The 48,181-nt window shown below is 59.2% G+C and carries 45 protein-coding genes and 1 tRNA gene; 26 read left to right on the forward strand and 20 right to left on the reverse strand.

What is annotated here, in order from left to right; genetic code table 11:
- Nucleotides 1-392: 392 nt before the first annotated feature.
- The 3 genes from QKD99_RS09505 (at nt 393) to QKD99_RS09515 (ending at nt 4,127) form a co-directional block, all read left to right on the forward strand.
- Entirely contained in the window at nt 393-1,163 is a 771-nt protein-coding gene (locus tag QKD99_RS09505; protein ID WP_239277837.1) for a Bax inhibitor-1/YccA family protein, read from the forward strand.
- Nucleotides 1,164-1,527: 364 nt separating this feature from the next.
- The gene (locus QKD99_RS09510) at nt 1,528-2,247 is read left to right on the forward strand and encodes a DUF3558 family protein (protein ID WP_284766385.1); all 720 of its coding nucleotides are present in this window, start codon (nt 1,528-1,530) and stop codon (nt 2,245-2,247) included.
- Between the two features lie 212 nt (nt 2,248-2,459).
- Entirely contained in the window at nt 2,460-4,127 is a 1,668-nt protein-coding gene (locus QKD99_RS09515) for a hypothetical protein (protein WP_347951315.1), read from the forward strand.
- A 44-nt stretch (nt 4,128-4,171) separates the two neighbouring features.
- Here QKD99_RS09515 and QKD99_RS09520 read toward each other — a convergent pair whose 3' ends face one another.
- From QKD99_RS09520 to QKD99_RS09530, 3 genes are all read right to left on the reverse strand, one after another.
- Complete coding sequence (locus tag QKD99_RS09520; RefSeq protein WP_347951316.1) at nt 4,172-4,450, reverse strand: thiamine biosynthesis protein X; 279 nt, start codon at nt 4,448-4,450, stop codon at nt 4,172-4,174.
- A 41-nt stretch (nt 4,451-4,491) separates the two neighbouring features.
- Nucleotides 4,492-5,013: a transcription elongation factor GreA gene (greA, locus tag QKD99_RS09525; RefSeq protein WP_005323614.1), complete on the reverse strand. Its 522-nt coding sequence runs from the start codon at nt 5,011-5,013 to the stop codon at nt 4,492-4,494.
- Between the two features lie 120 nt (nt 5,014-5,133).
- Nucleotides 5,134-5,604, reverse strand: a complete 471-nt coding sequence (locus QKD99_RS09530) for a DUF4307 domain-containing protein (protein ID WP_239277841.1) — start codon at nt 5,602-5,604, stop codon at nt 5,134-5,136.
- A gap of 95 nt (nt 5,605-5,699) precedes the next feature.
- On the opposite strand from QKD99_RS09530, the gene mca reads away from it, so the two are divergent.
- From mca to QKD99_RS09545, 3 genes are read left to right on the forward strand one after another with little or no spacing between them, the layout of a single operon-like run.
- Complete coding sequence (gene mca / locus QKD99_RS09535; RefSeq protein ID WP_284844083.1) at nt 5,700-6,590, forward strand: mycothiol conjugate amidase Mca; 891 nt, start codon at nt 5,700-5,702, stop codon at nt 6,588-6,590.
- A 3-nt stretch (nt 6,591-6,593) separates the two neighbouring features.
- Nucleotides 6,594-6,905: a hypothetical protein gene (locus QKD99_RS09540; protein WP_204609642.1), complete on the forward strand. Its 312-nt coding sequence runs from the start codon at nt 6,594-6,596 to the stop codon at nt 6,903-6,905.
- Nucleotides 6,906-6,917: 12 nt separating this feature from the next.
- The gene (locus QKD99_RS09545) at nt 6,918-7,694 is read left to right on the forward strand and encodes an isoprenyl transferase (RefSeq protein ID WP_284766380.1); all 777 of its coding nucleotides are present in this window, start codon (nt 6,918-6,920) and stop codon (nt 7,692-7,694) included.
- A gap of 3 nt (nt 7,695-7,697) precedes the next feature.
- Here QKD99_RS09545 and coaA read toward each other — a convergent pair whose 3' ends face one another.
- Nucleotides 7,698-8,624 (reverse strand): type I pantothenate kinase, encoded by a 927-nt coding sequence (gene coaA / locus QKD99_RS09550; RefSeq protein WP_239277844.1) that lies wholly within the window; start codon nt 8,622-8,624, stop codon nt 7,698-7,700.
- A 118-nt stretch (nt 8,625-8,742) separates the two neighbouring features.
- Here coaA and glyA point away from each other — a divergent pair, with 118 nt between their 5' ends.
- Entirely contained in the window at nt 8,743-10,026 is a 1,284-nt protein-coding gene (glyA, locus tag QKD99_RS09555; RefSeq protein ID WP_236882514.1) for a serine hydroxymethyltransferase, read from the forward strand.
- On the opposite strand, the gene QKD99_RS09560 is transcribed toward glyA, so the two are convergent.
- A complete protein-coding gene (locus QKD99_RS09560) occupies nt 10,023-10,352 on the reverse strand; it encodes a DUF5997 family protein (RefSeq protein WP_023021891.1) in 330 nt (109 codons plus the stop codon). The genes glyA and QKD99_RS09560 overlap by 4 nt on opposite strands.
- Nucleotides 10,353-10,423: 71 nt before the next feature.
- On the opposite strand from QKD99_RS09560, the gene QKD99_RS09565 reads away from it, so the two are divergent.
- The 4 genes from QKD99_RS09565 to QKD99_RS09580 all read left to right on the forward strand — a co-directional run bounded on the left by QKD99_RS09565 (nt 10,424) and on the right by QKD99_RS09580 (nt 14,059).
- Nucleotides 10,424-11,098 carry a LysR family transcriptional regulator substrate-binding protein gene (locus QKD99_RS09565; RefSeq protein WP_239277846.1) on the forward strand — a complete coding sequence of 225 codons (675 nt, stop codon included), beginning with the start codon at nt 10,424-10,426 and terminating at the stop codon, nt 11,096-11,098.
- A gap of 146 nt (nt 11,099-11,244) precedes the next feature.
- On the forward strand, nt 11,245-11,862 hold the full coding sequence (locus QKD99_RS09570) for a hypothetical protein (protein ID WP_347951317.1): 618 nt from the start codon (nt 11,245-11,247) through the stop codon (nt 11,860-11,862).
- A 184-nt stretch (nt 11,863-12,046) separates the two neighbouring features.
- Nucleotides 12,047-13,411: a PhoH family protein gene (locus QKD99_RS09575; RefSeq protein ID WP_198492801.1), complete on the forward strand. Its 1,365-nt coding sequence runs from the start codon at nt 12,047-12,049 to the stop codon at nt 13,409-13,411.
- 78 nt (nt 13,412-13,489) lie between these two features.
- Nucleotides 13,490-14,059, forward strand: a complete 570-nt coding sequence (locus QKD99_RS09580; protein ID WP_239277848.1) for a GNAT family N-acetyltransferase — start codon at nt 13,490-13,492, stop codon at nt 14,057-14,059.
- A gap of 152 nt (nt 14,060-14,211) precedes the next feature.
- Here the strand turns inward: QKD99_RS09580 and QKD99_RS09585 are convergent, their stop codons facing one another.
- The 5 genes from QKD99_RS09585 to glpX form a co-directional block, all read right to left on the reverse strand.
- Nucleotides 14,212-14,421: a hypothetical protein gene (locus QKD99_RS09585; RefSeq protein ID WP_347951318.1), complete on the reverse strand. Its 210-nt coding sequence runs from the start codon at nt 14,419-14,421 to the stop codon at nt 14,212-14,214.
- On the reverse strand, nt 14,421-15,989 hold the full coding sequence (locus QKD99_RS09590; RefSeq protein WP_239277849.1) for an MDR family MFS transporter: 1,569 nt from the start codon (nt 15,987-15,989) through the stop codon (nt 14,421-14,423). Before QKD99_RS09590 ends, QKD99_RS09585 begins: the two co-directional genes overlap by 1 nt.
- Nucleotides 15,983-16,606, reverse strand: a complete 624-nt coding sequence (locus QKD99_RS09595) for a TetR/AcrR family transcriptional regulator (protein WP_225747190.1) — start codon at nt 16,604-16,606, stop codon at nt 15,983-15,985. Before QKD99_RS09595 ends, QKD99_RS09590 begins: the two co-directional genes overlap by 7 nt.
- A gap of 173 nt (nt 16,607-16,779) precedes the next feature.
- Nucleotides 16,780-18,180 carry a class II fumarate hydratase gene (locus QKD99_RS09600; protein ID WP_347951319.1) on the reverse strand — a complete coding sequence of 467 codons (1,401 nt, stop codon included), beginning with the start codon at nt 18,178-18,180 and terminating at the stop codon, nt 16,780-16,782.
- A gap of 85 nt (nt 18,181-18,265) precedes the next feature.
- Nucleotides 18,266-19,279, reverse strand: a complete 1,014-nt coding sequence (gene glpX, locus QKD99_RS09605) for a class II fructose-bisphosphatase (RefSeq protein WP_239277852.1) — start codon at nt 19,277-19,279, stop codon at nt 18,266-18,268.
- A 188-nt stretch (nt 19,280-19,467) separates the two neighbouring features.
- Here glpX and QKD99_RS09610 point away from each other — a divergent pair, with 188 nt between their 5' ends.
- Nucleotides 19,468-20,037: a DUF4245 domain-containing protein gene (locus tag QKD99_RS09610; RefSeq protein WP_347951320.1), complete on the forward strand. Its 570-nt coding sequence runs from the start codon at nt 19,468-19,470 to the stop codon at nt 20,035-20,037.
- Here the strand turns inward: QKD99_RS09610 and QKD99_RS09615 are convergent.
- Genes QKD99_RS09615 through xseA form a run of 3 tightly spaced genes read right to left on the reverse strand, consistent with a single transcriptional unit; the run spans nt 20,006 to nt 21,921 of the window.
- A complete protein-coding gene (locus tag QKD99_RS09615; protein ID WP_347951321.1) occupies nt 20,006-20,389 on the reverse strand; it encodes a hypothetical protein in 384 nt (127 codons plus the stop codon). The two genes, QKD99_RS09610 and QKD99_RS09615, sit on opposite strands and share 32 nt — an antisense overlap.
- The gene (locus tag QKD99_RS09620; protein ID WP_005327444.1) at nt 20,389-20,658 is read right to left on the reverse strand and encodes an exodeoxyribonuclease VII small subunit; all 270 of its coding nucleotides are present in this window, start codon (nt 20,656-20,658) and stop codon (nt 20,389-20,391) included. Before QKD99_RS09620 ends, QKD99_RS09615 begins: the two co-directional genes overlap by 1 nt.
- A gap of 21 nt (nt 20,659-20,679) precedes the next feature.
- Nucleotides 20,680-21,921, reverse strand: coding sequence for an exodeoxyribonuclease VII large subunit (gene xseA / locus QKD99_RS09625; RefSeq protein WP_347951322.1), 1,242 nt, complete (start codon nt 21,919-21,921; stop codon nt 20,680-20,682).
- Nucleotides 21,922-22,062: 141 nt separating this feature from the next.
- Between xseA and QKD99_RS09630 the strand changes: the two genes are divergently transcribed.
- Nucleotides 22,063-23,013 carry a 4-hydroxy-3-methylbut-2-enyl diphosphate reductase gene (locus tag QKD99_RS09630; RefSeq protein WP_239277857.1) on the forward strand — a complete coding sequence of 317 codons (951 nt, stop codon included), beginning with the start codon at nt 22,063-22,065 and terminating at the stop codon, nt 23,011-23,013.
- Nucleotides 23,014-23,078: 65 nt separating this feature from the next.
- On the opposite strand, the gene QKD99_RS09635 is transcribed toward QKD99_RS09630, so the two are convergent.
- The 3 genes from QKD99_RS09635 to QKD99_RS09645 form a co-directional block, all read right to left on the reverse strand.
- Nucleotides 23,079-23,882, reverse strand: a complete 804-nt coding sequence (locus tag QKD99_RS09635) for a Yip1 family protein (RefSeq protein WP_347951323.1) — start codon at nt 23,880-23,882, stop codon at nt 23,079-23,081.
- A 62-nt stretch (nt 23,883-23,944) separates the two neighbouring features.
- A complete protein-coding gene (locus tag QKD99_RS09640) occupies nt 23,945-25,015 on the reverse strand; it encodes a DNA recombination protein RmuC (RefSeq protein WP_347951339.1) in 1,071 nt (356 codons plus the stop codon).
- A 36-nt stretch (nt 25,016-25,051) separates the two neighbouring features.
- Nucleotides 25,052-26,521 (reverse strand): AI-2E family transporter, encoded by a 1,470-nt coding sequence (locus tag QKD99_RS09645; protein ID WP_347951324.1) that lies wholly within the window; start codon nt 26,519-26,521, stop codon nt 25,052-25,054.
- 47 nt (nt 26,522-26,568) lie between these two features.
- Here QKD99_RS09645 and ychF point away from each other — a divergent pair, with 47 nt between their 5' ends.
- The 4 genes from ychF to QKD99_RS09665 all read left to right on the forward strand — a co-directional run bounded on the left by ychF (nt 26,569) and on the right by QKD99_RS09665 (nt 30,880).
- Nucleotides 26,569-27,654, forward strand: coding sequence for a redox-regulated ATPase YchF (gene ychF, locus QKD99_RS09650; protein ID WP_347951325.1), 1,086 nt, complete (start codon nt 26,569-26,571; stop codon nt 27,652-27,654).
- A gap of 130 nt (nt 27,655-27,784) precedes the next feature.
- Entirely contained in the window at nt 27,785-28,318 is a 534-nt protein-coding gene (locus QKD99_RS09655) for a type 1 glutamine amidotransferase domain-containing protein (RefSeq protein ID WP_225747178.1), read from the forward strand.
- Between the two features lie 227 nt (nt 28,319-28,545).
- Nucleotides 28,546-29,457, forward strand: coding sequence for a cation diffusion facilitator family transporter (locus QKD99_RS09660; RefSeq protein WP_347951326.1), 912 nt, complete (start codon nt 28,546-28,548; stop codon nt 29,455-29,457).
- Nucleotides 29,458-29,971: 514 nt separating this feature from the next.
- The gene (locus QKD99_RS09665; RefSeq protein WP_347951327.1) at nt 29,972-30,880 is read left to right on the forward strand and encodes a PRC and DUF2382 domain-containing protein; all 909 of its coding nucleotides are present in this window, start codon (nt 29,972-29,974) and stop codon (nt 30,878-30,880) included.
- Between the two features lie 69 nt (nt 30,881-30,949).
- Here QKD99_RS09665 and QKD99_RS09670 read toward each other — a convergent pair whose 3' ends face one another.
- A complete protein-coding gene (locus QKD99_RS09670) occupies nt 30,950-32,311 on the reverse strand; it encodes a dicarboxylate/amino acid:cation symporter (protein WP_347951328.1) in 1,362 nt (453 codons plus the stop codon).
- Nucleotides 32,312-32,592: 281 nt separating this feature from the next.
- Here QKD99_RS09670 and QKD99_RS09675 point away from each other — a divergent pair, with 281 nt between their 5' ends.
- The 5 genes from QKD99_RS09675 (at nt 32,593) to nrfD (ending at nt 39,935) form a co-directional block, all read left to right on the forward strand.
- The gene (locus QKD99_RS09675; protein ID WP_347951329.1) at nt 32,593-33,567 is read left to right on the forward strand and encodes a thermonuclease family protein; all 975 of its coding nucleotides are present in this window, start codon (nt 32,593-32,595) and stop codon (nt 33,565-33,567) included.
- Nucleotides 33,568-33,862: 295 nt separating this feature from the next.
- Complete coding sequence (locus tag QKD99_RS09680) at nt 33,863-34,450, forward strand: pyroglutamyl-peptidase I (RefSeq protein ID WP_347951330.1); 588 nt, start codon at nt 33,863-33,865, stop codon at nt 34,448-34,450.
- 47 nt (nt 34,451-34,497) lie between these two features.
- Entirely contained in the window at nt 34,498-37,764 is a 3,267-nt protein-coding gene (gene fdnG, locus QKD99_RS09685) for a formate dehydrogenase-N subunit alpha (RefSeq protein WP_347951331.1), read from the forward strand.
- The gene (locus QKD99_RS09690; RefSeq protein ID WP_284766364.1) at nt 37,765-38,823 is read left to right on the forward strand and encodes a 4Fe-4S dicluster domain-containing protein; all 1,059 of its coding nucleotides are present in this window, start codon (nt 37,765-37,767) and stop codon (nt 38,821-38,823) included.
- Complete coding sequence (gene nrfD, locus QKD99_RS09695) at nt 38,820-39,935, forward strand: NrfD/PsrC family molybdoenzyme membrane anchor subunit (protein WP_347951332.1); 1,116 nt, start codon at nt 38,820-38,822, stop codon at nt 39,933-39,935. The genes QKD99_RS09690 and nrfD overlap by 4 nt, the downstream gene beginning before the upstream one ends.
- Here the strand turns inward: nrfD and QKD99_RS09700 are convergent.
- On the reverse strand, nt 39,932-40,522 hold the full coding sequence (locus tag QKD99_RS09700) for a hypothetical protein (protein ID WP_347951333.1): 591 nt from the start codon (nt 40,520-40,522) through the stop codon (nt 39,932-39,934). The two genes, nrfD and QKD99_RS09700, sit on opposite strands and share 4 nt — an antisense overlap.
- 1 nt (nt 40,523) lies before the next feature.
- Entirely contained in the window at nt 40,524-41,507 is a 984-nt protein-coding gene (selD, locus tag QKD99_RS09705; RefSeq protein WP_347951334.1) for a selenide, water dikinase SelD, read from the reverse strand.
- A 171-nt stretch (nt 41,508-41,678) separates the two neighbouring features.
- On the opposite strand from selD, the gene QKD99_RS09710 reads away from it, so the two are divergent.
- The 3 genes from QKD99_RS09710 (at nt 41,679) to selB (ending at nt 44,888) form a co-directional block, all read left to right on the forward strand.
- Nucleotides 41,679-41,773: transfer RNA gene (locus tag QKD99_RS09710), tRNA-Sec, on the forward strand.
- A 25-nt stretch (nt 41,774-41,798) separates the two neighbouring features.
- Complete coding sequence (selA, locus tag QKD99_RS09715; protein WP_347951335.1) at nt 41,799-43,115, forward strand: L-seryl-tRNA(Sec) selenium transferase; 1,317 nt, start codon at nt 41,799-41,801, stop codon at nt 43,113-43,115.
- The gene (gene selB / locus QKD99_RS09720) at nt 43,116-44,888 is read left to right on the forward strand and encodes a selenocysteine-specific translation elongation factor (protein ID WP_347951336.1); all 1,773 of its coding nucleotides are present in this window, start codon (nt 43,116-43,118) and stop codon (nt 44,886-44,888) included.
- 31 nt (nt 44,889-44,919) lie between these two features.
- Here selB and QKD99_RS09725 read toward each other — a convergent pair whose 3' ends face one another.
- The gene (locus QKD99_RS09725) at nt 44,920-46,005 is read right to left on the reverse strand and encodes a hypothetical protein (RefSeq protein WP_347951337.1); all 1,086 of its coding nucleotides are present in this window, start codon (nt 46,003-46,005) and stop codon (nt 44,920-44,922) included.
- Nucleotides 46,006-46,199: 194 nt separating this feature from the next.
- Here QKD99_RS09725 and QKD99_RS09730 point away from each other — a divergent pair, with 194 nt between their 5' ends.
- On the forward strand, nt 46,200-48,137 hold the full coding sequence (locus QKD99_RS09730; protein WP_347951338.1) for a BCCT family transporter: 1,938 nt from the start codon (nt 46,200-46,202) through the stop codon (nt 48,135-48,137).
- Nucleotides 48,138-48,181 lie beyond the last annotated feature (44 nt).

Consider the following 48,181-nt stretch of genomic DNA (forward strand, 5'->3'; position numbering starts at 1 on the left):
TTTCTTGCCCATGCTCTATTTTGAGCGGAAGTATGTCTCGCTACATCCTGGGTTGGTGCGTGTGGCCTCATTTTCCCTGTTGGGGTGGTTGTGCGGGAACAGTGGAACGATGTTGTGGCACATCAGGGCCTTGTGGGGCGGAATGATGTCGTGAGACAGAGCGGAACGATGTCATGGAACCAGACACCACTGGGGGCACCATGTGTGAAGTCTCGAGACATCTTTTTGGAAGGTGTCTCGAGACTTTTCTCGTCAACAGGTCTCCACAGACTTTTTGCGGAAGCTACCCACAAAACTTCTAGCTAAATGGAAAGAATATGGAACTTTATGGGGTGGTGTCTCGTTGAATGGGGTGAGATAGCTAATTTGCACCTCTCTTAGAAAGGACAACCGTGCGTTCAAGCAATCCGGTAATGAGTTCTCTGACCGAAAATAGTAGCCGCCAAAATTCTGGTTACGCGGACGTATCTACCCGTCCCATGACCGTGGATGACGTAGTGACCAAGACGGGCATTACCCTCGGCGTTATCATCGTCGCCGCAGTCATCAACTTCGCCCTGGGAATGCTAGTAAGCCCAGGTATCGCCATGGCCTTGACCCTGGTCGGTGGTATCGGTGGCTTCATTACCGTGCTCGTTGCCTCTTTTGGCAAGAAGTGGGGTTCTGCTGCAGTCACCCTGATTTATGCCGTATTTGAAGGCCTATTTGTCGGTGGATTCTCCTTGATGTTCGCCAACGTCAACTTCCAGGGCGAAGGCGGCATGGCCATCATTGGCCAAGCGATTGTCGGCACGATTGGTGTATTCATTGGCATGCTGATTGTGTACAAGACTGGCGCAGTGAAGGTGACTCCGAAGTTCACCAAGATCCTTTTCGGCTTGATTGCTGGCGTTGCTGTCATGGCTCTTGTTAACTTCTTGGGCGCGATTTTCTTTGACTTCAATCCACTGCGTGATGGCGGCCCGATTGCCATCATCTTCTCGCTCGTCTGCATCGTTCTTGGTGCTCTGTCCTTCCTGACTGACTTTGATCAGGCTGACCGCATGATCCGCGCCGGTGCTCCCTCTAAGAACGCTTGGGGCGTGGCTCTCGGCCTCGCAGTTACCTTGGTCTGGCTCTACACTGAGATTCTCCGTCTGCTGAGCTATTTCCAGCGAGACTAACTGACCCTTTTGTATTGGCCCGCACTTCGGTGCGGGCCTTTTTTGTTGCCGAGAATCGCTTACAAACGTGTAATTTCTGGGGTAGTACTGGGGGATAAAGTGCGGGTTTAACCTTCGTTTGGTCTACAAAACCACTCACAGAGGTGATACAGCTAATGAGCAGGAAACTTTGCCTTTTGGGCGTTATGGATGTGACATATGGGACAAATAATTTTGTTAAATTGCCGTTAACCTTTGTGGTTGCGTAGAAAATTCTTGGGGTCTCATGCATGCTGTGTACCGGAACGGGAAGTATGAAGTGAAAAGTTCTCTGTTTCACTATTCTTGTTCCTCTCGTCAGGAAGTGAGTGCGCGAAGGATTGTTGTGAAGCGTCAGGTCACCGTAGCAACGTTGATGGTCAGCAGCACCGTTATGCTGAGTAGCTGCGTTGCGGACATCGGTACGAGGAGCGCGTCAGAGGAAACCACCAAGGTGGACGAGGCTGGCGGCATCAGTTCGGCCGACGGTGCAGGGGGAACCAACGGGGACCCGGGGGATGATGCGGAAGGCAATCAGGGGGAATCGGCACACACCAATGGCGAGAAGAATGCGGGTGGCGCCGGCCAACCGGGGGAGGCCGGCGCCACGGGGTCGGAAGACACTTCCGGCGTCCTACCGCCACTGGGGGAGTTCGATCCGGCAGACCCGAGCTTCGAGCTTTTTGATCCGTGTACGGAGATTCCTCGCGAGCATCTTCGGACCTTCGGACTCGGTGAACAGATTGAGGATTCTGGAAAGCAATCGGGGTTTTCCTTTTGTGCTTTCGACAGTGTCGAAGGAACTGGAGGAGCTGTCATTGGATTGACTACTTCTAGGCAGTCATTTGATGGCGCAGAAGTACAAATAGCCTCCCTATCTGACGGTGTGGGACACAGTGTGCCGATAGTGCAGATCGAAAGTGAATTGTTCGGGGATATGTTCTGTACTGTCGGCGTTTCTACTTCACGTGGAATCCTAAAAGTTAGTCATTCTGGGAAACGACCTGACGATGACTACGAAGCTAAATGTTCACAGGCCAAAAAACTGCTAGACAAATTTTACTAAGAATATACATCGGGGGAATTATGGAATTGCGACCGGACAACATCATGGCTACTGCTATGAAAACGGAAAACCTGAAGGAGGAAATTGCACTATCTGGAGGTCGCGCATATTCGCCTCTTGATGCTGGTTTTTCTCCCGTTGTTGGAATTGACCATGTGGGATCCGTTCACCAACGAGTTCTCGAAACTGATCCAGGCTCTGCAAGGTCTTCGTTGAAGGCCTTTTCGGAACAGTTGGATTGGCTACAAGATAGCCTGGGTAGGGAAGCCCGAGGGTTTCAGGCGCAGGAAGACGCAAATAGTCGCGGCATGGAGATCGCGGATGCGGGTGGGGATATTGGCATTGAGTCGATGCCGATAATGAACCAGCCGGAGCCGGGGTACAGCCCATTTGGGTTTTCCATGCCGGTGGTGAATGTCGGTACAGACATTGTGAAGCTGGCTACGGACCTCATGTCGACGCAGATATGGAATGTGTCGGAGGCGAATGCACGGTGGAGCTCGTTGGCGTCGGAAGTTGACGATATCGTTAGCGGGTTACAGGAAGCAGCCGGGTCTTTGGAAGGCGAGAACGACAGCGAAGCCACGTCGAGGGCGGCGGCAAAGATTCGGGAAGTGGCGGCGTCGGGAAGCCACTTTGTGGCAAATGCCAAGGTAATGGGGGAGAAGCTAACCGGATTCCACGCCAAGCTGATGGGCATGCAGCCTACTGCGATGGCCATGGCGATGGAAGTGATGGCCATTCCAGAACCGGTCGAGCGCGAAATTGCGGAAAAGGCCGCATTGGCCGCATTGCAACCTGACTTGCAGCGCTTCGCGGTGGAGGCAATGCCGTACCAGCACGCTTTGATGGAACAATCGCCGGCGTCGGGAGGCGGCGGTGTCGACGCGGGCCTTTCCGGAGTTGACGGTGATGGGCAGCGCTACACCACCGATGCCGTGGTATGGCCAAAGAAGATTACGGAAGCGATAGCGCGAGGTGATTTGGGGCCGGGGAACTTCGACGTCGTCAATCGCAATGTGGACGGGCTAGAAGCGGTGGGGATGAGCCCACAAGAAATTAATGATTTTCACCAGCAGATGCATACTAGCGGCAGGAATGCGCTGGAAAAGCTTGGCCTGGGAGACCAGGTAGCCATCGGCGGAAATGAAGTGTCCACCCAAGGTGCATCCATGCCGGGAGTAACTGCGTCGAACGGGGCGATGGGGCAGGTTCCTGGTGGTACAGCGCACCCGGTTGCCACAGGAGCACATTCAGGCGCGCTTAATAACAGCGGTGCGATGGCGCCGACAGCTACAGTGCAGTCCCCCAATACTGGGATGGCGCCGATGATGGCAGCCGGACGTCCCGGGGACGCAGGCCGCGGCGTACTTGGCGGTCAGTCGCTACGAGGCGGAATTGGATCCGCTGCAGGAAATGTAAGTGGCAACGCCGATATTGCGCGTGCCGGAAGAGGAGCGCAGTCGGGCCAGAACTTTGGGCGAGGAGCCGGAGCGCCCTACGCCGGTGTCGGTTCGGGCGTGCGCGCTGGCCATAGCAATGCAATCGGTGGCGGTTCGGGCATGCGCGCTGGTCTTGGCAGCGGTGCTGGTGCGGGCATGCGGCCCGGCGTGGGTGGCGGCCTTGGTCTTGGAACAGGCGGCAGTGAAAGTGCTGTGGCAGCGCGCGGTGGCAATACAGGCCGCTCAACCGGCGGGGCGCGAGCCTATGGTCCAATGATGGGGATGCGCGGAGGCAAAGACAGTGAGAAAAAGCGCGTAAAGTCCGTGACCACGCAGGTCGAAAGGGACCCGAATAAGCGCGACCTGCTGGGGGAGCCGCCCGCTGTCGTACCCGGTGTCATCGGAGATTGGGTGCGGGAAGTGGACCCAGAAAAATAGCATAAAAAAGGGGCCGAGGAAATCCCTCGGCCCTTCAAGCCATATTACTGCTGTGGCAGTTCGGTGGCGGTGTCGTTCAAGTGAGGCTGTGCTGGCTCTTCTGGAACACCGGACTCGACTACAGGTGCTTCCTCTTCAATGACGGTCTCGGGTGCGGAAGAGCTGGTCTCAGCATCCTTCTGCATCGGGGCCTCACCGGTGAAGGTGGAGCCATTTTCTACCTTGGAATCAGAATCCTGCTGGTTAGGTGGGTGGCAAGCAGCGAGGGAGAGGCCAGCGGTGAAGACCAGGCCAGCGGCGGCGAAACGGGAGAACTTCTTCATGGGGATGTGCTCTTTCTCCAGAGTGGTATGTGGTTAAAAGTTTAGGACTCGCGTGGAGCAGCGGCCTTAGCAGAATCATACGGCGCTGCGGATTCGATGGTGACCGAAATGGTCTTGCCATTCGGAGCGGTGTACTCGCGGGTCTCGCCCTCTTGTGCGCCAAGGATGGCAGCGCCCAGCGGGGACTGCTCGGAATAGGTTTCTAGGTCCTTGTTATCGGAAGCAGCGGCGCGGGTACCGATGAGGAAGGTCTCCTTATCGTCCTTGTCACCATTGTAGTAAACGTGAACTACGGAACCGGTGTGGGCGACGCCCTCCTGAACAGCACCGCGCTCGGTGGTGGCATTCGCAAGAACCTCAGAAATCTGCTTAATGCGGGCCTCTTCCTGGTCCTGCATCTCACGTGCGGCGTCGTAACCGGCGTTCTCTTTGAGGTCGCCTTCCTCACGGCGCTCGTTGATCTCAGCCGCGACTACTGGGCGGTGGTCGATGAGCTCCTGCAGCTCGGCCTCGAGCTTTGCCTTGGTCTCTGGGGTGATGTACTGCTTTTGCTGCTCAGCCATTCTGCAACCTTCCGTAGATAGGAATTGTGGTCAAAGCCCCTGCTAATCCCTGGGGCTATAAGTAAAAATGGAACCGGGCATATGCCCAGTTCTAGGCGCTACAAATCCTAGCACACGCGGCTAGCGGCTTTCCGCGTAGTCAGGGTTATCCATATCTAAGTATTCGGGGATATTGCCGGAACAACCATAGGCCCCGCCGGCTACGGCACGAGCGTTGGTCGGAACGTCGACAGCGATGCGCTGGGTTTCGTTTCCGCCCGCGGGAACAGGGAATTCGCGGCGGCCCACTTCGGACTTGGAGTAGTCAAATGCCTGGACAATGCAATAAGCATCTTCATCGGTGTGATTGCGGGTGACATCGACCCAGACGCGGGTGGAATCATCGCTCAAAACCTCCTGGGTCACGATGGACACCTGTGCGTTCACGCGCTCCTTTTCCTGGAAGTACCGGAATCCGAAGAAAATAAGCGCGATAAAAATGGCGACAAAGATGAGCACCAGCGCCCTATTAGTCCAGCTACCAGAGTTCTTTTCAGAGGAGCCGCGGGAGCCGTAGCGAGCGGCTGAGCGAGATTTTCCGGCGGAAGTCATAGCTTCCACTCTAGCCGAGGACCACTGTTTTCCAATTATCTACTAGGATAATCATCTGTTCAAAGAACCTAGATTAATAAGGGGATGGATTTTCAGTGAGCGATTTTCGCCTACTAGCTATCCACGCGCACCCAGACGATGAATCATCTAAGGGTGCTGCAACCACCGCGCGCTATGCCGCAGAAGGCAATGAGGTTTTGGTGCTGACTTGTACCGGCGGCGAGCGCGGCGATGTGATTAACCCCGCCATGGATCGCCCGGGAATCAAGGAAAAGATGGGCGAGGTGCGCCGGGAAGAGATGGCTAACGCTGCGCGGGCGCTGGGCGTACAACATCGCTGGCTGGGCCACGTTGATTCCGGATTGCCGGACCCGGTTGAAGGCAAGACTATGGAGGAATTGCTGCCGGAGGGCTGTTTTGCGTTGCTGGGGGAGGACACCGTTGCGCAGGAATACGTCCAGGTTATCCGCGAATTTCGTCCACACGTCATTGTTACCTATGACGAAAATGGTGGCTACCCGCACCCAGACCACCTAATGGTGCACCGAGCTTCCATGATCGCGTGGGAGAAGGCGGGCGATGCCGAGTACCACCCAGAGCTAGGTAAGCCGTGGGAGCCGCTGAAGCTCTACTACTCGCACGGCTTCGTCTACCAGCGCATGAAGATGTTCCATGATTTGCTGTTAGAAGAGGGGAATACCAGCCCCTATGGGCCGATGCTGGCGCGCTGGGATACCACTTTTGGCGATATCATGGCGCGTGTAACCACCCAGGTGGAATGCGCGGATTACTTCAGCAATCGCGAGGAGGCTTTGCGGGCGCACGCTACGCAGATCGACCCGGCGGGTGCCTTCTTGGCGACGTCGGTGGAGGTACAGCAGCGCCTTTGGCCCACCGAGGAGTTTGAGCTGGCGAAGACTCGCGTTTCTACCTCCCTGCCAGAAAATGACCTTTTTGCCGGCATCAAAGAGGAAGAGGAGGCCTAAGACATGAGCATGTATGGCTCTTTCGTGCTTGCCGCACATGACGTATTTGTACTCGCCCAAGGAACCGAGGGCGCCGAAGGCGGCCCAATGGGCCCTGAATTTGGCAAAGCTTCGCCCATCGGTCTACTGATCTTGGCGCTTATGGGAGTTGCGGTGTTGTTTGCGGGCTGGAATTTCCATCGCCGTTACTCACGCTTTCGCCGTCGCATGATGTTTGCGGAGGATCACGGAATCGATCCGTTCGATGAGGAAGCCGTGGATGAGGCGATGAAGGAAGCCGGCATTTACGATAACCGCAAGAAGTCCATTTTCTAGGCGGATAGACTGATGAGCGTGAGTTCTCTCAAGCAGCTGGCCTACCCAGCTTATGAAGCGCGTCTGGCGCGCCTGATCAAGGGCAAGCCGCAGCCTAAGCACATCGCCATCATGGCCGATGGCAATCGCCGGTGGGCGCGTGAGGCTGGGTTTACCGATATCAGCCATGGTCACCGCCAAGGCGCGAAGAAAATCGGAGAGATGATTTCGTGGTGCCGCGATACCGATATCGAAGTGGTCACCATTTATTTGCTGTCCACGGAGAACCTGAAACGCAGCGAGCAGGAAGTAGAGCTGCTCTTTGACATCATCTCGGACGTGGTCACGCACTTATCCCATAACGACGTCGGCTGCCAGGTGCGCTTGGTCGGCCACCTCGATCTACTCCCGGATGATGTTCGCCAGCGCATGGTGACGGCGGCGGCGGAAACCGAGGACAATACGGGTGTCATCGTCAATGTGGCGGTGGGCTATGGCGGGCGCCAAGAAATTGTGGACGCCGTGCAGAACTTGGTGCGTGCGGAAGCAGAGAAGGGAACTACCGCAGCGGAGATGGCGGACCGCGTCACCGCAGAATCCATTGGGGAGCACCTGTATACCAAGGGACTTCCGGACCCGGATTTGGTGATCCGTACCTCTGGTGAACAACGCCTGTCGGGCTTTCTCCTGTGGCAGGCCGCGTACTCCGAAATCTGGTTCACGGATACTTACTGGCCAGCATTCCGCAAGGTGGACTTCCTTCGCGCCTTGCGGGATTATTCCCAACGTTCGCGCCGCTTTGGCAAATAGGCTCTAGAGCTTGCGCATTCGCACCTGTTCTACCAGGTGATGCGAGCCCTTTTTGAGCACGAGAGAGGCTCGCACACGGGTGGGCAGGATATTCTCCACCAAGTTCGGCAGGTTAATGGACTGCCAAATTTCGCGGGCTTGGGCGCGGGCTTCCTCATCGTTCATGTCTGCAAAGGCAGAGAAGTGGGCGTTGGGCTCCCGGAAAGCGGTGTGGCGCAGAGTAAGGAAGCGGTCGATATACCACTGCTCGATATCGTCGGTGCGGGCATCAACATAGACCGAGAAATCAAAGAGGTCCGCCACGGTCAACGTGGGGCTCGTTTGTAGCACGTTGAGCCCTTCCAGGATGAGGATGTCGGGCTGGTGAACTTCTTGGTACTCACCGTCCACAATGTCATAGGTGATGTGGGAATAAAGCGGTGCCTTGACAAATGGCTTTCCTGATTTTACGTCCGTGACAAAGCGGAGGAGTGCGCGCCGGTCATAGGATTCCGGAAATCCCTTGCGCTGCATGAGGCCGCGTTCCTTGAGAGTCTTGGTGGGGAAGAGGAAGCCGTCGGTAGTAACGAGGGCCACCTTGGGGTGGGACTCCCAGCGTTGCAGCAGCACCTGAAGGAGACGGGCGGTGGTGGATTTTCCCACTGCCACAGAACCGGCCACACCGATGACAAAGGGAACGTGCGTCGGAGGATTGCCTAAGAAGGATTCGGTAGCCGTGGTGAGCTGCTGGCGTGCCATGACTTGCATATGGATGAGACGGGAGAGGGGGAGGTAGACATCAGCTACCTCGTCTAGGTCGATGCGGTCTCCTAGGCCGCGAAGTTTCTCCACCTCGGTTTCCGTGAGCACCTGAGGCATGGATTTACGCAGTTCACGCCAGGTCTCGCGGTCAAAATCTAGGTAGGGACTCGAATCCAATGTGCGCGCCATGGCTCTATTGTCGCACTTGCATAATCCGTGGGTAAAAGTATGCCCCCTAAGGGTGCATGGCACGATAAGATATGCAGCAGCCCATACCGCATGATTTTGAGAAGGGGACCACACCTTTATGGCTTCTTTTACCTCTGACCTCCGCGACCTCGATCCGGATGTATTCGGCGCAATTCAGGGAGAGATTTCCCGCCAGCGCGAAACCCTGGAAATGATCGCTTCTGAGAACTTTGTGCCTCGCGCCGTGCTCCAGGCACAGGGCTCCGTGCTCACTAACAAGTACGCCGAGGGCTACCCGGGTCGCCGCTACTACGGCGGCTGCGAGCATGTCGACGTCGTGGAGGACCTAGCCCGCAACCGCGCTAAGGAACTCTTTGGTGCGGAATTCGCCAACGTTCAGCCGCACTCGGGTGCGCAGGCGAACGCCGCGGTGCTTTCCACCATTGCTGAGCCTGGCGACAAGATTTTGGGCCTGTCCCTGGCTCACGGCGGCCACCTTACCCACGGCATGAAGTTGAACTTCTCTGGCAAGCTTTATGATGTCGCCGCCTACGAGGTGGATCCAGAGACCATGCGTGTGGACATGGATAAGCTGCGCGAGCAGGCGCTGAAGGAAAAGCCGAAGGTCATTATCGGCGGCTGGTCTGCCTACCCGCGAACCATGGATTTCGCGGCCTTCCGTGAAATTGCTGATGAGGTCGGCGCTTACCTGTGGGTAGATATGGCCCACTTTGCTGGCCTCGTTGCTGCTGGCCTGCACCCGAGCCCAGTGCCTCACGCGGATATCGTGTCCACCACCGTGCATAAGACCCTGGGTGGTCCGCGCTCCGGCATGATTTTGGCCAAGCAGGATTATGCCAAGAAGATCAATTCCAACGTCTTCCCGGGCCAGCAGGGCGGACCGCTGATGCACGTGGTCGCTGCCAAGGCCATTGCTATGAAGATTGCCGCTACCGAGGAATTCAAGGAGCGCCAGGAGCGCACCTTGGAGGGTGCTCGCATTCTGGCAGAGCGCCTTACCGCAGAAGATGCCAAGGCGGCTGGCGTGGACGTGCTGACCGGCGGCACCGATGTGCACTTGGTCTTGGCAGACCTGCGCAATTCCGAATTGGATGGACAGCAGGCAGAGGATCTGCTGCACGAGGTAGGCATTACCGTTAACCGCAATGCTGTACCGAATGACCCGCGTCCGCCGATGGTCACCTCCGGCCTGCGCATTGGTACTTCTGCGCTAGCAACCCGCGGCCTCGATGCCGAAGCTTTCACCGAGGTTGCAGATATTATCGGTACTGCTCTGGTGCAGGGCAAGAATGCCGATGTAGAGGCCCTGCGTGCTCGTGTGGACAAGATTGCCCAGCACTACCCGCTGTATGAGGGCCTCGAGGACTGGAAGCTGGTCTAGTCCTTCACCTCATGGCCACGGGCCTGCGCCATGGTGGCGCGGGCCTGCTGGAGCCATTCCGGCTGCTCTTGGAGGAGCTGATTGATTTCCGCTGTGGTCAGCGGCTTATCCATATCGTTCTTCTTGAGCGCGGTAACAGAGATGCCCAGCTTATGGGCAACCTCGGGGCGGGGATGGGGGCCTTCGCGGCGCAAGGTTTGTAGCCACTCGGGTGGGTTATGCTGCAATTCGCGCAGCTCTTCGTGGCTAATGGCACTATTTTGGAACTCGTCCGGCGCGGCGGGCAGGTAGATGCCTAGCTTCTTCGCCGCGGTTTGGGCACGCATGGCGGTGCCGGATGGTTGCTTTTGTTCTTCAGTCACGCTTTTACCGTAGCACTTTCAGTAGACTGTCCTCTATGCTGCGCTTAGCTTTTGCCACCGGTACAGAACCTGGAAAGTGGTTCCGCCGATTCGAGGAAAATACTGCTCATGGTGGCTTGTACACCGTTGATGCGGACGATGCGCTAGCCCCGCTGGTAGCCGGCGAGGTGGACCTAGCCCTTGCGCGCTTGCCGGATGCGCGGGTGGATGAAACCTTTCATGTGGTGCGACTTTATAAAGAGGCTCCTGGCATTGCCGTTCCCAAAGACTCAGTCTATGCGGAGGTGGGCGAGGAGCTTGCGCTTGCCGACGTCGCCGATGAACACCTCAACTACCGCCTCGCCGATTCCGGGCTTGTCGATGTCCCCGCAGTCCGCGACGCTCTGCAGGTAGTGGCGGCCAATGTGGGTATCGCGATTGCGCCGCGGCCCCTGCTGAAGGTCTTGAGCAAAAAGCAGGTGGTGCCGTTGAGCCTTAAGGACGAGTCCGTGCCGGTGACGGAGATTGCATTGGTGTGGCGCAAGGACGATGACGGGGAGGCAATTCAGGACTTCGTGGGCGTCGCTAAGGGCCGCACGGCGCGTTCCTCCCGCCAAGAGAAGCCGAGGCGCAGCGCCAGGGAAAAGGCGAAGGCGAAGCAGGCGAGGAGAAACGTTAACAATTCGTTACAAAAGAAAAAGAAGGCCCCTAAGCAGCGCAAACGTAAGTAGCCCTTTACTGTTTGCTGTCTACTTCCTGTCCGGGTGGGTGGCACCAGCTGGGAGTCGTCGTTACGGTGGGCGTCGTTCGTCATGAAGGGCGATTTAACAATAAATTTAGAATTAACTTACTTTCTTGATGAAAGGATGATGCAGTAATGCAGAAGATGACCCGTCGCATCGCAGGTGGTTTTGCAGCCGCAACCCTGTCCGTTGCTCTCGTAGCGTGCTCCGATGCCGAGGACGCAGCTAACGACGCTAAGGATTCCGCCGGCTCCGTAGCAGCAGACGCTACCGACGCTGCTGGCTCCGCTGCTGCTGAGGCTACTTCCAATGATGACGCGGACGACAATGATGACGCCGACGATGCGGACGCTTCCGACGACGCCGACGACAAGGACGGCGCTACCAAGTCCATCGCTACCGCTAACGGTGACGTAGACGTTCCGGCTGATTTCGCTTCCGCTATTGAAGAGAAGAAGGCTGAGTGGGGCGACGTAAAGAGCATCGAGCAGGGTGACGATGATGAGTTCCTCGCTAACTTCGATAACGGCAACCTGCTGACCTTCGACGACGATGAGGGCGCTCAGCCTATCGTCGGCAAGATTGCTGAAACCTGGAAGGAGCAGGGCGGCCTGGACTCTGATGTAGGCCTGCCTAAGGCTGCTGAGGAAAAGGCTGCTCAGGGCAAGGGCTGGACCCAGCAGTTCGACGATGGCGTAATCTCCTGGATCCAGGACGAGAGCGGCAAGTTCACCTCTTCCGTAGAGAAGTAAAAAGCTCCTTTAGAGCTCCTCCCTCTGCAGCATGTGCTGCGGAGGGATTTTTCGTTTTCTTAATGTTCATCTTGCACCCATGTAATTTCAACCTTCGGTGCCTACTTTGGGTGGCAACCCCGGGGATTCGGGGTGATTCGGAAGAAGTCTGATCTACCGCACACTAAGGGAGAACCCTGCCATCATGTCTCGTCCCTCTGTACTTTCTACTCCGCTTGCCGCTACTGCTAACACCGTCGCTACCAAGACCTATGTAGTGGATACTTCGGTCTTGCTGTCTGACCCTTGGGCCCTGCGCAAATTTGCAGAACACGATGTGGTCCTTCCCGTTGTAGTTATTTCTGAACTAGAAGGAAAACGTCATCACCCGGAGCTTGGCTGGTTCGCCCGCCAAGCTCTTCGCTTTTTGGAGGAGCTGCGCGCTACCTATGAGGCCTTAGACCAGCCGGTTCCCGTCAACGTGGATGGCGGCACCCTGCGCGTGGAATTGAACCATCAAGACCAATCCTTGCTGCCTACCGCGTTCCGCGGGCCAGAAGGCGACCACCGCATCTTGGCGTGCGCTCTCAACCTTGCGCACGAAGGGAAGGACACCGTGCTGGTCACGAAGGACGTGCCGCTGCGCGTGAAGGCCGGTGCAGTTGGCGTGCAAGCGGATGAGTATCACGCCCAGGACGTAGTCTTGACCGGCTATACCGGAATGGCGACGGTGCAAACCAGCTCGGATGTCATCGATGCCCTCTATCGTGATGGGGAAGTCATGCTAGACGGCGTCGAAACTGACAAGGGTACCGCCGTGGAGGATCTGCCGGTGCACTGCGGCTTGACCTTGGCGGCAGGTGCGCAATCCGCGCTGGGGCGCATGAGTGCTGATGGCGTGGTCGAGCTCGTACGTGGTGATATCAATGCCTTTGGCCTCCAGGGACGCTCCGCGGAGCAGCGTATTGCTTTGGATTTGCTGATGGACCCAAACGTAGGGATTGTCTCTATCGGTGGCCGCGCCGGCACCGGCAAGTCGGCACTTGCGCTGTGCGCCGGTTTGGAGGCGGTGCTCGAGCGCGGGGAGCACCGGCGCATTGTGGTCTTTCGCCCGATGTATGCGGTTGGCGGGCAGTCGCTGGGATACTTACCGGGCACTGAATCGGACAAGATGAACCCGTGGGCGCAGGCGGTCTATGACACCTTGGAGGGCTTGGTGTCTGACAACGTCATGGAAGAGGTGCACGAGCGCGGCCTCATCGAGGTCTTGCCCCTGACGCATATTCGCGGTCGTTCGCTGCATGATGCTTTTGTCATCGTGGATGAGGCGCAATCCTTGGAGCGAAACGTCTTGCTTACCGTTCTTTCTCGGTTGGGGAAGGGCTCGCGAGTAGTTCTTACTCATGATGTGGCGCAGCGCGACAACCTTCGCGTGGGCCGGCACGACGGAGTCCAAGCAGTGATTGAAAAGCTCAAGGGACATGAGCTTTTTGCGCATATTACGCTGCAGCGTTCTGAGCGCTCTGCCATTGCGGAGCTCGTCACTGACCTATTGGAAGGTGGCAACTAGTTCGAGTTCGTTCGCGTTTGGCGATCTTTATGTGTACAGCGTGGCGAAGCTGGGCCTAGCCCAGTAATAATGTTGTATATGAGCGAGAACGCTAAGCAGACGTCTTCGGACGACAAGAAGAAAGATTTCCGCATCCGCCCCTTTACCGCGGCGGACTACCCGCAGATGCGAGAGATTTATGAACAGGGGCTCAATACTGGGCACGCTACCTATGAGACCCGATCCCTGACCTTTGAAGAATTTAAAGCTGGCAAGATCATGCCTTCGGTGCATGTGGCCGTTGAAGCAGATGATGATTCTAAGGTCTTGGGGTGGGTTTCCGCGGCACCGGTATCTACCCGCACCGTCTTCCACGGAGTAGTGGAGGACTCCATCTACCTAGGAGCCGAGGCACAAGGACGCGGCATTGGCGGCGCACTTCTAGACCGCCTGATCGAGGTGTGCCAGGACTTGCACAAGTGGGCCATCCACTCATGGATTTTCCCTGAAAATGAAGGTTCTGCGGGGCTGCATAAGTCGCGTGGCTTCGTGAAAGTAGGCACCTACTCGCATATGGCGAAGATGACCTACGGCGAGCTTGCGGGCCAGTGGCGCGATACCGACGTATATGAGCTGCTTTTGCCCAAGCCGGAGGAAAAGAAGCGGTAGCTTCCCCAGCGCATACAAGCCCCTGCTCGAACCACACTCGTGGTAACGATGGCAGGGGCTTTTTGCTGAGGCCTTAGAACGAGGGAAACGCTACACTGCAGGAACGTCCCAGGTGCCAAACCAACGCTGAGCTTGTGAGCGCATTTCCTCGCTCAAGCGGCTAAAGCGCGGGATCGGGGTACAGTGCGCGCGGGCTTGCGCCACGCCTCGATGGGACCGGACTGGATTTCCAACGCCGCGTGAAGGCCGCCGGGGGCATAGCCGAGGGTGGGTTCAATGGGGGCGTCGGCAAGCGGGAGTGCATCGCGCAAGGCGTGCAGCTCTCGGCTTGTGGCCTGTACTTCTGCAGGTGAAAGTGACACTAGTCAATCGTTTCCTTCAAACGCTCCTCGCGCAGTGGCAGGAGGAGGATGAGGGCGACGATAACCAGCGGAACCATCAGGGCGATGACCGGGGTCAGGCCATCATTATAGGAGTTGAGGATTGCTTCCTCGATGGGCTGAGGGAAGGAGGCAACCAAATCCGGGGTGAGGCTATTGGCACCGCCATTGGCATCGCCAAACTTCTCCGCGTAGGCGGCACCCTCCGGTCCCATCTTCTGGAAAGCTTCAGGCATGCGGGTGGCCATCTCATCCTTCATATTGTGGATGAACATGGAGCCGACCAGGGACGCACCGAGTGCGGAACCGATCTGGCGGAAGAAGTTATTCGCCGCGGTAGCCGTACCCACCTGGGACAGCGGGAAGGAGTTCTGGACGATGAGCACGAGGACCTGGATAACCATGCCCAGACCGATGCCGAAGACCAGGAATTCGCAGCCTAGCTGCGTTAGAGAAGTCTCCACGGAGAGGTGGGACATCCAGAACAGGGCACCGGCAGTAATCGCCAGGCCGATGATGGGGTAGACCTTGTAGTGACCGGTGCGGGCGATGATAAAGCCCACGCCAGTGGAGGTACCGATAAGGCCCACCATCATCGGAATCATCATGAGACCCGCCTTGGTTGGGGTCAGGGTGTGCACCATCTGCAGGTAGGTTGGCATGTAGCCCAGAACACCGAACATTGCCAGGCCAAGTACCACGCCGGAGAGGGTGGTCAGGGCCATGTTGCGGTTCTTGAATAGGCGAACCGGGATGAGCGGTTCCTTGGCGCGCAGCTCCACAAAGACGGTGATGATGGCGCCGATGATGGTGATGGCACCCAAGGTGAGGATCATGGAAGAGCCCCACTCGTACTCGGTGCCGCCCCAGGTGGTCATGAGGATAAGGGAGGCGGTGGTGATGGCGATGAAGGTGGCGCCAAGCCAGTCAAAGCGCTTCATATCGGCATCGCCCACGCGCAGGTGCAGCACGAGGGTGCACACGATGATGGCGAGGATGCCCAGCGGAATGTTCATCCACATGCCCCAGCGCCAGCCTGGGCCGTCGGTGAACCAGCCGCCGAGGACGGGGCCGAGAACCGAGGACAGGCCAAAGACACCGCCCATGATGCCCATGAACTTGCCGCGCTCACGGGAAGAGGTGACCTCGGCGATGATGGACTGGGAGGAAATCATCATAAAACCTGCGCCAAAGCCCTGCACAGCGCGGGCGATGATCAGCAGGGTCATGGAGTTAGCAAAGCCGCCGAGGGTAGAGCCCACGACGAAGATGGCGATACCGCCGATGTAGAGCCACTTGCGGCCCAGCATGTCACCCAGCTTGCCGGAAATGGGCATGGCGATGGTCATGGTGACAAGGAAGGCGGAGATGACCCAGCTCATGTGGTCGACGCCGCCCAGCTCACCAACGATGGTTGGAAGAGCAGAAGAGAAGATCATTTGGCCCAAAGAGCTCATCAGCATGGTGAGCATCAAAGCCGAGAAAATGAGCCCGAGGTTATCGGCTCGGGACTGACCCTGCGAAGGGGCCTTTGCGGCCGTATCTACCATCGCATTCCTTTCATAAAATCTGTTATTAGCGTGAGGGAAGTATCGAGTCGCGCGTCGAGCTCTTCGCTGCAATCTGCATCGGGGGATGCCATCGCGAGCCACAGTGCCTCGCGGACGAGGCCGGCGATGAGCATCGCCTCGGTACTTGCGGAGCAGTTATCGAGGACGCGAAGTTCCGGTTCTGTGGTGAGGCGTTCTTCAATGAGATCGATAAGCTCAATGGATTTTGCCCGCTTCCGGCTGATTGCCGCCGCGGCCGCATCAGGATCATTAGAGATGCGCTTGCGGCGGTCCCGGATGGTCGGGTTGATGTGGTGGCCTTCCATATGCTGCCTGACCAACTGGAGGACGAGTCCTACCATGCTGGTTGTTGGCTCAGTGAGGAAGAATTCCCGCATCTCCTCCGTAAACTCGGTGCTCGGGGCGCCCAGTACGGCGGATTCTTTGGAATCGAAATAATTGAAGAAAGTGCGCCGAGAAATACCGGCTACTTCGCAGATCCTCTCAATCGTGACCGCGCTAAAGGATTGTTCATCCACCAGTTTCGTGGCGGCATCCTCAATGCGCAGGCGAGTCTCGAGGCGCTTCTGCTCGCGTAGTGATAATTCTTCTTGCACGCCATGCAACTTTACACTCGGTGCAAACTTGCACCAAGTGCAAAAGTGGTGATTTTAGAGGTGCGTTTCCCCTAATGTGTGCTAAGCCATAGCGCTTGTCGACGCCCCCTTACCCCAGACATGCAAAACCCCGCCCGAGTCCTGCCCGGGCGGGGAAGCGGTGCGGCGACTACTTAGAAGTTATCGCGGTCGCGGTTAGTCATGCTCAGCACGTCGAGGCGCTTATCCAGCTCTTCCTCGGTGAGGTTTTCGCCGTCGACGAAGCCCAAGTCAATAACGGCCTGGCGGACGGTGATCTTCTCGTGCAGGGCGTGCTTTGCCGCCTTGGCTGCGTTCTCGTAGCCGATGGCAGAGTTGAGCGGGGTCACGATGGAGGTGGAAGACTCCGCAAAGTGCTTCATGCGCTCCTCGTTGGCCTCGATGTGATCGATGCACTTATCGGCGAAGACGCGGGAAGCATTAGCCAGCAGGCGAGCGGACTCGAGTACGTTGCGCGCCATCATCGGGATGAAGACGTTGAGCTCGAAGTGGCCCTGAGCACCGCCGAAGGCTACGGCTGCGTCGTTGCCAACCACCTGGCCCGCCACCATGGTGACGGCCTCTGGGATAACCGGGTTGACCTTACCCGGCATGATGGAGGAACCCGGCTGCAGGTCCTTCAGGTGAATCTCGGCCAGGCCGGTCAACGGGCCGGAGCCCATCATGCGCAGGTCATTGGCAATCTTATTGAGGGATACAGCAATCGAGCGCATGGCGCCGGAGAATTCCACCAAGCCATCGCGGGCAGCCTGTGCCTCGAAGTGGTTTTCTGCTTCCTTCAGTTCCTTCACGCCGGTGAGCTTCTTTAGCTCCTCGGTGACCTTCGCGCCGAAGTCAGCGGAGGTATTCAGGCCGGTACCTGTGGCGGTGCCGCCGATGGCCAGCTCACCCAAGCGCGGCAGGGTGGCCTCAATGCGTTCGATGCCCAGCTCGATCTGGCGGGCGTAGCCGCCGAATTCCTGGCCCAGGGTAACCGGGGTGGCATCCATCAGGTGGGTGCGGCCGGCCTTGACCACGTCGGCGAATTCCTTGGCCTTAGTGGTCAAGGATTCGTGGAGGACCTTCAGGCCCGGGATGAGGTCATTGACGGCAGCTTCCGTAGCAGCTACGTGCGTGGCGGTGGGGAAGGTGTCATTAGAGGACTGGCCCATATTCACGTGGTCATTTGGGTGAATTTCCACGCCATTGTTATGCGCCAAGGAGGCAATAACCTCATTGGTATTCATATTGGACGAGGTACCGGAACCGGTCTGGAATACGTCGATAGGGAAGGCATCGTTATGCTTGCCCTCGGCGATTTCGGTGGCGGCAGCAATGATGGCATCGGCCTTGTCCGCGTCCAGCTTGCCGGAATCCTTATTTACCTGGGCGCAGGCTGCCTTAAGCAGGCCAAGGGCGCGAATCTGCGCATTTTCCAGGCCACGGCCAGAGATAGGGAAGTTGTCCACTGCGCGCTGGGTCTGTGCACGCCACAGGGCATCTGCAGGAACCTTAACTTCGCCCATGGTGTCATGTTCAATGCGGTATTCAGTCATGTGAAGATCACCTCAGTTAATTGGGTAGTGTGTGCTTTCCAGTATGGCGGAGAACCAAAAGAAGGGCCGCCTTCGGGGGTGAACCCTACTTCTTGGTTGGCGTGTCGTAGTCCACGACGGAATACTCCTGCAGCTTGGACAGCTTGTGGATGGAGTCGATATAGCGGATGGTGCCGGACTTGGAGCGCATGACCAACGAGCGGGTAGTAGCGCCGGAATTGCGGTAGGAAACGCCGCGCAGCATGTCACCATTGGTCACGCCGGTGGCGGCGAAGTAGCAGTTTTCAGAGGAGACTAGATCATTGGTCTTGAGGACGCGGTCCAAATCATGGCCGGCGGCGCGGGCCTTTTCTGCTTCCTCTTCATCCTTCGGCCACAGCTTGCCCTGGATCTCGCCGCCCATGCAGCGCATCGCGCAGGCGGTAATGATGCCCTCTGGGGTGCCGCCGATGCCCATCATCATGTCGATGGAGTTTGAATCCTGGCAGGTGGCGATGGCGCCGGCTACGTCACCATCCATGATGAGGCGCACCTTGGCGCCTGCGGCGCGAATTTCAGAGATGAGCTGCTCGTGACGAGGACGGTCAAGGACCACCACGGTCAGATCGGAGGGGCGAATATTCTTCGCCTTTGCCACGGACTGGATATTCCACTCCACGGACTCGTTGATGTCGATAGCGCCAACTGCCTCGGGGCCAACGGCAATTTTTTCCATGTAGAAGACTGCGGAAGGGTCATACATGGTTCCGCGTTCGGCAGCCGCAATGACGGAGATAGCGTTGGGACGGCCTTCTGCCATCAAACGGGTACCGTCGACCGGGTCTACGGCGATATCCATGGCGGCACCCTCGCCGGTGCCTACCTCTTCGCCGTTAAAGAGCATGGGGGCCTCATCCTTTTCGCCCTCACCAATGACAACGACGCCGTTCATCGCTACGGAATTGATGAGCTTGCGCATGGCGTCGACCGCCGCGCCATCGCCCTCATTCTTCTGGCCGCGGCCTACCCAACGGCCGGAAGCGAGCGCTGCTGCCTCGGTGACACGAACCAGTTCCATTGCCAGGTTGCGGTCAGGAAGATAAGACGTATTTTCGGACATGTGTAGTGGTTGCCTTCCATAGTTTTCTCATCGAGGGGTGTTCCCCTTGATGCTCTACCTTTCCATTCTCGCACTTTTTTGCTCTAATGGGTTCGATTTTGCGCCCCATTTGTGGGGGATTGACAGATCTTTCGGGGCAAAAGGGGCCGTGTGGCTTTTTGAAAGCAGGCCGTGCGATACTAAGGCGCGTGGCTGCAGAAGAAAGACCAAAGATTTTTGAAGGCGCGAAGGACATCTCCCTGTCCCTCGCAGTCGTGGTGATTATGATGCTGCTCGCCGTGGGAGCGACCGGCCTGTGCTCAATTAACTCCGAAACCCAGCAGGGCGCGGTGCAGGAAGTGGATGAACAAACCTTCCTAGACACCCAAGCCCGCGCAGGGGTCGGTGCAATTCGCAATCCCGAAATGCCAGAGGGCTGGGAGGCCAATGCTGCCCGCCGCGTAGATATGGGCGGCGAGAACGCCACCGTGGTCAGCTGGGTGACCGCTGACCAAGGGTTTGTGGAATCTACGCAGACGCAGGTCGCGGCCGATAAAGCGGGCGAGGCGTACGACTCCAACTACCGCGGCATTGAATCCGCCCGCGAGGTCAAGGGGCACCAAGTGCGGGTGCTAGAAAGCGACGATGATTCCGTGCGCCGCCTGTGGGTTACGGATTTGGGCGATGCCCGCCTCATCATCTCCGGCGCCGCGAACGACAGTGACTTTGAGGCGGCTACCGCTGCGTTTATCGACGCCGCACCTGTAGCCGGAAAATAACCTCGCCCAAGCCTTCTTCCGCGGCGGTAGCGCTAAGACCGTCGCCGGACTGGGCAATAACCTCCGCCAAAGCCTCCGCATCCAGGCCGCTGAGGCGTGTCTTTCCTGCGAAGACATCGATGCGCTCACGCTGCGAGCGCTGCGGATAAATGGCAATCTCGCGTACTTTGTCGTCCGTAAAGCGCAGCACCACGGATTGGGAGAAGTAGCTCACCTCATTATCGTCGCGGGTGTGTGCAGGACCGAAGAATTCTTCTACGAATTCTCGGGAATCTCCCGCCATGATGGAACCGGCGGCCGCGGATTTCGATACAAAGTCCACGCGCTCGCCTGGATACCCATAAATCTGCACTACTCGTCTCCTTCAGCGTCTGCGTCCTCGGCCTTATCGAGCGCGTCTTCCACACGCTTCGCCGCGCCGTCGAGGTGCGCCTCGCACGCACGGGCAAGGGCCTCGCCGCGCTCCCAATACTTTAGCGACTCATCCAAGCCCATCTGCCCAAGCTCGAGAATCTTGACGGTTTCAATGAGCTCATCGCGAGCTTGCTCATAGCTCAATTCTTCTACTGGGGTAAAAGCATCCTGGCCTGGCTGGCCGGTACCAATGGTGTCATCGGACATGATTTTCTCCTCGTCTCGTGATTAATCGGCGGCCTGGGAGGCCATAGAAACTGCGGTAATAGATCCATCGCCCACCCGAATGCGCAGTTGAGCGCCGGGCGGGGATTGCTTATAAGAGGTGACGACCTCGGGCCCGGAACCGTCCTTGGGTACTACCTGGACAATGGAGTACCCGCGGGCGAGAGTCGCCGACGGTCCCAATGCTGATACGCGGGCGCGCAGCGATTCCACGTGGCGGGTTTCTCGCTCCACCATGACTTCAATTTCTCGCCGCATGGTAGCGCGGGTACGCTCCACCTCTTCGCGGCGCGCACGGATAGGGGTCATCGGGTCTGCCATGACAGGCCGGGAACGAATGTTGTCGAGGCCGCGCCGTTCCCTTTCCACCCAGCCGCGCAGCGCGGCCGCCATGCGAGAGCGAGCCTCTGCGACGATGGCGCGCTCCTCTGCCACAGAGGGTACGACGCGCTTTGCGGCGTCGGTAGGCGTAGCAGCGCGCAGGTCGGCGACGTTATCGAGCACTGGGCTATCCGGCTCGTGACCAATGGCAGAGACTACTGGGGTGCCTGCCGCAGCTACTGCGCGTTGCAGTGCTTCTTCCGAGAAGGGCAGCAGATCTTCCACGGAGCCGCCGCCACGGGCGATGATGATGACGTCGACTTCAGGATCCGCATCAAGTTGCTGGAGCGCATCGATAACCTCAGGTACCGTATTCGCACCCTGAACCGCAGTATTGAGGACGCGGAACTGCACTGCTGGCCAGCGGTCATGAGCTACCGCCATCACATCCCGCTCTGCAGCAGAACCACGGCCGGTAATCAGCCCAATTTTGTGTGGCAGGTAGGGGAGCGGTCGCTTGCGTGCGGGATCGAAAAGGCCTTCAGCAGATAGCTGTTGGCGCAGCTTTTCAATGCGAGCAAGCAGATCGCCAATGCCCACATGGCGAATTTCGGTGGTCCATAGCGAAAAGGATCCGCGTCCAGCGTAAAAGGCAGGCTTACCGTGGACAATGACGCGGTCGCCGTCCTTCAGCGGTGCTGACAATGACTGCAGCATCGATGATGGGCAGGTTAACTGCACGGACTTTTCCTGCTGTACGTCACGCAGCGTGAGGTAGGACAGCTTCCAGGTGGGCTTGAAGTTGATTTGGGTCAACTGACCCTCTACCCACAGGTAACCCAGGCGCTCGATCCAGCCCTTGACTTGGTCATTGACCTTGCCAACGGGCCAGGGAGTATCCGGTGTATTTGCCGGTTGATTCACACAGCCTCCCTTTCTTCAGTCTGCCGTGTTCTTCCGTCTAGTTTAGGGGCCAGCGCAGTTGATTGTCCCGCTCGGGGTGGCCAGAAAGGTGACGTTAGGCCCCGCTATTGTTTTGCGTAGTGTTTCGATACTCTGGGAGCCATGACTGATGGTAAAAATGTACTTCTCGCGGCCCCGCGCGGATACTGCGCGGGCGTGGACCGCGCGGTCGAGACCGTAGAAAAGGCGCTGGAAAAGTACGGCGCGCCCATTTATGTACGCAAACAAATCGTGCACAACCGTTACGTCGTAGAGTCTCTGGCAGAACGCGGCGTCATCTTCGTCGACGAGGCCTCTGAGGCTCCAGAAGGCGCCCACCTAGTCTTCTCCGCCCACGGCATTTCCCCAGCCGTGCGCGCAGAGGCAACGCAGCGCAAGCAGCTTACTTTGGACGCCACCTGCCCATTGGTAACCAAGGTGCACAAGGAAGCCCAGCGCTTCCAGCGCGATGGCTACCACATCCTCTTGGTTGGCCACGAAGGCCACGAAGAAGTGGAAGGCACCGCCGGCGAAGCTCCTGAGGTCACCCACCTCGTGGATGGCGTCGAGGGCGTCGCCAAGCTGCCAGAGTTCCTGCAGGATGAGAAGCTTATTTGGCTGTCCCAGACCACGCTATCGGTGGATGAGACCATCACCATCGTCAATAAGCTGCGCGAGCGCTTCCCGCACCTGGAGAACCCGCCTTCAGACGATATTTGCTACGCCACCCAAAACCGCCAAGAATCCGTCAAAGCCATCGCCCCACAGTGCGATCTGATGATTGTGGTGGGCTCTAAGAACTCCTCCAACTCGGTGCGCTTGGTTGAGGTGGCGCTCGAGGCAGGCGCCAAAACTTCCCACCTCGTGGATTTTGCCAAGGAAATCGACGAAGCCTGGCTGGAAGGCGTCCAGACGGTCGGCGTAACGTGTGGTGCTTCGGTACCTGAGTTGCTGGTACGCGAAGTACTGGAGTTCCTGGACGAGCGTGGTTATAGCGACGTAGAGCAGGTAACGACTTCTACCGAGACGATTACCTTCGCCCTACCGCGCGACCTGCGCCCAGCACGCACCTAAGTAGCCTTGGCCTATACGGCAGTTAAAACTAAAGAAAGGCCCGGAAACGGGCCTTTCTTTGTGCTTTAATCCTCGTCGTAGAGGTTATCGTCCCAACCTTGCTTGGGCTGTTCCTTCTCTTTCTGAGACGCCGGAACCGAATCGCCAGCGCGCCGGGCAGGATCCGGGCGCAGTGGATTGTTGCGTTCCTCTTGTTGTATTCGGCGACGCTCTTCACGGTCGCGACCACGTAGGCGATCCTTGGGCGCGGGGCGTGATTTCTTCAACGTGTGCGAGGCGCGGGCGCGCTGCGGAGAGACTTGAGACTGCTTGGAGTTCTTTGCCGGTTTATCGCGCGCCATCAAGTCTGCAACCGATAGGCGCTCCTCGCGGTTGCGTCGGTCTTGGTCGGCGTCGGCTCGGCGGGAAGCGGTTTCCATTTCGGCGGTGCGCTTGGCCGTCTTGCGGTAGCGTGCCCAGCGCAGCCAGGCGATGATTGCCGCGCCCACCAGGGCAATGAGGAGCCACAGGAACCTCTGGACAAGGGGGAAAGCCGCGGTGACGATCGCCGTCTTGGAAAACGCCGATGCGCCCTCTGGCAAGTTGGCCTTGGTGATAAAGAAACCGGCCAGGACCACCGTTATGGCATACACAATGGGGATAGAAGCCACGGTGAGGAAGAGCCCCCGTTCTTCTACGATGAGCGCCACCAGCAGTGAGCCGATGACGAGGAACGCGAGGTAAGCCCACCCGATGGTACCCATGAGGATGGAAATCAACGCGCCCGTGAGCAAGATTGCCGCGAGCAGCCCAAGACCCTTGCCCAGCGAGATGCTGGGGAGGCCGGAGCTTTGGGCGGCGGAGGACTTTCTTTGCTTGGCTTGTGACACGTCGGAAGATCCTACCGGTTGCCGCCGGCCCATGGCTATTTCCACGCACGAAAGCGGCGGATTTATAGTTCCGAATTCCCGCGCGGCCAGGTATCAATAGGCAAGGGCTCCCGCGGGGTGCGATCCGTGCGGCCCGGGATATCCATCTCATGCAGTTTGCGGGCGGTGACGCCCACGCGGGAATCGAGCGAGGAAAGCGTGGCGTTATAAGCCTCGACTGCTTTCTCCAGGTTATGGCCCACCTTGCCGTAGTGATCAGAAAGCGTATTCAGGCGCGTATACAGTTCGCGCCCCAAGCGCTGGACCTCCTTAGCCTTGGCGGAAAGGTCTTCCTGGTGCCACCCCATGGCCACCGTGCGCAAGAGTGCAAAAAGCGAGCTGGGGGTGGCGATGACTACATTGCGTTCAAAGGCGTACTCGATAAGTTCCGGGTCTACCGATAATGCGGCATCAAGGAAGGGGTCTGCGGGAACAAAGAGGATAACGAACTCGGGCGTTGGTTGAAACGCCTCAATATAGTCCTTCTGCGATAGTGCTTGGACGTGGCCGCGCATTAAATGCGCGTGGCGGCGGAGGAAGCCGGCGTGCTCTTCTGGATCATCGGTTTCCAGGGCGTCAAGGTAAGAGGTAAAGGGAACCTTGGCATCGACGATGATGTGGCGGCCACCGGCTAAATTGATGAGCATGTCAGGGCGGACGATGCGCCCGCCCAATGGGGCGGAGACCTGGCAATCAAAGTCCACGTGTTTGGTCATACCGCCGAGCTCAACCACGCGCTCCAATTGCACCTCGCCCCAACGGCCGCGCACATTGGGTGAGCGCAACGCGGTCACAAGCTTGTCGGTGCGTTCGGTCAGGCGGGAGGAGGTGCGGGTCACCGCCTGCACCTGGCTGGAGAGGGAGGCGAGGAGCGCGGTGCGATCTTCCTCAATTTCTTGGAGCTGAAATCCCAAGCGGTCCATGGCCTTTTCTAGCGGTTGGAGTTCGGCTTGGCGGCGCTGCGAGTCTTGCAGCGCGCGGTGCTCGGCGCTCGGCGCGGAGCGAGTAGCGGAGTAAGAATGGGCCAGCCAGCCCATTACCGCGCCGAGGATGAGGCCGATAAAAAGTAGCAGCACGGGCAAAGTGGAAGTCATGGCTTCCAGCATGGCACGCGCTGCCGACACGACCCACTATTTTTTCGAATCTCCGTTCAAAAGGCCTTCGAAGGCGTCGCGGGCGCGGCGCAGGTTTGCGCGCATGCCGGGCTTGTCATGCTCCTTGGGGGTGGACTCCATGTTGAGGGCGGCGTCGAGGGAATTGGAATCGCCGTCCGCGGAGACGTCGGCAAACGCGCCTTCTGGGGCTGCATAGTCCGGCATCTTGAGCCATGCTTCGCGCTTATAACGCCCTTGGTCTTCGGTGTAACGGCCGATGAGATAACCAGCAACGGTAGAAAAGTCCAGATCCGCGGCGGACTTTTCACCCGACTGCAGCTTCATCATGTCTTGGCCGTAGCGGTAGGCCACCGCAAACATAGCGGCCGTCGGAACCGCGAGGAAGCCACCTATCAGGCCAAAGAGAGCTGAGCCTACCGTTACGGAAACTAGGACGATAACCGGGTGCAGGTCCATAGCCTTGGACTGCAGCCAAGGCGAGAGAACATTGCCTTCCAACTGCTGGACCAGCAACACCAGGCCGAGGACGAGCAGAGCCTTGGTTACGCCAAGGGAGACCAACGCGATGGTGACGGAGAGGGCGCCGGCCACGATCGCGCCGACGAAGGGGATAAAACCCGCGATAAAGGTGATGATCGCCAAAGCCATGGCCAGCGGAACGCCGATAAGGGCGAGGCCGACGCCGATAAAGACGGCGTCGACAAGCGAGACAACTGCCTGCGCGCGAATGAAGCCGCCCAGTGTCGCCCACGCGCGGGTAAGTAGCTCAGTAAGGTGCCAGCCGGCGCGCTTGCCCGTGGCATCGCGCAGCCAGGGAAGGAACTTAGTGCCGTCCTTCAGGAAGAAGAAGGTCAGCACCAGCACAATAAAGAGGGTGACCAGGATTGATGTGGCCGTGCCGATGCCGGTAAAGACCGAGCCTGCGATGGCGCCGGCACGTTGCTGCAGCCAGGACGCCGCCTCGTCGATGTAGCTACTCATGTCATCGCTATCGAGGTTAAGCGGTGGGCCCTGGGCCCAGAGCTGCAGGCTTTGGATGCCGGAGACCGTCTGCAAATACAGGGAGCGGGATTGCCGCATGAAATCTGGGGCAACAAACGCAATGAGGCCGCCAACAGCCGTGAAGGAAACCAAAATGGTTACGGCGGCCGCCAACGCGGCGGGCAGGCCAATGTTTCGCAGCTTCTTCGCCACTGGCGCCAGAACGGTGCAGATAATAAGGGCCAAAAGCACCGGCAAAAGGCCCTGCCAGAAGTTACCTAGCAAACGGTAGAGGGCGTAGAGGAAAACGCAGATGATGAGCAGCCGAACGGCCCATAGGGAGGCGGACTTAATCACCTCGCCGGCGATGACGGAGCGGTCTACCTGATCACCTGGTGGATGTGGGGATACATCCTCCAGCTTGCTGGTGTCAAAGCTTTCATCAAACTTATCGCCCAAGCCCGCCTGGGGGTCATCGGGCAGCGGTTGGTTATCAGAATTCACCCCACCATCTTGCCTTAAAAGAAGGCGGGTGCGTTAGGATTGGCCCCGTGAGTCTTACACTAGGAATCGTCGGCCTGCCCAATGTGGGCAAGTCCACTTTGTTTAATGCCCTGACCCGTTCCGAGATCCTGGCGGCGAACTACCCGTTTGCCACCATCGAGCCCAATGTGGGCCTGGTGGAGCTGCCGGATTCCCGCTTGACCCAACTGGCGGAGATGTTTAACTCTGAGCGCATCCTTCCTGCCACCGTGTCCTTCGTGGACATCGCCGGCATCGTCTCCGGCGCTTCCCAGGGTGAAGGTATGGGCAACGCGTTCCTAGCCAATATCCGCGAGGCAGACGCTATTTGCCAGGTGGTGCGCGCCTTCTCTGATGACAATGTTATTCACGTTGATGGCAAGGTGGACCCGCGCAACGATATCTCCGTTATTAATACCGAGCTCATTCTCGCGGACCTCCAGACCATCGAAAAGGCCCTGCCGCGCCTGGAAAAGGATGCGCGCAAGAACAAGGATTTGGCCGCCGAGGTGGAGGCAACCAAGAAGGCCCAGGAGATTCTGGAAGATGATCGCACCCTCTTCGCCGCGGCGAAGGAGGGCGAGATTGACCTCGCACTCGCGCGCGATCTGCACCTGATGACGGCTAAGCCCTTCCTCTATGTCTTCAATTCGGATGAAGCAGTGCTTACCGACGACGCTAAGAAGGAAGAACTCCGCCAGCTCGTCGCCCCAGCCGAGGCTGTATTCCTCGATGCGCAGACCGAAACCGAGCTGCTCGAGCTAGAAGAAGACGAAGCCCGCGAACTGCTCGAGGCCGTAGGCCAAGATGAGCCGGGCTTAGCTACCCTGGCTAAGGCAGGTTTTGCCACCTTGGGTCTGCAGACCTACCTCACCGCCGGTGAGAAGGAGGCCCGTGCGTGGACCATTAAACAGGGCTCTGCCGCACCGCAGGCAGCTGGAGTCATCCACACCGACTTTGAGAAGAAGTTCATTAAGGCCGAGATCGTTTCCTTCGATGACCTGGTAGACGCCGGCTCCATGGCTGAGGCCCGTGCGCATGGCAAGGTCCGCCAAGAGGGTAAGGACTACATCATGCAGGACGGCGATGTGTGCGACTTTAAGATCGGCGGCTGATTCCACACCGCTCTGAAGTGGCCCTTTGTTAGAGGGGGAAGGCGCAACCCACTCGCGCGCAAGAGAAGGTAGCGAAGACGAAACTTCCGCGTTACTGTGGGCGGCGCACCCGAACAAAGGAGGCCGCAACATGGCTGAACTAGATAACAAGACCATTGCCATCATCGCTACCGATGGCTTCGAAGACTCTGAGCTGACCTCCCCGTTGGAGGCCGTGAAGAACGCAGGCGCTATCGTGCGTGTCCTCGCCCCAGAGGCCGGCACCATTACCGGCAAGAAGGGCACGGAGATTTCCGTTGACGCCGCTACCGCTGACTCCACTAGCGAGTCTTTCGATGGCATCATTCTGCCTGGCGGTACCGATAATGCTGACCTCATCCGCTTGGATAAGGCTGCGGTGGAAATCGTGCGCAACCACATGAGCAAGGATCTGCCGCTCGGCGCCATCTGCCACGGTGCTTGGATCCTGGCTGATGCTGAAGCCCTCAAGGGCCGCACCCTGACGTCCTTCCCGTCCCTGCAGACCGACCTGCGCAATGCAGGTGCCACCTGGGTAGATGAGGAAGTCCACTGCGACCAGGGCTTGGTCTCGTCCCGCACTCCAGATGACCTGCCAGCCTTTAACGCCAAGCTGGTAGAAGAGTTTGCAGAGGGCCAGCACTAAAGCTTCACGAATTTAAGCCACGGGAGTTTCCCGTGGCTTTTTTCGATCTTGCGCCGGTGTCACATGCCCTATAAAGTTAGGATTTCCAGAAGGGGAGTAGTTCCCTCGGTTAATTCCGAGATGACTGGTCGACATACTGGCGTTTAGCCCGGCCAGCCAGCGCCCGCAGTGCCCGCGGCCGTGAACGAGACCTTCGGTCCGCAACCGAACCGAAGGGAGAAGTGACTATGTCCTCCATAGGCTCAGAGCAGCGCATTCTTGAGCGCTTCATGCAGCTATCCATCGCCGCCGCTGTGGCTACCATCATCCTCAAGGCCTTGGCCGCTTGGTTTACCGGCTCGGTGGGCTTCCTCTCTGATGCCTTCGAATCCCTCGTGAATCTCGTCGCGGCCGTCGCCGGCTTTTATGCCCTCCGGATTGCCTCTAAGCCGGCCGACGATAACCACCAGTTTGGCCACGGCAAAGCCGAGTATGTCTCCGCCTTGGTAGAGGGCGCAATGATTTTTATTGCGGCCGGCATGATCATTTACACGGCGATCCAACGCTTCTTTGTTCCGCAGCCGATTGAAGAGCCGGGCTGGGGCTTGGCGTTGTCAACCCTTTCGTCCGTGCTCAACGGCGCGGTGGGCATCGCGCTCATACATGCAGGTAAGCGCTACCGTTCCGCCACCTTGGAGGCGGATGGGCACCATTTGCTTACCGACGTCTGGACTTCCGTCGGCGTCCTTGTCGGCATCGCCGCCGTATTCCTTACTGGCTGGTGGTGGCTGGATCCTGTAGTGGCGCTTGCAGTGGGCATCAATATCTTATGGACGGGCTATAGCCTCCTGCGCGATTCGGTGAGTAGCCTGCTTTCTGAGGCGCTTCCCGACGACGAGCGTCAGAACATTAGGCAGCTCCTAGCTCGGCTGGAGCAGGAACACTCGGTAAACTTCACGGATCGTCGCACCGTGGCCTCTGGCCGCCAGCGGTTGGTGTACCTGACCATGGAGGTGCCAGGGGAGTGGAGCGTCATGCACTCCCACGAGGTTGCAGACGCAGTGGAAATTGCCCTCGACGAGCTTTACCCAGGCTGCAGTGCGTTCATCCATGTGGAACCAGCCGGCCTGGAAAATCGGCGTCCGTACCTATTCCGCTAAGACTTAATCTTCTCAGCTTTCTGCCGACAGCTGAGGTGAATGCGCACTAGACCAATATGTGTGTAGGCCTGTTCGGGTGTACGGTCCTGTATACCGCCTGTGGATATTGGGAGAAAAAGTACACCCTCGTTAAAGAACTCTGTGGGGTAGCTGTCACCGCATTTTGGGGGTGTGGTGAACAGTGGACGATTTGGAGATCGTGAGGGGGTGCGTCTAGGGCACTGCGGGCGAGGGAATCGACATCCGGTTTCCGCAGTTCGGGTGCTTATGGTGCAGATTTTCCAATGTTGCAGAACTGTTACTAACCGTTCTGAGCTGCATGAAGCTTGGATATGGTGAACAAAATCGAGAAAAATCTCCGCTAGCGGTCGAAAAATTTTGATTTCTCCGTATGGTGGTTGTCACAGCAAGCAATTGGAGATTTTCACCCCCACACTCCACGTGGCGGGGTTAGAAAATGTCCTTTTGTTTGGTTGAAGATAGCTATACCAATAGCAGAAAGGATTTACTGACAATGGGTAAGAACATTAAGGACCTCTTTAACGCAACCGCATACGACAAGAACGGCGAGAAGCTGGGCGATGTTAACGAGGTATTCGTTGATGACCAGTCCGGCCAGCCTACCTTCGTTGAGGTTAACCACGGCCTGTTCGGCATGAACTCCAGCCTGGTTCCGCTGCGTGGACACGACTTCTCCGGCGATGACCTGAAGCTGGGCTTCTCCAAGGACCGTATCAAGGATGCTCCGGACTTCGACTCCGATAAGCCGCTGACCCCTGAGGCGCAGTCCGATATCTTCAAGCACTACGGTCTGGAAAGCGCACACGACGTTACCGACTACAAGGACTCCAACCTTGACTCCAAGCGCGACGTTCAGGCTGGCGCTGACAAGGATCACAACCTGACCGCAGGTGCTGGCGCTGCTGGTGCAGGCGTTGCTGGTGCACATGCTGACGAGAAGAAGGCAGACACCCACACCACCGACGCTGCTGCTACCGAGCGCAAGGCTGGCGTAGCTGATGACGCTGCAGCTGCACGCACCAACAACGATGGCGAGCTCATCCGTTCCGAGGAGCAGCTCAACGTCAACAAGGAGCGCGTGGCTACCGGTGAGGCTCGCCTGCGCAAGTACGTTGTGACCGACACCGAGACTGTCGAGGTTCCGGTTGAGCGCGAAGAGGTTCGCGTCGAGCGCACCCCGATCAACGCTGAGGATGCCAAGAACTACAACGGCGCTATCTCCGGTGACTCCGAGGAAGCTTCCGTCACCCTGCACGAGGAGCGCGTAAACGTGAACAAGGAGACCGTTCCGGTTGAGAAGATCAACCTGAAGAAGGACACTGTTCGCGACACCGAGACTCACACCGAGGAGCTGCGCAAGGAGCAGATCGACACCGATGGTGTTGACGGCCTCAAGAAGTAAAAGCGCATAGCTAAACGCCCGCAAGGACTACCTTGCGGGCGTTTCTTGTGTCTGAATTAGGAGACTGGTTTAAGCTTTGACGCCGATGGCCTCAGCCGAGTCAGAATCCATAATGTCCTTGACACCGCTCTCGGCAGCATCCCATGTTGCCTTGTCCTGGATGCCGGCGCGCTTAGCCACGATGGTGGCGCACAGCACCTGTCCGGTGACGTTGAGCGCGGTACGGCCCATGTCAATAATCGGCTCGATGGCGAGCAGGAGACCAACACCGGCCAGTGGCAGGCCGAGTGTAGAAAGCGTCAGGGTAAGCATCACCGTTGCGCCCGTGGTGCCTGCGGTAGCAGCGGAACCAATAACGGACACAAAGATGATGAGCAGGTACTGGGTGAAGTCAAGGTCAATGCCGTAGAACTGGGAGACGAAGATGGCGGCGATGGCTGGGTATACGGAAGCGCAGCCATCCATCTTGGTGGTTGCTCCTAGCGGAATAGCAAAGGAAGCGTACTCGGACGGAACGCCCATAGCCTTTTCGCTGAAGCGCTCGGTAGCTGGCATGACGCCCATCGAAGAACGGGTGACAAAGCCCAGGGAGGTCACGGGCCATACGCGCTTGAAGAAGCCGATGACCGGGATCTTGTTGAACTTCAGCACTGCCGGGTAGACCACGGCAAATACCAGGCCCATGCCGACGTACATGGCTAAGACGAACTTGCCCAGTGAGCCCAGTGCATCCCAGCCGTAGGTGGCTACGGCCTTGCCGATGAGGGCCGCGGTGCCAATCGGGGCAAGGCGGATAATCCACCACAGGATGACCTGGATGACCTTCAGGAAGGACTCGGTAAAACGTAGGAAAGGCTCAGCAGGCTTGCCGGTCTTGACAGCGGCGATACCAATGGCCAGCGAGATGACAAGGAGCTGGAGGGCGCCAAAGCTGAGGGATACTTCGCCGTCGGAAAGCGAGGCAGAAAGGCCTACGAAGTTCTGGGGCAGAAGCTGCTCAAAGAACGCGGTCCATGAACCGACGTGGGAAGGATCCTGCGCGGTGGCAGCGTCGATGCTTGTGCCGATGCCCGGCTTCATCACGACGGCGACGATGATGCCCGTCAAGACGGAGAAGAATGCGGTAATGGCAAACCATACAAGCGTGGAAATTGCCAGGGAAGCGGCGTTGGCCACCTTGCGCAGATTAGCGACGGAGGTAACGACAGCAGCGAAGATGAGTGGCGGGATCATCACCTTGAGCAGCTGGACGTAGGCGTTGCCGACTCCCGTGAGCAGGGTGGTCAACCAGCCCGGGTTGTCTGGGTCGGTATCCATGCCGGAAGCAATGAAGCCCAGGATAAGGCCGATGATGAGACCCGCGATGACCTGAGCGCCGAATCCCGTGGCCCAGCCGGGAAGCTTGGAGCGCGAAGATTCTTGTTGGGACATAAAGATTCCTTTGAAAATAAAAATGGACAGATCGGACTATTTTTCAGATACTGTCCTGTTCAACTTCAACATCGCTCAGCTTATTCCTTCTACGTCTGTAGGTACAAAGTGCGAGTTATCTGCCGTGGCCGAAACCTCACCTTTCGTGCTCACGGAAAGGTGGATTTGCGCTGGCTTTATGGTGCCGGTGAGCGCGAAGGGAAGGGAGCCTGAACTACCACGTGTGTCCCATTGCTAACTTTAAGTAGCTACTCTCTCTATCTTTCTCAGGAGGAACAGTCATGGGTTGGGTTAAACCTCTCGTTGGCATTGTCGCAGTTGGCGCAGTGGCTTCCGTTGCTTTAGGCGGCGGTGATGAAGATACTGTGGTTGTCAACCGAGTGATCGATGGCGACACTATTGACGTCGACATAGACGGCGAAAATACCCGCGTCCGTCTACTTAATATTGATACGCCGGAAATCGGCTATAACGGCGAACCGAGTGAGTGCCTCGCGGAGGAAGCGAAGCAGTACTTGGAAGGACGGCTTCCAAAAGGGACGGAGGTTCGGTTGGAATATGACTCCGAGCGGACCGACAAGTACGGTCGCACTCTTGCCGGTGTCTTTATTGACGATGACTTCATTAACGCGGATGTCGCGGCCGAAGGGCTAGCCACGGCGGTTGTATTTGGCGGAAACGACAAGTTTTACGACGAAGTGCACAATGCCGAACGCGGCCCTAAAGACGCCGGCGAAGGGATCTTTGGGGTCTCGGACGAGTGCAAGGTTTCCAGCGACAAGGACATGGCCGAGGCGCTTAGCGGCGCTGAAGCCGCGGCGGCAGCATTTGCAGCTTCCGGGGAAGCTGATATTGCAGGGTACGAGGATGTACTGGACAAGTCAGCAGCTGCGAAGGCTGGATTAGCGGTTCTGACTCACCGCAAAGATGCTCGAAGCACCTTCCAGAAGGCGGCGTATCCGGATGCTCCCAAGGAGATTGCCGCGAAGAAGGAACGCGAGCTTGAGGGGAAGGAGAAGCAAGCCCGTGAAGAGCTCGAGAAATTGGAGGAGAAAGAACGGGAGGAAGAGAAGCGCGAGAAGGAGCGCCAGGAAGAAGAACGCCGTCGTGCAGAGCAGCGGCAGGAAGAGATTCGCCAGCAGGAGCACGACGCGCCTGAAGTAGAGGTAGCGGAGCAGCCGACGCTTGACGAGGTGGCTGGCTATCAAGCCCCCCGAGCAGCAGCCCGCACCTCAGCCGGCACCGGTGGTCGATAACTACACCGGGTGTCGAGCTTATGGCGGAAACTATGCCATGACGTCAGTAGATAAGAATGGACGTTCATACGCGAAGATCGACTGCACTACGAAGCAGCAGATTGGTTAGGCAGCCCGCCCTTCGCGCTCACGGGCAGAACCCTGAGTGCTTGGAGCATGGCTCCCGGTGAGCGCGAGGGGAGCGGGGTTGGGGCCTACACCCTTGCCGCTCACCAAAACCAAGGGGAAGCGCCATCCTGGCGCTGCCGGTGAGCGCGAAGGGCGGGAGTGTCCCGGAATCTGAAATACTGGCGGCATGAAGATCCTCGTAACCGCATTCGACGCCTTCGGCGGAGAGAGCATAAACCCCACGGAACGAGCTCTTCAGCAACTACCGGATCGCATTGGAGACGCGGAGCTCATCAAGCTGGTGATCCCGACGAAGTTCGGGGAATCGCTGCGTCGGGCGATTGAGGCGGCGGAGGGCTCGGCGGTCGATGCAATTGTATGTTTGGGCCAGGCCGGCGGGCGGGCACATATCACCCCGGAGCGGGTCGCGATCAACGTGATGGATGCCGATATTCCTGATAATGCGGGTTATCAGCCGGTGGATGTACCGGTTGTGGAAGGCGGCCCGACGGCCTATTTCTCTACGCTGCCGGTAAAGGAAATGGTCGCGGCGGTGGGGGATAGTCCGGCGCGATTGTCGAATACGGCCGGGACTTTCGTATGTAACCAGCTGCTCTATGGCCTCCTGCATCACTTCGAGGGGACGAGGGTGAGCGCGGGATTTGTCCACGTGCCGTATATAACAGAGCAGGAGAAAACGGATAAGCCCATGATGGAGCTAGCGGACATCGTCGAGGGGGTTAAGCGGGCACTCTGGGCGGTGCAAGCTAGTTAGGGTAGCCTTTGTAGCTTTTTGGCTCAGCTAAATATAGATTTAGGGATATGTCTCGCTTTAGCCCTCTCAACTGGCCGGTTGTGCGCCAGCTGCGCAGTGGCGATCCCTTCGGAAGGGACGTCAATACGCAGTCTCAAAAGAGCAAAGATAAGCATGGGCGCACCGTGGAAGCAGACCGCGTGGTGCAGTCGGTGTGCCCGTACTGTGCGGTCGGTTGTTCGCAGCGCGTGTATGTCAAAGATGACCGCGTCATCCAGGTGGAGGGCGATCCGGATTCGCCCATTTCTCGTGGACGCCTGTGCCCGAAGGGATCTGCGTCGGAGCAGTTGATTAACTCCGCTACGCGCCTTACCAAGATTAAGTATCGTGCGCCGCACTCGACGGAGTGGCAGGATCTTGATGAAGATACCGCGATGGAGATGATTGCGGATCGTTTCTTGGAAGCCCGCCGGAACGGTTGGCAGGATGTGGACGATGAAGGTCGTGCGCTCAACCGCACGATGGGCATCGCCGGTTTGGGTGGTGCAACCTTGGATAATGAGGAAAATTACCTCATCAAGAAGCTATTTACCGCCGCTGGTGCGATTCAGCTCGAAAACCAGGCGCGCATATGACACTCCGCCACTGTTCCTAGTCTAGGAACTTCGTTTGGCCGCGGCGGCGCAACCCAACCGCTGCAGGATATGGCGAATGCGGACTGCATCGTCATTGAGGGTTCTAACATGGCCGAGTGTCACCCCGTGGGATTCCAGTGGGTGGTGGAAGCCAAGAAGCGTGGTGCACGCATCATTCACGTGGATCCGCGCTATACGCGCACGTCAGCCTTTGCGAATCGCCACATCGGCATTCGCGGCGGCACGGACGTGGTGCTTTTGGGCGCAGTCATTAACTACTTGCTGGAAAACGAGCTGTACTTCCATGACTACGTGGTGGCGTATACCAATGCGCCGATGATCATTTCGGAGGACTACCAAGACACCGAAGATCTGGACGGTCTGTTCTCTGGTTATGACCCAGAGACCGGCAAGTACGTTACGGATTCGTGGCAGTACGTACAGAAGCCGGAGGGTGCGTCGTGGAATGTGGAACGCGATGAGACGCTAGAGCATCCGAATTCGGTCTTCCAGATTCTCAAGCGCCACTACGCGCGCTATACGCCTGAGGTAGTGGAGGAGACCTGCGGTATTGCGCAGGAGGATTTCTTCTATCTAGCCGAGTCGATAGCGCAGAACTCTACGCCGGAGCGCACTACCTGCTTTGCTTATGCGTTGGGCTTTACCCAGCACACCTTGGGTGCGCAGTTCATCCGTACCGCAGCTATTTTGCAGCTGCTGACCGGTAATGTGGGCCGTCCTGGATCGGGCATTATGGCGCTGCGCGGTCACGCCTCGATTCAGGGATCTACCGATATCCCGACGTTGTTCCACTCGTTGCCGGGGTATTTGCCCATGCCGAGCGTCGATAAGCAAAGCTGGCCAGAGTTTGTCGATGGAATCCGTAATGAGTCGCAAAAGGGCTTTTGGCAGATCGGTGAGAACTACGCGGTCTCGCTGATGAAGTCCTATTGGGGCGATGCGGCAACCAAGGACAACGGTTGGGGCTATGACCTCATGCCGCGCATCTCTGGCGCGCATTCAACCTATGAAACGCTCATGGCAATGCTGGATGAGCAGGTGGAAGGCTATTTTGTCTTCGGCCAGAATCCGGCCGTGGCGCAGTCCAACGGCGGAATGCAGCGCCGCGGTTTGGCCGCGCTGAAGTGGCTGGTGGTGCGCGATTTCCAGGAGATTGAGACCGCCTCCTTCTGGAAAGACTCGCCGGAGATTAAAAACGGTGAGCTCAAGACCGAAGACATCGGCACTGAGGTCTTCTTGATGCCGGCGGCCACACACGTGGAAAAGGCTGGCACCTTTACCCAGACGCAGCGGATGCTGCAGTGGCGCTTCCAAGCAGCGCCGCCGCCGGGCGAGGCCAAGAGTGACCTGTGGTTCTTCTACCAGTTGGGCAAGAAGATTAAGGAGCGCCTGCGCGATTCCACTGATCCGCGAGATATTCCTCTGCAGAAGGTCACGTGGGACTATGTGGAAACCGAGGAAGGCGAGCCGAATTCTGAGGATATCCTCAAGGAGATCAACGGCTACTACCTAGAGGGCCCGAAGAAGGGCGAGCTTTTGCCTGCCTTCGTGGAGATGAAAAACGATGGCAGTACCTCGGGTGGTTGCTGGATCTATACCGGCGTGTTTAAGGACGGCATTAATCAGTCCGCGCGCAAGGTTCCGGGTTCGGAGCAAAACGAGGTAGCTCCGGAGTGGGGTTGGGTATGGCCGGCCAACCGCCGCCTGCTCTACAACCGTGCTTCGGCGAAGCCGGACGGCACTCCGTGGTCGGAGCGCAAGAAATATGTGTGGTGGGATGCTGACCAGGGTAAATGGGTTGGCGATGACGTGCCGGACTTCCCGGCTACCAAGGCCCCGGACTACAAGGCTCCGGTCGACGCCGTGGGTCCGGACGCCCTCGACGGCACCGATGCCTTCATCATGCAGGCGGATGGCCGCGGTTGGCTGTTTGCGCCGTCGGGGCTTTCCGACGGCCCATTGCCCACCCACTATGAGCCGCACGAGTCTCCGGTGCACAATGTGCTGTACAAGCAACAGCAATCGCCGACGCGCCTGACCATTAAGCGCCCAGACAACTTGTCGCGCCCAGAGCCAGGCGAGCCGGGCTCGGAGGTGTTCCCGTTCGTCTTTTCCACCTATCGCCTCACCGAGATGTATACCTCGGGTGCGATGTCGCGCCGTCTGCCGTACCTGGCGGAGTTGCAGCCGGGCCTTTTCTGCGAGGTTGATAAGGCCTTGGCAGAAAAGCGCGGCTTGGAAAACGGTAAGTGGGCCACCATCGTCTCGCCGCGCGGCGTGATTGAGGCACAGGTCTTGGTCACTGATCGCATGCAGATGATGAAGATCAATGGTGAGGAGTTCCACCAGATCGGCTTGCCGTATCACTATGGCGAGTCCGATTCCACGGCAGTTGCAGGCGATGGCGCCAATGATCTGCTGGGCCTTACGTTGGAGCCGAACGTTTTCATCCAGAATTCCAAGATCGGCGCCTGCGATATCCAGCCGGGGCGTCGCCCGCGCGGCGAGGCCCGTGTGGAGATGCTCAAGGAGTATCAGAAGCGCGCGCACCTGAACCTGGATTCCGGTAATGATCTGCTCACCGTGGATGATTCCTTCACCTATAACCCAGAGCCGCAGGAGCCCGCGGATGCGGATGAGCACGGCGAGAAGGGCGAGGAAAGCGAAGAAGGTAAGTAAATGACAAATCTTCTGACCGAAAACGCGAACCGGCACGGCTACGACAAGTACCGCCGCATGGCCTTTTTCACCGACACTTCCGTGTGTATCGGGTGTAAGGCCTGCGAGGTGGCGTGCAAGGAGTGGAACCGCAACCCGGTAGAAGGCTATGACGTCACGGGTGATTCCTATGACAACACCGGCGCACTGGGTGCAAATACCTGGCGGCACGTGGCCTTTGTGGAGCAAAACAATGACCGCATCGAGCAAGCCCGCGAGGAGGGAAAGAATCTCATTTCCCTGGGTATGCCTTCGGTAGGGGCGCAGGACCCAGAGGTTGATACCACCCCGCCGGATACGGATACGTTTCGGTGGCTCATGTCCTCGGACGTGTGTAAGCACTGCACGCATGCGGGCTGCTTGGACGTGTGTCCTACCGGCGCGCTGTTCCGCACCGAATTTGGCACTGTGGTGGTCCAGGATGATGTGTGCAATGGCTGCGGCACTTGCGTGGCCGGCTGCCCGTTTGGCGTCATCGAGCGCCGCGATGACGGCGGTGTGGCGCTGAAGTATGACAAGACGGCCACGGTGGACTACGTGGATAATTCCCATGCCGGCGTGAACGTGTTGAAAAAGCTTAAGCAGCTTGCCCCACAAGGGCCGGACCATACACCAGGCGAGTCAATGCCGATTAAGAACTTGGGCGTCGCCCAAAAGTGCACCATGTGCTACGACCGCCTGAAGCAGGGCGAACAGCCAGCATGTTCTAAGACCTGTCCTACTGATTCCATTCAGTTCGGCCCGTACGAGGAGATGGTGGCCGCAGCCAAGGAACGCGTGCGCGTATTGCACGAGCAAGGCCTTACCGAGGCCCGCCTTTACGGTGCCAACCAGGACGATGGTGTGGGAGGAACCGGCTCCATCTTCCTGCTTTTGGATTCACCTGAGGTCTACGGTTTGCCGCCGGATCCGCGCGTGCCGACGGCCGATTTGCCGCAGATGTATAAGACCGCAGCCAAGGCTATCGGCGGCATGGCGTTGGCCGTGGCTGGTTCCTTCCTGATTGGGGGACGTAAATGAGCAACTTTGATGAATACCGTCCACCGCAGCCGGAGCGCCGCAATCGCTACCGGAAGTTTGACGGTACGAAGCCGAAGAAGAAGCGGAAGCGTCCAGGCGCGGGCGCGCAGGACGGCTCCAAAGAGGAGCGCATGGCGCAGGACTTCGAGTTCTCGTCTTACTATGGCCGACCTGTGGTGAAGGCTCCGCCGTGGGAATGGCCCATCGGCGCCTACCTTTTCTTGGGCGGCGTGAGCGGCGGTTCAGGTCTCTTAGCCGCTGGTGCACAGGCCGCGGGCAATGCACCGCTGCGGCGCACCGCCCGTATCTCTGCCTTTGGCGCGGCGGCCGTGGGATCGGTCTTTTTGATTCTGGACTTGGGCCGCCCGGAGCGCGCATTGAACATGTTCCGTGTCTTCAAGGTGACCTCGCCAATGTCCATGGGCTCGTGGATTTTGTCGGGCTTTGCCAGCGCGGCCGCGCTGCCTGCCGCCGCGGAAGTGGATGCGGCGACCGGCCACAAGCTGCCGCTGCCGAAGTTTGTGCGTACGGCGCTGAAGAAGTCGGCCGGGCCGGCGGGCGCGGTCGCGGGCGTGCTCGGTGGTCCGCTCGCGGGCTATACCGCGGTATTGCTGTCCAATACCTCGAACCCGGTGTGGAATGACATGAAAAAGCACCTGCCGTATGTCTTCGTTTCCTCGGCGGGTGCGGCGTCGTCAGGCCTGGCTATGGTGACCACTCCGGTCGAGCACGCGGGACCGGCCCGCGTGTTGGGTATGGCCGCGGCAGCCAGCGATCTGGTGGCGACCAAGGTGCTGGAGGAAGGCATGGAGCCGGAGCCGCGCGAGGCGCTGCACGAGGGCAGGCCGGGCGCGTTGATGAAGGCCTCGGAATACTTCATCGCGGCCGGCGGCGTGGGTAGTGCGCTGGCCGCGGCCACGAAGTCGCGGGCAGTCTCGGTGGCTGCTGGGCTATCGCTCTTGGCAGGCTCGGCGTGCACGCGCTTTGGCGTGCTCAACGCCGGCTTGGAAGCGGTGAAGAACCCGGAGACCACCATCGGGCCGCAGAAGCGCCGGGCGGAGAAGCGCCGGCGCGAGCAGGGGCTCGACCACGATGTGGTGAGCCCGGACTAGTCCAGGTCCTGCAGGGCGGGGGCGAGCTCCGAGCCGATGTCTTCCATGCGTTGTTGCTCGGCTGCGGAGTCGCGGCCATCACGGTGGAGGTAGTAGTTCAGCGCCACATCGCCCACGGTGGTGACGCAGGTGGTCGACACTGAATCTTCGACCGGCCAGTCGGAGCAATAAAAGCGCCTGTCAGCGGCGGTGAACTCGAAGGGGGAGTACTCATTGGCGGGGCGCTGTTGGGCGGCGTTTTTGGCATCGAGGTCGTCGTGTAGCAGCTCTAAGTAGCGCTGCGCCGCCTCATCGGGGTCATCGGGGCAGACGGGTGAGCCTTCGGCCTCATACTTCGTCCCCAGCAGGCTGACCTGCTCCTTATCCTGTGCACGGTAGAGCACTGAGAAGGAATGTTCATCCTTGTCGGTGGAGTGTGGGTCGAGCTTCGACTTGCCGAGCGAATCTGGCAGGGCCTCGCGCACCGCGGCACTATCAACAGGGGAGCATTCGCTTGACGATGCCCCCTCGGACGAGCACCCCACCAGCCCTGCTGTGGCAAGGGCGGTGGAGGCGAGGGCGAGGAAAGCGGGGAGGCGTCGGCGCATTTTAAGCCTTAATGAACGCATCGCCGGTGCGCTCGGTGGTGTGGCCGATGATGGGGTAGCCAGGAACCTCGCCGATGAGGAGGAGGCCGCCGGAAGTTTGGGCGTCGGCAAGCAGCACTAGCTCTTCCTCGCTCAAGGAGGTATCGAGGTGCGGGTGCACCCAGTCGAGGTTGCGGCGAGAGCCGCCGGGGATGAAGCCCTCCGCCAGCGCTTCCTTTGCGCCTTCGATGGTGGGCACGGCGGAAAAGTCGAGCTCCGCGGCGATGCCGGAGGCCCGGCACATCTTGTACAGGTGGCCGAGCAACCCGAAGCCGGTGACGTCCGTGGCGGCACGCACGCCCGCCTCCACCGCGGCGCGGGCGGCCTCACGGTTCAAGGTGGTCATGGAATCGACCGCGGCCTGGGAGACTTCGCCGGTGGCCTTGTGCTTGTTGTTGAGGATGCCCACGCCAATGGGCTTGGTCAGGGTGATGGGCAGGCCGGGCTCGGCGGCGTCATTGCGCATGAGCTTGTCGGGGGCCACGATGCCGGTAGCTGCCATGCCGTACAGCGGTTCGGGCGCGGTGATGGAATGGCCACCGGTAACGGAGATGCCGGCCTCGGTGGCTATATCCATGCCGCCGCGCAGGACCTCGCGCAGCACATCCAGACCAAGCTTCTCATTGGGCCAGCCCACGAGGTTGATGGCGGTAACTGGGGTGCCACCCATGGCATAGACATCAGACAGCGCATTGGCCGCGGCCACCCGTCCCCAGTCATAGGGATCATTGAGCATGGGCGTAAAAAAGTCCGCGGTGGAGATGACCGCCAGACCATCTTGAATCTTTACGGCCGCGGCGTCGTCGCCATCGTCCAAGCCGACCAGCACGTTGGGGTCGGCCTTACCAATGAGGCCTTCGACGGCGGATTCCAACTGTCCAGCGGGAATCTTGCAGGCGCAGCCGCCACCGGCCGCGAAAGAGGTGAGTTTAATATCTTCGGTCATACGGCTATTTTACTAGTTCTACGGGAGCTTCTTGCTGCGTATTAACGGGGGAATAGTGCGCAGGAAAGGAATCTCCTCGGGCGCCGCAGGAGCCACCGTGGCGCACCGTGGTGAATGTAGCGTCTGGTAGGTGTCTCGGTACCGAGGAATGCCCGTGTAAGGTGAGCATACGGAGGCGTACGTGTCCTGGTGGGCGCCCCGGTCTTCAAAACCGGTGAGGCCGAGCATCTCGGTCTGGCAGGTTCGATTCCTGTCCGTCTCCGCCACTCGCGCGCAAGGAGGAATGCCACAGTGCCCACGCCCACGCCTGCCGCCAGCCCGGATCCCCGCAGGAATATTCCCCGCATGGACGAGCTGCTCCAGCTGCCGGAAGTAGAATCCGCGCGCCAGCGCCTAGCCGAGCACACCATCCGCGCGATACTCCAGGGCGCAGTCGCCCGAGCGCGCCGCGGTCAGTTGCCGGTTAGCGATATACCCGCAGAAATTGCGCAGCGCCTGGAACAAAAGAATACGCATTCCCTGCACCCAGTCATTAACGCCACCGGCGTCATCATTCATACGAACTTAGGGCGTGCCCCGCTTCCCAGCGCCGCGGTAGAGGCCCTGCACGCCGCTGCCTCCTATACAGATGTAGAAATGGACTTGGGCTCGGGCAAGCGATCCAGAAATCGCGGCGCCGGAGCCACGGCCGCGCTGCTCGCAGCCTGCCCCGGTGCAGAAGATGCCCTCGTGGTCAATAACGGCGCCAGCGCCTTGCTCCTGGCCACCGCCGCGCTCGCTCCCGGCAAAGAGGTCATCATCTCGCGCGGCGAGCTCATTGAGATAGGAGCTGGTTTTCGCCTGCCGGAGCTCATCGAGTCCACGGCCACGCGCCTTAAAGAAATTGGGGCGACTAACCGCACGCACCTGGCCGACTACGAGCGCGCGCTGGGCGATAACACCGGCGCTATTTTGAAGGTTCACCCTTCTAATTTCCGCATCGAGGGGTTTACCTCCGCAGTCGGGGTAGAGGAACTGCACCGCCTAGCGGTGGAGCACGATACGCGACTCATCGTGGACTTAGGCTCCGGCCTGCTCACCCATGACCCGGCGCTGCCAGAAGAACCAGATATCCAGGCCCAGCTGCGCGCCGGCGCCGATATCGTCATTGCCTCTGGCGATAAGCTGCTTGGCGGTCCGCAGGCAGGAATCTTACTCGGTACCAAGGAGGCGATTGCTGCGGTGAAGAAGCACCCGCTGGCGCGTGCGGTGCGCATAGATAAGTTGCGCCTCAATGCGCTGGAGGCGGCCATTTCGACGCCCTCGAATGCGGTGCAGGACGCCCTCCACCTCGATCGCCAGACACACCGCGAGCGCACGGAATCCATTGCACAGGCAGTCGGGGCGGAAGTCGTGCCTCATGATGGCCGCGTGGGCGGTGGCGGGGCGCCCGAATACCCGCTGCCCGGCTTCGCGGTGAGCCTGCCCGAGCGCTATGCGGATGCGCTGCGCCGCCAGGACCCGCCCGTGGTAGGTCGCGTGCATCAGGGCCGCTGCTTGGTGGATATTCGCTGCGTTCCTGCCGACCACGACGCCGCAGTTATTGCCGCTATTAAGGCGGTGAGCTAGGTGTACGTCGTCGCTACTGCCGGCCATGTGGACCACGGCAAGTCCACCCTGGTGCGCGCACTTACGGAGATGGACCCGGACCGGTGGGAGGAAGAAAAGCGCCGCGGGCTCACCATTGATTTGGGATTTGCCTGGACTACGCTGCCTTCTGGCGCGGATGTGGCTTTCGTAGATGTGCCCGGCCATGAAAAATTCTTAGGCAATATGCTCGCTGGCGTGGGCCCAGCCCCGGTGGTCCTCTTTGTGGTTGCGGCCGATGAGGGATGGCAGGCCCAGTCCACCGACCACCGCGATGCCTTGCGTGCGCTGGGAGTAGAGCACGGCATTATTGCGCTCACTCGCAGCGATCGCGCCACCGTGGACCGCACCGCAGAAATCCGAACGCAGCTGGCCGGCACCCCGCTTGCCGACGCCCCCATTATTCCCGTATCCGCTCCTACCGGCGACGGCATTGCGGCGCTGCGGCAGGCGCTCGATGAGGTCCTGGCCGCTGTGCCCGTTCCCGATGCGCAGGCGCCCGTGCGCCTGTGGGTGGACCGCGCCTTTAGCGTGAAAGGCGCGGGCACCGTGGTGACCGGAACGCTCGCCGCGGGCACCCTTCGCGTGGGCGATAGCCTTAAGGTGGCCACGGCCGGTGGGGAAAGGGACGTGGAAGTCCGTGGCCTGCATAGTGAAAATCGCGCGCAGGATTCACTCGGGCCCGTCACTCGCGCGGCCGTCAACCTGCGTGGGGCGGATGCCACCGATATCCACCGCGGCGACGTGCTGCTTTCCCCGAGTGCGTGGCGCTTAGTGGACCACCTCGATGTCCGCCGCACCTTTGGCGCGGAGCTCGACGGGCTGCCCGATAACCTCGTCGTGCACACCGGTACCGCCGGGGTAGAGGCCCACCTGCGTCCCCTGTCTGCCGATTTCGCGCGCATCAGCCTGGCGCACCCGCTGCCGCTGCAGCTCCTTGATCGCTTCGTAGTGCGCAGCCCTGGTGGCCGGCACGTCGTCGCTGGGGTAGAGGCAGTTGATCTGCGCCCGCCGGAGCTTAACCGGCGCGGTGCCGCCCGCCGCCGCGCAGAAGAGCTCAGTGCCCAGAACTCGTTCCGTGATCCTGCCTCTTACCTGTGCCGCGTCGGCTTCGCCCGTGTGGATGACCTAGCCCGCGATGGCTTTACTACCGCAGCGCCGCCGCAAGGCATTATCGCCTTCCGCGACTGGTGGATTGCCGCTTCCCAAGTTACGCGGTGGAAGCACGCGCTTACCGACGCCCTGCATGCCCACACCGCCGCCCATCCCCTAGCTCCGGGAATGCCTCGCAAGGCGGCCATGGACGCCCTCGGCCTGCAAGAAGAAGGCTTGCTGGGCCTTGCCATCGCCGCTGCGAAGGCGGAAAGCAGTGAGGGAGTGCTGCGCCTTCCTGGGCAGCGGGCGGACCTCGGCGCGGCGGAGCGCGGGGTCGCTGCCATTGAGGAAAGACTCAAGGCAGAACCTTTTGCGGCACCCGAAGCAGATGACCTCACGGAGCTAGGCCTGGGGCCCAAGGAGCTTGCCGCCGCCGAGCGCGCCGGGCGCCTCCTGCGCCTGAAGCAGGGAATCGTGCTCTTGCCCTCGGCGCCGGAGGAAGCGCACCGGCGTCTTGCCGAACTGGAGCAGCCCTTTACGCTTTCGGCAGCCCGCCAAGCGCTGGGCACCACGCGGCGGGTAGCCATCCCGCTGCTGGAATACCTCGACGCCCAGCGGATTACCCGCCGCGGCGACGGGGGCCAACGCACCCTGCGCTAGAGGCGCGGGGCTCTGCCACCCAGGGCCGCACCTATTTGCGGTGATTGCCCCCGCGGTGGCGGGACGTGTCGCGGGCTACGCGCCGGGCCCGCACGCGCGCGGATTCGGAGGAAAAGCGGCCCGGTTCTTCGGCAACTGGGAGCGCACGCCAGCTGAAATTCTGCTCGCCCGGGATGGAAGAGACCAACTCCGCTAGTTTGGCGCTAGCCTGCGGTTGTTGCGCTTGCTCATTGTGCTGCTGAGCTGGCGCATCTGGCTCAGCGGGTACAGCCGGCTGGGCCTGTGGCCCTTTCGGGCGGCGTGAGCCGGTGGGCAGCGCCTTGACGATGGCCTCGCCGGCAAGCGTGTGCTCCCAGACCTCGGGTTGAGCCGGTGTGGCTGCGGGCGCAGCGGTGGGAATCGCAGGTTGTGGCGCGGGCACGCGCAGCGGTGGAACAGCGGGGGAGAAGAGCTCCTCGGGGGTGGCCTCATCGGCGGGGATATCGACGGCAAGCATGCCGTGGCTCGCATAGGCGCGGGCGGAAAGCCCCGCTCCAGAGCCGCTGGCCGCGGCGAACGCGGCGCGCAGGCCGGGGAACGCAGGAATGTCGCCGATGGGGCCGAGCACCATATCGTCGCAGGTGGCCACTGCGGTGCCGGCAAGGTCTTCCAGCGTGACGAAGAATTGCTGCGTGCCCATGCGCTCAAGCTGGGCGGGTGATAGGTCGCCGGCGGCGGCATCGATCAGTACGCCTCGTCCGCCAGTTAGCAACGCAGTTCCTTGCGGCTGGTCATTGACCGGCACCATCCACGGCCACAGGCCCAGTGACACGGCAACTTCTACCTCGCCGTCAACTACCTCCACGGTGGCGATCGTCTGCGGCTGTGCGGAGGAGGCCTTTAAGCGCTCCAAGGCGGGGTATTCCGCCGCCTCGACCTCGTCCAGGAACCCTAAGAAGCCGAAGTCTGAGCGAACGCGCCAGCCGTTGGTATAGGTATCGGGCTCTAGGGAGACGTCGACAAGCGCAGCGTGCTCTGCCACGCCGGGGATACTCAATGCGGTGCCCACCACTGGGTGCTCGAGGACCGCAACATGCTCCACGCCGAAGTAACTAGTCGCGAGCGGGTAAAGCGCCATAGAAAGTCACTCCCAAGGTTAAAGGCCGGTAAACAATGCGTAGCTCATTTTACGCATATGGGGGATAGGGCTGGCGCCAGCTTTATATCCTGCGGGTTTTTATTAACGTATAGACAGCTCTCTTAAAAGTGAAACCCGGAAAACAGAATAGGAGTAGAACCATCTCTTCTTCACCGTCTTCCTCATCCCGCCCTGTGCGTGGGGTAAATAGCTCGGAGGAAAGCAAAAAGCGCACCCGCAACGCCAAGCGCATTCTCAAAGACATTATGTACCCGCATAATATCCACCCCGCGCTGGTACCGGGCGTTGCCATTGAGGACCAGAAGGTCAAGTATGGAGTAGACAAGCCGATCCTCTTTGTGGTCGGCGGACTGGTCGTCGCCTTCGTAATCTGGGGTGTGATTGCGCCCGAGCAGGTCTTCGATGCTTCTTCGACAGCGCTCGATTGGGTGATGCGTAACTTGGGCTGGATCTTTACCGCCCTGGCGACGTTCCTGATGTTTTTGCTCATCATCTTGGCTTTTTCAAAGTATGGCAAAATCCCTCTCGGGCTAGATGGGGAGAAGCCGGAATTTTCCACGGTGAGCTGGGCCGCGATGCTCTTTGGTGCCGGCATTGGCATCGGCATTATCTTCTTCGGCCCCTTCGAGCCACTGAGCTACTACCTTTCGCCGCGCCCTGGTGCCTATGAGGCCGCGAGCGATGAAGCGGTGCTGGGGGCCATGGCGCAGGCCGCCATGCACTGGGGCTTTAATGCCTGGGCGATTTATGCCATCGTGGGTCTATGCGTGGCCTACGTGTCCTTCCGCCGCGGCCGTGTGCCGCTGATGAGCTCCATCCTGATGCCGCTCTTTGGCAATCGCTCCTCTGATTCCCTGCCCGCGCGCATCATCGATGGCTTAGCCATTATTGCCACTCTCTTCGGCACCGCCGCCACGCTGGGCATCGGTGCGCTACAGATCGGTCGCGGCGTGGAATTGGTCAGCGGTTGGTCTACCACCGGCAATGCTGCGGCGCTGGTAATCATCGTAGTGCTGTCCATCGGAACGATCTTCTCGGCTGTCTCCGGCGTGGCCAAGGGAATTCGGTGGCTCTCCAATATCAACCTGGTGCTGGCCATGGCGCTGGCCTTGTTCTTCTTCGTCGTGGGGCCGACCGCCTTCTTGGCCAATATGTTGCCGGCCGTAGTGATTGAATATCTCGATGAAATGCCACAGATGCTCTCGGCCAACATGGGCGAGGGGGAAGACATGGTGGCCTTCCTGTCCTCCTGGACCACCTTCTACTGGGCTTGGTGGGTATCCTGGTCGCCATTCGTGGGCGTCTTCGTAGCCAAGATTTCCCGCGGGCGAACCATCCGCCAGTTCGTGCTCGGTGTGTTGCTTATTCCCTCGGCTATCATTGTTGCCGCTTTTACCATCCTGGGCGGCACCACCATTTGGCTGCAGCGCCGCGATGGCGATATCGCCCCAGATGGCACCATTGATTCCATGCCGGCGGCAGAAGACATCTTTTTCAAGGTCTTGGATCACTTCCCAGGAGCGGAGTGGATGGCGCCCATCGTCATCGTCATGCTGGTGGTCTTCTTCATTACCACGGCTGACTCCGCATCCATTGTGAACTCGCAGCTCACCCAGCGCGGCAACCCCAAGCCCAACCCGGCAGTAACGGTCTTTTGGGTGGTATGTATGGCTGGCATTGCCGTGGTCATTTTGCTTGCCGGTGGCCGTAATGCGCTGCAGGGCCTGCAGAATCTTATTACGGTGACGGCCCTGCCTTTCGCGGTCATCATCGTGCTCATGTGCATCGCGTTGGTGCGCGAGCTGCGCCATGATCCTGCCTCCATCCGTCATTTCTACGAGGACGAAGCTGTCTCTAATGCAATCGTCCGCGGCGTGCGCGATTATGGCGATAACTTTGCCCTGTCTATCGAGCCGACGGACGGCGACTACGCAACGGGCGCGCACTTTAACTCCACTGCAGCAGAGGTGACCGATTGGTACGCGCGCACGGACGAAGAGGGCCGCGCCGTGGGCTATGACTATGAGGCAGGCGAGTATGTGGACAACGATCCATCTATCAAGAATGGCGAGTTCATCTCTCCGGTACCGGAAGATAAGGAAGAAAATTAATACTTGACAATTATTGGCTGGTAGGGTGCCAGCTATGACTTTTA

This window comes from Corynebacterium sp. c3Ub_189, assembly GCF_039907195.1.
Lineage (GTDB): Bacteria > Actinomycetota > Actinomycetes > Mycobacteriales > Mycobacteriaceae > Corynebacterium.

Bases quoted from the DNA above. Each gene is read 5' to 3' on its own strand.
- QKD99_RS09520 (WP_347951316.1), bottom strand. From the start codon at position 4,450: ATGAAGAAGTTCTCCCGTTTCGCCGCCGCTGGCCTGGTCTTCACCGCT.
- greA (WP_005323614.1), bottom strand. From the start codon at position 5,013: ATGGCTGAGCAGCAAAAGCAGTACATCACCCCAGAGACCAAGGCAAAG.
- QKD99_RS09530 (WP_239277841.1), bottom strand. From the start codon at position 5,604: ATGACTTCCGCCGGAAAATCTCGCTCAGCCGCTCGCTACGGCTCCCGC.
- QKD99_RS09540 (WP_204609642.1), top strand. From the start codon at position 6,594: ATGAGCATGTATGGCTCTTTCGTGCTTGCCGCACATGACGTATTTGTA.
- QKD99_RS09545 (WP_284766380.1), top strand. From the start codon at position 6,918: ATGAGCGTGAGTTCTCTCAAGCAGCTGGCCTACCCAGCTTATGAAGCG.
- coaA (WP_239277844.1), bottom strand. From the start codon at position 8,624: ATGGCGCGCACATTGGATTCGAGTCCCTACCTAGATTTTGACCGCGAG.
- glyA (WP_236882514.1), top strand. From the start codon at position 8,743: ATGGCTTCTTTTACCTCTGACCTCCGCGACCTCGATCCGGATGTATTC.
- QKD99_RS09560 (WP_023021891.1), bottom strand. From the start codon at position 10,352: ATGCGTGCCCAAACCGCGGCGAAGAAGCTAGGCATCTACCTGCCCGCC.
- QKD99_RS09565 (WP_239277846.1), top strand. From the start codon at position 10,424: ATGCTGCGCTTAGCTTTTGCCACCGGTACAGAACCTGGAAAGTGGTTC.
- QKD99_RS09570 (WP_347951317.1), top strand. From the start codon at position 11,245: ATGCAGAAGATGACCCGTCGCATCGCAGGTGGTTTTGCAGCCGCAACC.
- QKD99_RS09575 (WP_198492801.1), top strand. From the start codon at position 12,047: ATGTCTCGTCCCTCTGTACTTTCTACTCCGCTTGCCGCTACTGCTAAC.
- QKD99_RS09580 (WP_239277848.1), top strand. From the start codon at position 13,490: ATGAGCGAGAACGCTAAGCAGACGTCTTCGGACGACAAGAAGAAAGAT.
- QKD99_RS09590 (WP_239277849.1), bottom strand. From the start codon at position 15,989: ATGGTAGATACGGCCGCAAAGGCCCCTTCGCAGGGTCAGTCCCGAGCC.
- QKD99_RS09600 (WP_347951319.1), bottom strand. From the start codon at position 18,180: ATGACTGAATACCGCATTGAACATGACACCATGGGCGAAGTTAAGGTT.
- glpX (WP_239277852.1), bottom strand. From the start codon at position 19,279: ATGTCCGAAAATACGTCTTATCTTCCTGACCGCAACCTGGCAATGGAA.
- QKD99_RS09620 (WP_005327444.1), bottom strand. From the start codon at position 20,658: ATGTCCGATGACACCATTGGTACCGGCCAGCCAGGCCAGGATGCTTTT.
- QKD99_RS09630 (WP_239277857.1), top strand. From the start codon at position 22,063: ATGACTGATGGTAAAAATGTACTTCTCGCGGCCCCGCGCGGATACTGC.
- QKD99_RS09640 (WP_347951339.1), bottom strand. From the start codon at position 25,015: ATGACTTCCACTTTGCCCGTGCTGCTACTTTTTATCGGCCTCATCCTC.
- QKD99_RS09655 (WP_225747178.1), top strand. From the start codon at position 27,785: ATGGCTGAACTAGATAACAAGACCATTGCCATCATCGCTACCGATGGC.
- QKD99_RS09660 (WP_347951326.1), top strand. From the start codon at position 28,546: ATGTCCTCCATAGGCTCAGAGCAGCGCATTCTTGAGCGCTTCATGCAG.
- QKD99_RS09665 (WP_347951327.1), top strand. From the start codon at position 29,972: ATGGGTAAGAACATTAAGGACCTCTTTAACGCAACCGCATACGACAAG.
- QKD99_RS09670 (WP_347951328.1), bottom strand. From the start codon at position 32,311: ATGTCCCAACAAGAATCTTCGCGCTCCAAGCTTCCCGGCTGGGCCACG.
- QKD99_RS09675 (WP_347951329.1), top strand. From the start codon at position 32,593: ATGGGTTGGGTTAAACCTCTCGTTGGCATTGTCGCAGTTGGCGCAGTG.
- QKD99_RS09680 (WP_347951330.1), top strand. From the start codon at position 33,863: ATGAAGATCCTCGTAACCGCATTCGACGCCTTCGGCGGAGAGAGCATA.
- QKD99_RS09690 (WP_284766364.1), top strand. From the start codon at position 37,765: ATGACAAATCTTCTGACCGAAAACGCGAACCGGCACGGCTACGACAAG.
- nrfD (WP_347951332.1), top strand. From the start codon at position 38,820: ATGAGCAACTTTGATGAATACCGTCCACCGCAGCCGGAGCGCCGCAAT.
- QKD99_RS09700 (WP_347951333.1), bottom strand. From the start codon at position 40,522: ATGCGCCGACGCCTCCCCGCTTTCCTCGCCCTCGCCTCCACCGCCCTT.
- selD (WP_347951334.1), bottom strand. From the start codon at position 41,507: ATGACCGAAGATATTAAACTCACCTCTTTCGCGGCCGGTGGCGGCTGC.
- QKD99_RS09725 (WP_347951337.1), bottom strand. From the start codon at position 46,005: ATGGCGCTTTACCCGCTCGCGACTAGTTACTTCGGCGTGGAGCATGTT.